Annotated in this window: 54 protein-coding genes (2 of these 54 only partly in view); 44 read left to right on the top strand and 10 right to left on the bottom strand. The window is 32.5% G+C overall.

The window, feature by feature from the left end:
* The 6 genes from B5D15_RS01100 to B5D15_RS01075 form a co-directional block, all read left to right on the top strand.
* On the top strand, positions 1-292 hold the 3' portion of the coding sequence (locus B5D15_RS01100) for a hypothetical protein (protein ID WP_078695256.1). Its footprint begins 206 nt before the window's first position; only the last 292 of its 498 coding nucleotides appear in the window; the start codon falls outside the window, past its left edge; the stop codon is at positions 290-292.
* Positions 293-322: 30 nt separating this feature from the next.
* A complete protein-coding gene (locus B5D15_RS01095; protein ID WP_078695255.1) occupies positions 323-1,417 on the top strand; it encodes a glycosyltransferase family 4 protein in 1,095 nt (364 codons plus the stop codon).
* A gap of 66 nt (positions 1,418-1,483) precedes the next feature.
* Entirely contained in the window at positions 1,484-1,912 is a 429-nt protein-coding gene (locus tag B5D15_RS01090) for a hypothetical protein (RefSeq protein WP_179122138.1), read from the top strand.
* A complete protein-coding gene (locus B5D15_RS01085) occupies positions 1,912-3,012 on the top strand; it encodes a glycosyltransferase (RefSeq protein WP_078695253.1) in 1,101 nt (366 codons plus the stop codon). The genes B5D15_RS01090 and B5D15_RS01085 overlap by 1 nt, the downstream gene beginning before the upstream one ends.
* An 11-nt stretch (positions 3,013-3,023) precedes the next feature.
* The gene (locus tag B5D15_RS01080; protein WP_078695252.1) at positions 3,024-4,175 is read left to right on the top strand and encodes a glycosyltransferase family 4 protein; all 1,152 of its coding nucleotides are present in this window, start codon (positions 3,024-3,026) and stop codon (positions 4,173-4,175) included.
* Between the two features lie 12 nt (positions 4,176-4,187).
* Positions 4,188-5,669 carry an undecaprenyl-phosphate glucose phosphotransferase gene (locus B5D15_RS01075; protein WP_078695251.1) on the top strand — a complete coding sequence of 494 codons (1,482 nt, stop codon included), beginning with the start codon at positions 4,188-4,190 and terminating at the stop codon, positions 5,667-5,669.
* 76 nt (positions 5,670-5,745) lie between these two features.
* Here B5D15_RS01075 and B5D15_RS01070 read toward each other — a convergent pair whose 3' ends face one another.
* Genes B5D15_RS01070 through B5D15_RS01060 form a run of 3 tightly spaced genes read right to left on the bottom strand, consistent with a single transcriptional unit; the run spans position 5,746 to position 8,872 of the window.
* Positions 5,746-6,954: an ABC transporter permease gene (locus B5D15_RS01070; RefSeq protein ID WP_078695250.1), complete on the bottom strand. Its 1,209-nt coding sequence runs from the start codon at positions 6,952-6,954 to the stop codon at positions 5,746-5,748.
* Positions 6,954-7,661: an ABC transporter ATP-binding protein gene (locus B5D15_RS01065; protein WP_078695249.1), complete on the bottom strand. Its 708-nt coding sequence runs from the start codon at positions 7,659-7,661 to the stop codon at positions 6,954-6,956. The genes B5D15_RS01070 and B5D15_RS01065 overlap by 1 nt, the downstream gene beginning before the upstream one ends.
* Positions 7,661-8,872, bottom strand: coding sequence for an efflux RND transporter periplasmic adaptor subunit (locus tag B5D15_RS01060; protein WP_078695248.1), 1,212 nt, complete (start codon positions 8,870-8,872; stop codon positions 7,661-7,663). The genes B5D15_RS01065 and B5D15_RS01060 overlap by 1 nt, the downstream gene beginning before the upstream one ends.
* A gap of 153 nt (positions 8,873-9,025) precedes the next feature.
* On the opposite strand from B5D15_RS01060, the gene B5D15_RS01055 reads away from it, so the two are divergent.
* Complete coding sequence (locus B5D15_RS01055; protein ID WP_179122137.1) at positions 9,026-10,636, top strand: S41 family peptidase; 1,611 nt, start codon at positions 9,026-9,028, stop codon at positions 10,634-10,636.
* Positions 10,637-10,647: 11 nt separating this feature from the next.
* Here B5D15_RS01055 and B5D15_RS01050 read toward each other — a convergent pair whose 3' ends face one another.
* A complete protein-coding gene (locus B5D15_RS01050; protein WP_078695246.1) occupies positions 10,648-11,100 on the bottom strand; it encodes a hypothetical protein in 453 nt (150 codons plus the stop codon).
* Positions 11,101-11,307: 207 nt separating this feature from the next.
* Here B5D15_RS01050 and B5D15_RS01045 point away from each other — a divergent pair, with 207 nt between their 5' ends.
* The gene (locus B5D15_RS01045; protein ID WP_078695245.1) at positions 11,308-12,090 is read left to right on the top strand and encodes an undecaprenyl-diphosphate phosphatase; all 783 of its coding nucleotides are present in this window, start codon (positions 11,308-11,310) and stop codon (positions 12,088-12,090) included.
* A gap of 20 nt (positions 12,091-12,110) precedes the next feature.
* Here the strand turns inward: B5D15_RS01045 and B5D15_RS01040 are convergent, their stop codons facing one another.
* Positions 12,111-13,103, bottom strand: a complete 993-nt coding sequence (locus B5D15_RS01040; protein WP_078695244.1) for a hypothetical protein — start codon at positions 13,101-13,103, stop codon at positions 12,111-12,113.
* A gap of 294 nt (positions 13,104-13,397) precedes the next feature.
* On the opposite strand from B5D15_RS01040, the gene safA reads away from it, so the two are divergent.
* The 5 genes from safA to hepT all read left to right on the top strand — a co-directional run bounded on the left by safA (position 13,398) and on the right by hepT (position 15,956).
* Positions 13,398-14,015, top strand: a complete 618-nt coding sequence (safA, locus tag B5D15_RS01035) for a SafA/ExsA family spore coat assembly protein (RefSeq protein WP_078695243.1) — start codon at positions 13,398-13,400, stop codon at positions 14,013-14,015.
* Between the two features lie 113 nt (positions 14,016-14,128).
* The gene (locus B5D15_RS15330) at positions 14,129-14,269 is read left to right on the top strand and encodes a hypothetical protein (RefSeq protein ID WP_179122136.1); all 141 of its coding nucleotides are present in this window, start codon (positions 14,129-14,131) and stop codon (positions 14,267-14,269) included.
* A gap of 111 nt (positions 14,270-14,380) precedes the next feature.
* Positions 14,381-15,004: a mannose-1-phosphate guanylyltransferase gene (locus tag B5D15_RS01030; RefSeq protein ID WP_078695242.1), complete on the top strand. Its 624-nt coding sequence runs from the start codon at positions 14,381-14,383 to the stop codon at positions 15,002-15,004.
* An 87-nt stretch (positions 15,005-15,091) separates the two neighbouring features.
* Positions 15,092-15,541: a type VII toxin-antitoxin system MntA family adenylyltransferase antitoxin gene (gene mntA / locus B5D15_RS01025; protein WP_078695241.1), complete on the top strand. Its 450-nt coding sequence runs from the start codon at positions 15,092-15,094 to the stop codon at positions 15,539-15,541.
* Positions 15,522-15,956 (top strand): type VII toxin-antitoxin system HepT family RNase toxin, encoded by a 435-nt coding sequence (gene hepT / locus B5D15_RS01020; protein ID WP_078695240.1) that lies wholly within the window; start codon positions 15,522-15,524, stop codon positions 15,954-15,956. Before mntA ends, hepT begins: the two co-directional genes overlap by 20 nt.
* A gap of 11 nt (positions 15,957-15,967) precedes the next feature.
* Here the strand turns inward: hepT and B5D15_RS01015 are convergent, their stop codons facing one another.
* Together B5D15_RS01015 and B5D15_RS15325 are read right to left on the bottom strand one after the other, a co-directional pair.
* On the bottom strand, positions 15,968-17,569 hold the full coding sequence (locus B5D15_RS01015; RefSeq protein WP_078695239.1) for a recombinase family protein: 1,602 nt from the start codon (positions 17,567-17,569) through the stop codon (positions 15,968-15,970).
* Positions 17,566-17,736: a hypothetical protein gene (locus B5D15_RS15325; RefSeq protein WP_179122135.1), complete on the bottom strand. Its 171-nt coding sequence runs from the start codon at positions 17,734-17,736 to the stop codon at positions 17,566-17,568. Before B5D15_RS15325 ends, B5D15_RS01015 begins: the two co-directional genes overlap by 4 nt.
* Before the next feature lie 193 nt (positions 17,737-17,929).
* On the opposite strand from B5D15_RS15325, the gene B5D15_RS01010 reads away from it, so the two are divergent.
* The 16 genes from B5D15_RS01010 (at position 17,930) to B5D15_RS00935 (ending at position 35,463) form a co-directional block, all read left to right on the top strand.
* Positions 17,930-18,508 carry a Uma2 family endonuclease gene (locus B5D15_RS01010; protein ID WP_078695238.1) on the top strand — a complete coding sequence of 193 codons (579 nt, stop codon included), beginning with the start codon at positions 17,930-17,932 and terminating at the stop codon, positions 18,506-18,508.
* A 26-nt stretch (positions 18,509-18,534) separates the two neighbouring features.
* Positions 18,535-19,038: a mannose-6-phosphate isomerase gene (locus tag B5D15_RS01005; RefSeq protein ID WP_179122134.1), complete on the top strand. Its 504-nt coding sequence runs from the start codon at positions 18,535-18,537 to the stop codon at positions 19,036-19,038.
* Positions 19,039-19,134: 96 nt separating this feature from the next.
* On the top strand, positions 19,135-20,616 hold the full coding sequence (locus tag B5D15_RS01000) for a methyl-accepting chemotaxis protein (RefSeq protein ID WP_078695236.1): 1,482 nt from the start codon (positions 19,135-19,137) through the stop codon (positions 20,614-20,616).
* Between the two features lie 156 nt (positions 20,617-20,772).
* Positions 20,773-21,561, top strand: a complete 789-nt coding sequence (locus tag B5D15_RS00995) for an IclR family transcriptional regulator (protein WP_078695235.1) — start codon at positions 20,773-20,775, stop codon at positions 21,559-21,561.
* Between the two features lie 388 nt (positions 21,562-21,949).
* Entirely contained in the window at positions 21,950-22,597 is a 648-nt protein-coding gene (locus B5D15_RS00990; protein ID WP_078695234.1) for a bifunctional 4-hydroxy-2-oxoglutarate aldolase/2-dehydro-3-deoxy-phosphogluconate aldolase, read from the top strand.
* Between the two features lie 37 nt (positions 22,598-22,634).
* A complete protein-coding gene (locus tag B5D15_RS00985) occupies positions 22,635-23,657 on the top strand; it encodes a sugar kinase (RefSeq protein WP_078695233.1) in 1,023 nt (340 codons plus the stop codon).
* A 107-nt stretch (positions 23,658-23,764) separates the two neighbouring features.
* A complete protein-coding gene (locus tag B5D15_RS00980) occupies positions 23,765-24,766 on the top strand; it encodes a LacI family DNA-binding transcriptional regulator (RefSeq protein ID WP_078695232.1) in 1,002 nt (333 codons plus the stop codon).
* A gap of 489 nt (positions 24,767-25,255) precedes the next feature.
* Positions 25,256-26,086, top strand: coding sequence for a hypothetical protein (locus B5D15_RS00975; protein WP_242948657.1), 831 nt, complete (start codon positions 25,256-25,258; stop codon positions 26,084-26,086).
* Between the two features lie 16 nt (positions 26,087-26,102).
* The gene (locus tag B5D15_RS00970; protein ID WP_078695230.1) at positions 26,103-26,504 is read left to right on the top strand and encodes a cupin domain-containing protein; all 402 of its coding nucleotides are present in this window, start codon (positions 26,103-26,105) and stop codon (positions 26,502-26,504) included.
* A 61-nt stretch (positions 26,505-26,565) separates the two neighbouring features.
* Complete coding sequence (locus B5D15_RS00965; RefSeq protein ID WP_078695229.1) at positions 26,566-27,576, top strand: TRAP transporter substrate-binding protein; 1,011 nt, start codon at positions 26,566-26,568, stop codon at positions 27,574-27,576.
* 92 nt (positions 27,577-27,668) lie between these two features.
* The gene (locus B5D15_RS00960) at positions 27,669-28,139 is read left to right on the top strand and encodes a TRAP transporter small permease (protein WP_078695228.1); all 471 of its coding nucleotides are present in this window, start codon (positions 27,669-27,671) and stop codon (positions 28,137-28,139) included.
* Positions 28,140-28,171: 32 nt separating this feature from the next.
* Positions 28,172-29,470, top strand: a complete 1,299-nt coding sequence (locus tag B5D15_RS00955) for a TRAP transporter large permease (protein WP_078695227.1) — start codon at positions 28,172-28,174, stop codon at positions 29,468-29,470.
* 18 nt (positions 29,471-29,488) lie between these two features.
* Complete coding sequence (locus tag B5D15_RS00950; protein WP_078695226.1) at positions 29,489-31,900, top strand: glycoside hydrolase family 31 protein; 2,412 nt, start codon at positions 29,489-29,491, stop codon at positions 31,898-31,900.
* A gap of 4 nt (positions 31,901-31,904) precedes the next feature.
* Entirely contained in the window at positions 31,905-32,951 is a 1,047-nt protein-coding gene (uxuA, locus tag B5D15_RS00945) for a mannonate dehydratase (RefSeq protein WP_078695225.1), read from the top strand.
* Between the two features lie 22 nt (positions 32,952-32,973).
* Positions 32,974-33,831, top strand: a complete 858-nt coding sequence (locus B5D15_RS00940) for an SDR family oxidoreductase (protein WP_078695309.1) — start codon at positions 32,974-32,976, stop codon at positions 33,829-33,831.
* A gap of 126 nt (positions 33,832-33,957) precedes the next feature.
* Positions 33,958-35,463, top strand: coding sequence for a carboxypeptidase M32 (locus B5D15_RS00935; protein WP_078695224.1), 1,506 nt, complete (start codon positions 33,958-33,960; stop codon positions 35,461-35,463).
* Positions 35,464-35,657: 194 nt separating this feature from the next.
* Here the strand turns inward: B5D15_RS00935 and B5D15_RS00930 are convergent, their stop codons facing one another.
* Entirely contained in the window at positions 35,658-36,785 is a 1,128-nt protein-coding gene (locus B5D15_RS00930) for a glycosyltransferase family 4 protein (protein ID WP_078695223.1), read from the bottom strand.
* A gap of 140 nt (positions 36,786-36,925) precedes the next feature.
* On the opposite strand from B5D15_RS00930, the gene B5D15_RS00925 reads away from it, so the two are divergent.
* The 7 genes from B5D15_RS00925 (at position 36,926) to B5D15_RS00895 (ending at position 44,087) form a co-directional block, all read left to right on the top strand.
* Positions 36,926-37,948, top strand: a complete 1,023-nt coding sequence (locus B5D15_RS00925) for a CotS family spore coat protein (protein ID WP_078695222.1) — start codon at positions 36,926-36,928, stop codon at positions 37,946-37,948.
* Complete coding sequence (locus B5D15_RS00920) at positions 37,932-38,801, top strand: protein kinase family protein (protein ID WP_078695221.1); 870 nt, start codon at positions 37,932-37,934, stop codon at positions 38,799-38,801. The genes B5D15_RS00925 and B5D15_RS00920 overlap by 17 nt, the downstream gene beginning before the upstream one ends.
* A 135-nt stretch (positions 38,802-38,936) precedes the next feature.
* Positions 38,937-40,124: an RNA-guided endonuclease InsQ/TnpB family protein gene (locus B5D15_RS00915; protein WP_078695220.1), complete on the top strand. Its 1,188-nt coding sequence runs from the start codon at positions 38,937-38,939 to the stop codon at positions 40,122-40,124.
* Positions 40,125-40,286: 162 nt separating this feature from the next.
* Entirely contained in the window at positions 40,287-41,294 is a 1,008-nt protein-coding gene (locus tag B5D15_RS00910; RefSeq protein WP_078695219.1) for a CotS family spore coat protein, read from the top strand.
* Positions 41,295-41,575: 281 nt separating this feature from the next.
* Positions 41,576-42,544 (top strand): cobalt transporter CbiM, encoded by a 969-nt coding sequence (cbiM, locus tag B5D15_RS00905; protein WP_078695218.1) that lies wholly within the window; start codon positions 41,576-41,578, stop codon positions 42,542-42,544.
* 8 nt (positions 42,545-42,552) lie between these two features.
* The gene (locus B5D15_RS00900) at positions 42,553-43,338 is read left to right on the top strand and encodes an energy-coupling factor transporter transmembrane component T family protein (protein ID WP_078695217.1); all 786 of its coding nucleotides are present in this window, start codon (positions 42,553-42,555) and stop codon (positions 43,336-43,338) included.
* 23 nt (positions 43,339-43,361) lie between these two features.
* On the top strand, positions 43,362-44,087 hold the full coding sequence (locus tag B5D15_RS00895; RefSeq protein WP_078695216.1) for an energy-coupling factor ABC transporter ATP-binding protein: 726 nt from the start codon (positions 43,362-43,364) through the stop codon (positions 44,085-44,087).
* Between the two features lie 268 nt (positions 44,088-44,355).
* On the opposite strand, the gene B5D15_RS00890 is transcribed toward B5D15_RS00895, so the two are convergent.
* Both B5D15_RS00890 and B5D15_RS00885 read right to left on the bottom strand, forming a co-directional pair.
* On the bottom strand, positions 44,356-45,480 hold the full coding sequence (locus tag B5D15_RS00890; protein ID WP_078695215.1) for a glycosyltransferase family 4 protein: 1,125 nt from the start codon (positions 45,478-45,480) through the stop codon (positions 44,356-44,358).
* An 82-nt stretch (positions 45,481-45,562) separates the two neighbouring features.
* On the bottom strand, positions 45,563-47,326 hold the full coding sequence (locus tag B5D15_RS00885) for a M3 family oligoendopeptidase (protein ID WP_078695214.1): 1,764 nt from the start codon (positions 47,324-47,326) through the stop codon (positions 45,563-45,565).
* Positions 47,327-47,547: 221 nt separating this feature from the next.
* Here B5D15_RS00885 and B5D15_RS00880 point away from each other — a divergent pair, with 221 nt between their 5' ends.
* From B5D15_RS00880 to ispE, 8 genes are all read left to right on the top strand, one after another.
* Positions 47,548-48,540, top strand: coding sequence for a CotS family spore coat protein (locus B5D15_RS00880; RefSeq protein ID WP_078695213.1), 993 nt, complete (start codon positions 47,548-47,550; stop codon positions 48,538-48,540).
* A 186-nt stretch (positions 48,541-48,726) separates the two neighbouring features.
* Positions 48,727-49,593 carry a sporulation peptidase YabG gene (yabG, locus tag B5D15_RS00875; RefSeq protein ID WP_078695212.1) on the top strand — a complete coding sequence of 289 codons (867 nt, stop codon included), beginning with the start codon at positions 48,727-48,729 and terminating at the stop codon, positions 49,591-49,593.
* 10 nt (positions 49,594-49,603) lie between these two features.
* Entirely contained in the window at positions 49,604-50,938 is a 1,335-nt protein-coding gene (locus B5D15_RS00870; RefSeq protein ID WP_179122132.1) for an N-acetylmuramoyl-L-alanine amidase, read from the top strand.
* 260 nt (positions 50,939-51,198) lie between these two features.
* Positions 51,199-51,459, top strand: a complete 261-nt coding sequence (locus B5D15_RS00865; RefSeq protein WP_078695210.1) for a Veg family protein — start codon at positions 51,199-51,201, stop codon at positions 51,457-51,459.
* A gap of 121 nt (positions 51,460-51,580) precedes the next feature.
* Positions 51,581-53,146, top strand: a complete 1,566-nt coding sequence (locus B5D15_RS00860; protein ID WP_078695209.1) for a DUF3794 and LysM peptidoglycan-binding domain-containing protein — start codon at positions 51,581-51,583, stop codon at positions 53,144-53,146.
* A 247-nt stretch (positions 53,147-53,393) separates the two neighbouring features.
* Positions 53,394-54,230 (top strand): cyanophycinase, encoded by an 837-nt coding sequence (locus B5D15_RS00855; RefSeq protein ID WP_078695208.1) that lies wholly within the window; start codon positions 53,394-53,396, stop codon positions 54,228-54,230.
* Positions 54,214-56,853, top strand: a complete 2,640-nt coding sequence (gene cphA / locus B5D15_RS00850) for a cyanophycin synthetase (RefSeq protein ID WP_078695207.1) — start codon at positions 54,214-54,216, stop codon at positions 56,851-56,853. The genes B5D15_RS00855 and cphA overlap by 17 nt, the downstream gene beginning before the upstream one ends.
* A 110-nt stretch (positions 56,854-56,963) precedes the next feature.
* Positions 56,964-57,671: the 5' portion of a 4-(cytidine 5'-diphospho)-2-C-methyl-D-erythritol kinase gene (gene ispE, locus B5D15_RS00845; RefSeq protein ID WP_078695206.1), read on the top strand. It continues 147 nt past the right edge of the window; 708 of the gene's 855 nt are visible here — the first part of the coding sequence; the start codon lies at positions 56,964-56,966; its stop codon lies off the right edge, out of view.

The raw sequence follows: 57,671 nt of genomic DNA, 5'->3' as shown, positions 1-57,671 counted from the left end.
AAATTATGGAATAATGAGTTGGCAAAAGGGGGCCAATATAGAGTTTGTTTCAAATAAAACATTTGCAATAGGATTTTTAAAACATGCTTGGTCAGGTAAAGTTGCAATTTTTAAGGATAATAAGTTAATGGATATATTGGATTTATATTCTCAAAATATGCAAATAGATTTTAAATATGATGTTAAAAATATTGATAATAAAGAGCATACTTATAAAATAGAAGTTTTAGGAGAAAAAAACAATCAATCTAAAGGAATAGAAGTTTGGATAGACTGTATATATGAGTATTAAAATATGCATATTTATATTTAGGAGCATAAGATGAAAATTATTGTTAATGCTACAATTATTAACAACAAAAGAGCAGGTATAGGCAATTATGGATATAATCTAATAAGTAATTTAGTCAATGAAAAGGACGTGAATTTTACATTTATTCTTCAAAAATGTATTAAAATTGATTATAATAATGTACACTATACAAAAAATTATATTAAAAGTTACCAAAGAATAATAGATGAGCAGCTTTTTCTACCATTAAAATACAGAAAATATGATCTTGTTCATTTTATTGATTATAGCAGTCCGATAATAAATATTGGAATTCCTTTTATAGTTACGATACATGATTTATCTTTCTATAAGTATCCAGAAATGTTTTCACAAATGAGCAGAACTCTAAAACAGAGATTAACACCATTAAGCATTAAAAGAGCCTCATTAATTATTGCGGATTCAAATAGTACCCGCAATGATATAATAGAGTATTTTCAAACGGCAGCAGAAAAAATACGGGTTATATATCCAGGTAAGCCTAACTTTAGAAAGATTAATGATATAACTATAGTTGAAAATATTAAAAATAAATATGGTATTAAAGGAAGATATATTTTAGGTGTATGTACTTTAGAACCAAGAAAAAATTTAAAAAGACTTGTACAAGCATTTGAAATTATTTATAAATATTATAATGATATTTATCTTGTGTTAGTTGGACAAAAAGGATGGCTTTATGATGATTTAATGCTTAAAATTGAAAATAGCTTTATAAAAGATAGAATAATTACAACGGGTTATATTAGTAAAAAGGAGCTTGAATGTATTTATAGCGGGGCTGAAGTTTTTGTATATCCAAGCCTTTATGAGGGGTTCGGCCTGCCTCCACTTGAAGCAATGTGCTGCGGTGTCCCTGTAGTTGTATCAAATAGTTCATCGCTTCCTGAAGTAGTCGGGGATGCAGGTATATATTGTGATCCTTATAGTATTGAAAGCATTGCTGAAAGTGTATTAAGTATTTTAAAAAACCAAGAAATAAAAAAACACCTATCTATTGAAGGTATTAAAAGATCTGAAAAATTCAGCTGGCAAAAAGCTGCACAAAAAGTTATGGAAGCATATAGAGAAATACTGGAGTGATTATTTTACGAAAAAAATAAAAACTATAATTATATTTTTTATATTTCCTTTTTTTCTATTGTCCTTTTGCTTTTTAATGCAGAAATAGCTGAACAAAGGTATAAAGGAGTTGACATGTCAAAACTTTCACAATATAATGCTTTGATTAACAGTGATATAAATGAGATAATTATGCATCCGAATGAAATAAATAAAATTAAAATTAAAGTTAGAAATACAGGAACAATGACATGGATTCCTCAAAAGGAGAAATCTATAAATATATCTTATCATATTTTAGATAGAAATGGTAAAACAATATTGCGAGATGGGGAAAGAACAGGATTACCCTATGCAATAAGAACAGGTGAAGAAGCTTTAATTGATATGAAGCTAAAGTCTCCTGATACTGAAGGAAGCTATAAAATTGAAATAGATATGGTACATGAAGGAGTTACATGGTTTGAGCAAAAAGGTTCTAAAACTCTAATAATAAATCTTGAGGTGAAAAAATAGTGAAGGTAGCAATCGTACATGAATGGTTCAGTGGTATTGGAGGTTCTGAAAAAGTAGTTAAAGTTTTTCACGATATATATCCAGAAGCTCCAGTTTATGTGTTAATTCATGATAAACATAAGATGCCTGAAGAATATAATAATATGGATATAAGAACTTCATATTTACAGAAGATACCATTTGCAAATAAAATATATCAGAATCTTTTACCTTTTATGCCTGGTGCTGTGGAAAGGTACGATTTGTCAGAGTATGATCTTGTATTAAGCTCTTCAACATGTTGTGCTAAAGGAGTAATAACTAAATCTGATACTTTGCATATTTGTTATTGCCATACACCGATGAGATATGGGTGGGATTTATATTTTGATTATTTAAAAGGTAAAAATAAATTTATGCAGTGGATTATAGCTTCTCAGATGAAAAACATAAGAATATGGGACAGGCTTTCGGCGGATAAGGTTGATTATTTTATTGCTAATTCAAATAATGTGGCACGAAGAATATTAAAAAATTACAGGAGAGAATCAAGAGTAATATATCCTCCTGTTGATACTGATTTTTATACACCAAGTAATAAAGATGATAATTTTTACCTTATTGTATCAAGATTAGTATCTTATAAAAAGGTTGACATTGCTATTGAAGCATTTAATAAATTAGGACTGCCCCTTATTATAATTGGCAGAGGTCCCGAATATAAAAAATATAAAAAGCTTATTAAAAGCAATATTAAATTGTTAGGGCATCTTTCAGATAGTGAAGTTAGAGAGTATTATAGAAGATGCAAAGCTTTTATTTTCCCTGGGGAAGAGGATTTTGGGATAACTCCTGTAGAAGCACAGGCATGTGGCAGACCTGTTATTGCGTATGGGAAAGGTGGAACTCTTGAAACTATAATTGAAGGCAAAACTGGTATTTTTTTCTATAAACAAGATGCAGAGAGTCTTATTGAAGCTATTCAAAAGTTTGAAAAAAGTTCTGATGATTTTGATAAGGATTTTATAAGAAAGTATGCAGAAAAATTTAGTGTTAATAGATTTAAAAATGAAATAATAAGTTTTATTGAAGAAAAGATATATGAATTTAAAAATTTATAAAGAGGGTATGTATGAAAATAGGAATGGAGCTTCAGCCTATATTTAAGGATAAAACTGGAATAGGATGGTATACATATAATATAATAAAAGAAGTAATCAAACTTGATAAAGATAATGAATTTATTGGGTATGGTTTCAATTTTGCTGGAAGGAATAATATTTTACCAAATATTAAAGATTTGAATATTGAATATGATATATGTAAAGTAATTCCGTATGGGCTTTATTCAAGACTGTGGGATTATATTCCAATAAAATATAACAATTTTTTTCGCAATAAAGCAGATATTTATCATTTTTTTAATTTTATTGTTCCTCCTAATATAGGTGGAATTGTTATAGTAACAGTATATGACGTGGTGTATAAAAGGTTCCCAGAAACTATGACAAAAGCTAATTTTAATAGATTAGAAAAAAACCTTCAAAGATCAGTGGATAGAGCAGATATAATAATTACAATATCTGAAAACTCAAAAAAAGAAATAATTGAATATCTAAATGTAGCAGAAGATAAAATTAGAATTATTCCTATCGGCATTGAAATAGAAAAGTATAGAAAAAAATATTCAGAAAATGAGATGATAAAAGTAAGAAAAAAATATAACATTCCTAATGAATATATTTTATATTTAGGTACATTGGAGCCAAGAAAAAATATTGAGACTATTATTGATAGTTATGCTTTATATAAAAAGAATGGTGGTAATTTAAAATTAGTCATAGCAGGGAAAAAAGGATGGATGTACGATTCGATTTTAAATAGAGTAAAACAATATTCACTTGGCGATGAAGTGATTTTTACTGGTTATGTTGATGAAGATGATAAAGCATGCATTTATAAAATGAGCAGCTTATTTTTGTTTCCATCGTTTTATGAAGGATTTGGCATTCCTGTTATTGAAGCTATGGCAGCAGGAACACCTGTTATCACTTCAAATACATCTTCATTACCTGAAGCAGCTGGAGATGCGGCAATATTTGTAAACCCTAAAGATATAAACGCAATTGCTGATTCAATGTTAAAAATTGCAAATAATGATTATTATAAAAAAGAATTAATAATTAAGGGATTAAAGCAAAGTGAAAAATTTTCTTGGGAAAAATCTGCAGAGAAATTAATAAATATATATAATGAATTTGACAAAAACATTGGGATGAAATGAGTGATATAAAATATGATTAAACAAAATCAGCAGCATTTTAACAGATTACAGGTTTTATTAGATGTTGTATGTATTTTAGCATCTCTTTTTCTTTCATGGTTTATAAGGTTTAAAAGCGGGATTGTAGGAGTTGAAGGAGGGTATCTTTCCTTTGATGTATATTTAAAATACGGGTCTGCCGTTATACCTGCTTATCTATTCTTTTATAATCTTTATAAGCTTTACTTACCAAAGAGAACCAAAACAATATTAAGCGAATATATTGATGTTTTTAAGGCAAATCTGTTAGGACTTTTAATATTTATTTTTGTTTTATATATTACAAAGGAAATCAATTATTCGAGAGTATATCTTTTTATATTTGGAATTATTAATTTTATTATTACTATTTTAGAGCGAAGTTTTGTAAGGCTTGTTTTGAGGAATTTAAGAAGAAGAGGGAAAAACTTAAAGCATATAGTTTTTGTCGGCTTAAGCGACGGCGCAAAGGATTTTATAAATAAGATAAATATAAACAGTCATTGGGGATATAATATTGTTGCTATATTTGATGATGAGCTTAAAAGAAGATTAAATGAAAACTATATATATAAAAATGAACTTGTTGCAGCAACTAAGGAATATGTTGAATTTTATGAAAGAAAAGTAGATGAGCTTTATAAAAACGATGCAATATATAATTACAGCGAGCTTGAAAAGGTATTAGGATGTTTAAATATAGATGAAGTTTTTATAACACTTGATATAAATGAGTATAATAGAATGAAAAAAATACTTGATTTATGCGAAAAGTATGGGGTTAGGATTCAGATAATACCTGCTTATTACAAATATATACCTTCAAAACCCTATCTTGAAGAGATAAACGGCATACCTGTTATATCAGCAAGATATATACCTCTTGACTTGATTTCTAATAAGATTATAAAAAGATTATTTGATTTAATTTGTTCCTTTATATTAATTATATTATTTTCTCCAATTATGATTATTGTTGCGGTTATAATTAAACTTACATCGCCAGGTCCTGTAATTTTTAAACAGGAGCGTGTGGGATATAATAAAAAGCCCTTTATAATGTACAAGTTCAGATCAATGAAAGTTCAAAGCAGCGAAGAAGAAAGGGTGAAGTGGACAACTAAAGATGATCCAAGGAAAACAAAGTTTGGAGAGTTTATTAGAAAGACAAGCCTTGATGAGCTTCCGCAGTTTTTCAACGCTTTAAAGGGAGATATGAGTATCGTAGGCCCCCGCCCTGAAAGACCATATTTTGTAGATAAATTTAAAGAGGAAATCCCCCAATACATGGTAAAACATCAGGTAAAGCCGGGCATTACAGGATGGGCACAGGTTAACGGCTTAAGAGGGGATACTTCAATTAAAAAGAGGATAGAGTATGATTTATATTATATAGAAAACTGGAGTTTGTTTTTTGATATTAAGATAATGTTTTTAACTGTGTTTAAAGGGCTTGTAAATAAAAATGCATATTAATGCCGCATAGCTGACAAGTGACAAACTTTTTAATATATATTAAAGGGAACCGAAATTTCGGTTCCCTTTTAAGTTTTTATTCATATCTTAGCGCTTCTATAGGATCAAGTTTTGCTGCCTTGTTTGCGGGGTACAGACCGAAGAATATTCCAACGGCTGATGAGAAGAGGAAGGATATTAGAACAACCTGTAAGGATATTACAGGTGCTATGTTTATTACTGAGCCTGCAATAAAGCCGAAAATTACCCCAAGGAGCATTCCTATTATTCCTCCTATAAGGCACAGTATAACCGATTCTGTTAAAAATTGAATTTTTATATCCTTCTGCTTTGCTCCTATAGCCTTTCTAATGCCTATTTCCCTCGTCCTTTCTGTAACGGATACGAGCATTATGTTCATAACGCCGATACCTCCGACAAGTAGGGATATTCCTGCAATAGCACCTATAACAGCAGTGAAGGTGGATAATACTTTATTTACCATGTCAAGCTGTTTAAAGCCCTCCTCTGCTGCGTATTTTCCGCTGTTTCTGTGCCTTATTTCAAGAAGCCTTGTTATTTTTGAAGCGGTTTCCTTAGAATTTGTCATGTCCTTTAGCATTACAGACATATAGGTTATCTTTGCATCCTGCATAATTCTATCGGATATAGTTATTGGAATTATGGCAAAACCGGGATAATTATCTCCAAAGGTTGATGCCAAACTTCCGCTTGGGTTTTTAACAACTCCTATTACTAATACGTTTAAATTATTCTCTCTAATGCTCAGCCTTATCTGCTTTCCTACTGCGCTGCCAGACTTAAAAAGCTTCTTTTGGGTTATGTCGTCTATAACGCAAACAGGTCTTTGGGTATCTAAATCGTGCTTATTTATAAATCTTCCCTTTAAAATCTCGAGGTTTGAAATTTTAATATAGTTCTCTGTAACCCCTGCAATTTGTGCCTGTTTTGACTTATTTTCCCCTCTTATCCTTCCAAAATCATCTATAATGGGAACGACGAACTCTACCTTTGGAATTTTCTCCTTTATAAGCTCTGCATCCTCTAAGGTTAAGTAATCGCTTGGGAGTATATCGTTGTTTGCAGGTTTTAACTGGACGTTTACAACGTTTGTTCCTATGCTTTCAAACTGGCTGGTTATATATGCTTTTCCCCCCTGACCTATTGATACAATGGTTATTACCGAGGAAATACCTATTATTATACCAAGCATTGTTAAAAAAGAACGCATTTTGTTAGCTTTTATGTTTCCTGCTGCTGATTGAAGGCTCTCTACTAAGTTCACTAAGCTCCCCCTCCTTTTGCAATTCTATTCGATACTGCCTTATCTGATATTATATTTCCATCTTTAAAAGTAACTATTCTCTTAGTGTGAAGGGCTATGTCAGCTTCGTGGGTTACCATAACGATTGTAACGCCCTCATTGTTTAAGGACTCGAATATTTCCATAATCTCCTCGCTTGATTTGCTGTCGAGATTTCCTGTTGGTTCATCGGCAAGTATTATAGAAGGAGAATTTACAAGGGCCCTCGCTATTGCAACCCTTTGCTTTTGCCCTCCCGAGAGCTCATTTGGTTTATGATAAAGTCTATCGGAAAGTCCCACCTTTTCAAGGGCAAGCTTTGCTCTTTTTCTTCTCTCTGTTGGGGATACCTTTGCATAAATCATAGGAAGCTCAACGTTTTCAAGGGCGCTGAGCCTTGGAAGAAGATTGAAGGCTTGAAAAACAAACCCTATTTTTTTATTTCTAATCTGAGCTAAATTATTGTCGTCGAGTTTTGAAATATCCTCACCATCTAATATATATTTTCCACTGCTTAATCTGTCAAGACACCCTAATATATTCATAAGGGTTGATTTGCCAGAGCCCGAGGGCCCCATAACTGCTACATATTCTTCCTTTTTAATCTCAAGATTAATATCCTTTAAAGCTTCTACCTTAAAGGAACCTGTATCATAGGTTTTAAAAAGGTTTTCAATTTTAATAATCATTATTTCCCTCCCCCTGTGTTAACAATCATTCCTTCCTTAATATTATCAGGAGGATTGTCTATATAAGTATCAGAAAGTTTAAGCCCTTCTAATACTTCAATGTCAAAATCCGTTTCTATACCTGTTTTAATATATCTTTTAACTGCTTTGTTGTTTTCAACTACATATACATATCTTTTTCCATCAGCATCTTCTTTTACAGCTTCATAGCCAATGGCTAAGACGTTCTTTTTCTCATTAAGTATTATGGAAACATCTGCTTCATATCCAGACTTTATATTTTCATCAGCATTATCAATAGATATTTCAACCCTTACCTTTGCCTGGGTGTCGGTTGCCATTCCTGAGGACTGAGCAATTTGTCCTATTTTCGTCACCCTTCCGCTGTAGGACTTATCTATTCCCTTAACTTTTATAACAGCTCTTTGGTTTAATTTAATATTTACAGCATCAAACTGGCTTACATCAACATCAACTTTTAAGGATGAAGAATTTAATATTATTATTTTATCTCCCATTTGAGGGTATTCATTAGCTTTAGCATCAAGTTTTACTACTGTTCCGTTTATATTAGCTTTTATGGTGCTTTCAGATATTTTTTTGTTTAAGTTATCAATATCGTATTTCACAGCTTCAATCTGCTTTCCAGTGGAAGAGGATGAGGAAGTATCTGTGTTTTCATACTGCATTTTAGCAAGTTCAAGCTGATTTTCAGCGTCCTTTAGTGCCTTTTGATATGTATTATATTCTTCCTTTGAAATAGCACCGCTATTGTATAATTCTTCATTTATTCTGAATTTGTTTTGTGCATTGTCGTAGTTTGACTGTGCCATATCGAGATTTATTTTTGCCTGCTTTCTTGATGATTGCGCATTTATTTTAATGCTTTCAAGATTAATTTTGGCTTTGTTAAGCTGATATTCAATATCTGTTGTGTCAAATTTTAATATTACATCCCCTTTTTTAACTGTATCACCTTCAGATACATAAACAGCAGCAACTTTTTGAGCAGAGTTTAAGTTTATTGTCTGCTGGCTTACGGAGGATAGATTGCCAGTTAAGGATATAACCCTTTGAATATCCTTTGAGGAAACTTTAGACAGGCTAAGACTTGGAATTTTATTCTTTTTTGAGGATATTAGTCCTGCAAAGACTAAAACTACAATAAAAATAGTAAGTAGCCATGCTATTATTTTCTTTGATTTTTTCATAAGACGCTCTCCCTTCTTTCTACATTACAAAAGTATTGACGGTTTTAATGATAAATATCCCATGATTTGAAAATTTAATTAAATTGTAACTTGCAAATATTAACTGCTTCGTATACTATTATAAATAAAATAAAGACTTTTGGGGTGATGACTTTGCAAAATAAAAAAAATAAAGTTTTAAGAAGTATATTATTAGTATTGCTTATTACACTATTTATTTCAAGTACTGTTTATGCATATACTGTTCTTGACGAGGCTAAATATTTAATTAAAAATTACTACATAGAAAATGTTTCAGATGAAGTATTAAATAAGCCTACGATTAAAGAAATGGTTGAAGCTCTAAAGGATCCTTACTCAGTATATTTTTCAAAAAGCGAATATAACGATTTTGTAAATGGAATTGATATGAAATTTTCAGGTATAGGTGTCAGGTTTGAAGTGGTGCCTGAGGGGGTTAAGGTTTTATCGGTGCTAAAGGGCTCTGGGGCAGAAAGAGCTGGTATTAAAGAAGGAGATATCATAATAGAAGCAGATGGTAAGAGCCTTGCAGGAATAACGGAGGATAAAGTTGCACTTTATCTTAGGGGAGATGAAGGGACAACAGTTAATGTAAAGGTTAAAAGAGGAAGCAATATAATAAGCTTTTCTATAACAAGAAAAATAATTGAAACTCCAACGGTTGAAGGTAGTATTATAAACGGGCACACAGCATACATAAAAATATCTTCCTTTGGAGAAGATACTGCAGATAAATTTGGGAATATTTTAAAGGATATGAATAAACAAAATCCTGCAAATTATATTGTGGATTTAAGGGACAACCCTGGAGGATATTTAGACACTGCCCTTAATATCGCTGGATATTTTATCGGGGATGGAACAGTAGTTAAAGTTAGAGACAGGGATGGCGATGAGGTAGAGTATAAAGCCTATAAGCATGATATTAGAATAGACAAGCCGCTTATATTTTTAGTAAATGAAAACAGCGCCAGCGCTTCTGAGGTTTTAACAGGAGCTATAAAGGATTATAATACTGCTTATATTATTGGAAACAGGACCTTTGGGAAAGGGCTTGTACAAACTATGTTCGGCCTTTCTGATGGAAGCTATTTAAAACTTACGGTTTTAAAATTTTTATCTCCATTAGGAAATGAGATAAATAAGGTAGGAATAACCCCTCACTTTAATGCGGATAGTATAACATCAGGTCTTATTGCAGAGCTTTTATCAGGATACAGCAAAGAGGGACACGATAAAACAGGCTATGCAAAGGTTAAACTTGGAAACAGGGAGTTTGAGATAGACTTAAAGACAGCAAGGCAGGAAAAATATTATAGCGCTTATAAAATGATATTAGATAAGGCAAAGGAAGAGGGGAACTATATTAAGCTTGGCTCAAGCATAGGCTGGGTTGACGTGCCTCAGGATTTAAAAAATGATGAATATTTTATGTATTATCCTGATTATAAAAAGCTTAAGGATTTAATAGATGTTCCTGTTAATAAGAAGTTTACGGTAAACTTCAATGTAAATATAAATAGAAGTACTATAGAAAACAGCATTGAGCTTTTAGAAGCAAATACGGGAAGAAGGCTTTCTTTAAGCTTTGAGTTTGTGGATGATAAAACTGTAAGGGCAGTGCCAAAGGAGAACTTAAAACAGGGAGGAGAGTACTACTTTATAGTTAATCCAACCGTTAAAGGTCAAAGCGGAGTTGAAATGAAAGAAGGGACAATAAGCTTAGTTAAGGTAATAAAATAAGATAGGATATCCTATCTTATTTTTTCCCAATTTTCGAAGGAATTTTCAACTATGCTGTCTAAGGGCCCGCCAATGTTTTCATCTAAAGGTATGTAAAGTCCCTTATATTCTTTTTTTATTTTTCCGTGGATGTCCACCATATAAGGAAAGTAATCTATAACTTCCTGCTTTGTAAAAATATAGTGGCCTTGTACATCTTTATTTTTGTCAAACAATACGCAAACAAGATAATCAAAGCATTCAGGTGTTATCTTATCGAAGAAGCAATAAAGCTTTTTATCCCTCGTTACCGAATTTCCCTTTGTGCAGCATCTTATCTGCACTTTTTTTCTTCCCTTTATTTCTATTTCCCCAGTGAAGGCAACTTCTTTATAGGGGCTTATAAGGCGTTTTTCAACAAGCTTTTTAACGGTGCTGAAAACCCCAAGCCATCTTACTGTCTGGGCATACTTATTTTTTATCATAATTTCGTTTACACATTCAAAATAATTAATAAAAATCCCCCCTCATCTTGCTTATTTTAAATATATTTTCAAATTATTAATAATATGATAATTATGTGTTTATAAAGTTGAAGGGAGATTATATTTGATGTATTCTATAAGGGTAGCGTCAGTTTTATTCTTTGGTGATTATCACTGGAGAATGGAGAAATATTAGGGAGGGATATAATGATAATAAAGGCAATAATACTTGGAATTATTGAAGGTCTTACTGAATTTCTGCCGGTTTCATCCACCGGACATTTAATAATTGCAAACAAATTTATAAAGTTTACTGGCAGCTTTGCAAATGCTTTTGATGTAGTTATTCAAGTTGGAGCAATACTTGCAGTTATAATCTACTTTAAGGATAAGCTATTTCCAAAGCTTGGGCATGCAAAACAGTCGAAGAAGGTATACAGACTTTGGGCGAAGGTAGTAGTTGGATTCTTGCCTGCAATGGTTTTGGGACTTTTATTTAACGACTTTCTTGAAGAGCATCTTTTTTATCCAAGGCCTGTTGCTATGGCACTTATAGTTGGAGCACTTCTTCTTCTATATGCAGAGAAGAGACTAAAGAGGGTAAGAGTTCATGACACCGATGAGATATCCTACAAAGATGCATTTATAATAGGATTTATACAGTGTCTTGCTATGTGGCCGGGTATGTCCCGCTCAGCCTCAACAATAATAGGAGGTCTTTTAATTGGACTTTCCCGTGAGGCAGCTGCCGAGTTTTCCTTCTTTTTAGCGATTCCAACACTGATTGGGGCAGCAGTACTTATGCTGCTTAAAGGAGGACTTGCCTTTAGCGCCTTTGAGTGGATTGTAATGCTGACTGGTACAGTAGTTTCCTTTATAGTAGCCTATGTAGTTATAGCATTTTTCATGAACTATATAAAAAAGAGGAAACTTGCTCCTTTTGCTTATTATAGAATAATACTTGGTATATTAGTTTTAATATTGCTATAAAAATAGGGTGCATCTGCACCCTATTTGTTGTTTCTTTTTATTACTTTTAATACGTCTTCGTTTTTAGTGAAATCATAATCATCAAAGCTGTTAATATAGCCTATATTTAAATTGAAGCTTAGCATTTTATTTATTTCATATACATCCTGCAAAAATATATCGGATTTTTCTGTCCAAGGAGTTTTAATCGTAATCATCATATTTGTTTTATTCTTTTCTTGAAATTCCTTAAGAATTTGAAGATTTGAAAGTATAACGTTTTTGTTTATCTTTAAGGATGCTTTATAACCTGTTGCGTACATTGGGTAGGACATCCCTTTAAAATAAATTACGGCATTTAGAGTTACATTTTTCAACTCAGGAACTGAAAGGTTTTCAAAGTTATTTTCAAAGGAACATGGATAAAGATTTAGTATTATATTTACATCTGGATAACTGTTTTGTATTTTGTTTATTATATATTTTAAAGTGTTATAGTAGTTATCCTCAAGTACATTTGTATTTTCAAGGCTTATCATTATTCCCTTAAAGTTTTTATTGCTTACATGTCTTTTTATAACTTCACAGCTCATTTTAGCAAAGTACAACGCTTCGGTGTCATTTGCAAATATACTCGATATTTTGCCATCGGAGGAAAACCCCGGACCGGAATTAATATCTATAATATAATCAATTTCAGATTTTTCAAGTTCCTTTGTATTTTTTTCAAGGGACTTTAAAGCTCTGTAGTTTGTTTTATAGGGAGCAGCAGGCATTCTGACTCCTTCCTGTGACAGCACTATTGTATTAACCTTAAGTTCCTTTATCATTGAAATATTAAAGGGCAGCCTTCCATCTATATAAACAGCTCTTATTTTATTATCAATGTCAGATACAGCAGCTTTATCTTCTATCTTGTTTTTAGCATCCTGTATAGTTGGAACTTTATTTGTTTTTGGCTCAGACATACTTTTTATAGCAGCAAAAGAGGCTAAAAGTACGAAAGAAACAATTATTATATAAATTTTTTTCATTTTCTATCCTCCCGTCAAATAGTATTATATCACATAATTTAAAATTTAAAAAAAGCAATTTTTATAGATAAAATTTTGCTTTTATATCTATAATAAGTAACCGTCCCTCTTTAAAAATAGTAAACAAGCTTAGGGACGGTTACTTATTTTATTTACTTTATTTACGTATTAGTTTGTCACTTACTAATTTGTTGGTATTTTTTACCCTCATTCTCCGGTACCGGCACTCATAGGGAAAAATTACAAGTTATAAAATATCAGACCTCTATAGAAAATAAAATAGAGGTGATATTAATGAAAAAAAAGATTTTTATATTTTTGTTTCTCTTTACACTGATTTGTTTTCCTGCCTATGCTAAGCAAAACAATGTCTATGTGGTACAGCCCGGAGACAGCATGTGGAAAATCGCTGTAAAGTATCAGGTAGGGGTTAAGGAGATAATCGATGCTAATAAGCAAATAACAAACCCAAACCTTATATATCCGGGACAGAAGATTAACATACCCTCAATAGATCAGACTATTGCAGGAATGGAAGATGAGGTTATAAGGCTTGTAAATGTTGAAAGGGCAAAGGCTGGACTTCAAGCTTTAACTAAGAATTGGCAGCTTTGCAGGGTTGCAAGGTACAAATCCCAGGATATGATAGATAAAAAATATTTCTCCCATACATCTCCGACCTACGGCTCGCCCTTTACTATGATGCAGAATTTTGGGATAAGGTTTTCAGCAGCCGGGGAAAACATAGCCTACGGACAAAGAACACCTGCTGAGGTTATGAATGCATGGATGAATTCTTCAGGACACAGAGCAAATATTCTAAGCCCTTCTTACACTCAAATAGGAGTAGGTCTTGCAAAGGATGCAAATGGAGTTTGCTACTGGACTCAGATGTTTATAAAACCCTATTAAAATACTGCTTTTGGCATAAACTATATTTTACTTTAAAAGGATAAAGGCATTTTTGTGTCTTTATCCTTTTTTTATTAATAATATAATATAAAGCGCTTTTTCAGGTGATTTATATGCTTAATATGGTTTTAATTGTGGTGGGGCTTATTATATCTGGAATAGTTATTTTAATTGAAGCTCTTTTTTCAATTATTATAAAAGGAATAATTGCAATATGCAGGGATTTTTTTGGATTTACAAGAAGATGCAGGTGAGAAAAAGGAAAGAAGAAAATATATTTTAATTTTAAGATAATAAGTAACCGTCCCCTGAAGTATTCACCAAAATAATCCCTCCGCATACTATGAATATACGGGGGGATTATTATGGTTTATGCTGTTATAATGTCGGGAGGGCTTGGCTCGAGGTTCTGGCCTAAATCAAGAAAAAGCCTTCCAAAGCAGTTTTTAAAAACTGTAGGGGAAAAGAGCATGATAGAGTGCACAGTTGACAGAATTAAAAATCTAATTGATTCATCAAAGATTTGTGTTGTTACGAATAAGGTCTATGTTCCAATAATAAACAGTCTTCTTGATGTAAAGGAAGAAAACATATTCAAAGAGCCCCTTAATAAGGAGACGGCATCTTGTATTGGTCTTGCGGCAATAAAGCTTTTGAAAAGGGACTTTGAGGCTGTAATGGTGGTTCTTCCCTCAGATCACATTATAATAGGTCAGGAGGAGTTTGAAAACACTTTAAAAAGGGCAATAGATATAGCGCAGGACGGTGATTTTCTTGTAACTATGGGAATAAACCCAACAAGGCCTGAGTCAGGCTATGGATACATTGAAAAAGGGGATGAAATGGAAAAAGGAACTTTTAAGGTAAAAAGATTTATTGAAAAGCCTAATGTCGATGTTGCAAAGAGCTTTCTTGAAAAGGGAAATTATCTTTGGAACAGCGGAATGTTCGTATGGCGTGCAGATATACGACTTACCAAAGTGCGATAGATTTATTTAGCATTATTTTAACTTATTTGTTTATTTATATTTTAGTTATGGTAAAATTATATAATAAGTATTTTTGGAGTGAAGATTATGATTCAAAACAGCTTACAAGAGGTAGAAAATATTCTCAAGGAAAATATTAATAAATTACTTTCCCAGTTTGATATAAAACTTATATATATTTTTGGCTCCTATGGAAAGGGAAACAATAGAAAAAATAGCGACCTTGATATTGCAGTTTTAATGGGTAAGTATTCACCCCTTGATAAATTAAACTTAATCGGAGAGTTTATGGATATTTTCAAAAGAGACGACATAGACCTTGTAATATTAAACGATGTAAATGAGGTATTAAAGTTTCAAGTGATTAAATATGGTAAAAATGTCTATAAGATAAGTGAAGATGAAAGAGTATTATTTGAAGCAAGGGCTATGGATGAATATATGGATATGGAGTTTTTTAGAAAAAGGCAGAAGGAAATTATGGATATGGCTTTTAATGAGAAGTGGGGTGATTTGGATGACGAGAAATATAATTGATTTAATTAATCTTAAAATAAAGGAGCTGCAAAAAAACTTACTTCATCTTGAGCAGGTTTCAAAGGTTGTAAATAAAGAAAATCTAAAGGAAGATATTATAAGGTATTGGGGAATTGAAAGAGGGCTGCATATATCAGTTGAGTGTGTTTTGGATATTTCAAATATTATTATTTCCTCATTAGGGCTTGAAAGGCCAGAAAGCTATAGAGAAACAATATTAACATTATATAAGCAGGGTATTATACCCGAAAAATTTGCAAAACAAATTTCAGGTATGGCATCTTTTAGAAATATACTTGTTCATGATTATACAAGATTAGACGAAGATGTTGTTTTGGATATATTGAAGAATAGACTCAATGATTTTTCAGTATTTATCAAATATATTAACAAATATCTTGAGGAAAATTATTAAAGAGGCAGAGTTTATTCTGCCTCTTTATAAATAATTTCAATTTTTTCATTATCCCCGTCCCAATAGATAGTTTTTATTATGTCCCTAAGCAGAGACTTTTTTTCATCCAAAGAAGCATTTTCAAAAAGACTTTCAAATCTTTCAATTGATTTTGCAAATTCCTCAATTTTTCTTTTTCGTATAACTTCAAGTTCATTATTAGCTTTAAGTTCTTGAAGCTTTTTCGTTAAGCTTAAATTTTCCTTTGATAGAGCATCTATTTTTTGAAGCAGAACTTTAGCTAAATTAGAATCTTCTGTTAAAGAGAGGGTGTTAGTTAAATTATCTATGGATTTTTCATTCTGTCTTATTTGAGTATTTAAAATTTCAATCTCTTCCTTTGGAGACATTGAGGACAGGCTTTCTTTGTATTTTAAAAGCTCATTGTAAAGCTTTTCCTTATCAAGACATAAGTTTTTTAATGTTTCAATTACAATGCTTTCAACCTCATCTCCTTTTGTATTTTTGTTATCGCATCTTGTTTTCCCAGAATTAAGCTTTAATGTACAGGCATAATAATATGGTTTTTCACCTGTTTTTTTATTTAAAACTCCATAGGTAATCTTCATTGTACTTTTGCACTTTGCACATTTTATAAGACCAGATAAAAGACCAGATTTTGATTTTCCAAGCCTCGGCGCACTGTCCTTATTTTTTTCTAATATCCTTTGAACTTCAAGCCAATCTTTAGCTTCAATAATTCCTTCATGCTTTGCAACGGCACACACCCAAAGGGTTTTATCCTTATACTCAGCTTTTCCCTTTCTTTTGTTGTATAGCAAAAGCCCGTTTTTTCCATTAGGCTCACCTATTACATTAATGCCCATTCCTTCAAGATAGTCAAAAACATCTTTAGTAGCTTTAACATAAGCTGGATTATTAAGTATGGTTTTAATCTTCATCTTAACAAAATCTGTTCCCTTTTTTGTTTTAATGTTATTCTTTAGAAGATATTTTTCAACTTGGCTTAGAGATTTAAACTTTAGGTAAAGCTCAAATATAAGTTGAACTATTTCAAGTTCCTCTTTAATAGGTTCAAGTTTAAACATTTTCTTTTGTCGACCGTCTTTATCATTATAATTAATAGGTATACTTTTAAATCCAGTAGGAGACTGACCTCCAAGCCACCTTCCACCCTTTGATAGTTCAAGCATATTATCCCTTATCCTTTCTGCTATAGTTTCTCTTTCAAGCTGGGCAAATACGCTTGCAATATACATCATAGCCCTTCCCATGGGGGAAGATGTATCGAACTGCTCTGAAACTGAGATAAAACTTATATTATACTTTTCAAGAAGCTGTATAAGGTGAGCAAAGTCGGCTATGTTTCTGCTAACTCTATCGAGCCTGTAGCATATAAGGGTATCAAATTTTTTATCCTTTGCATCCTTTAGCATCCTTTGAAATTCAGGTCTTTTAATATTTTTTCCTGAAAAACCTTCATCCTCATATATTAAATAATCAGTAATACCAATCTTTTCAAGATAGTCTTTGCAGATAGTAATTTGATTATCAATTGATTCACCTTTTCCTGTGTATTTTGATTTCCTTGAATAAATTGCTGCAATCTTCAACTACATTCCTCCTGCTTTATAGCTTTTTTAATAACCTCAATTAAATAATCAATTTCATCAGCATTTGCATAGAAATTAGATTTGATAAGATTTAGAACTGCTTGTGTGTATAAATCGTTTAAACTTTTAAGAGATAGATTTGAATTTTTGATTGTTATATTAGACATAACCCCCACCTTAAGGATTGATAGGAAATGTAGTTGCATATTTGCTTTGATTATTCTAATATAAATATATAGATTTTAATTGTAAAATATTAGTAAAACAAAGCAATAAAGAACTTGTTTTTCTAAGTTAGGTGAAATAAAATCAAATTAAATAAAGCTGAAATAATAAAAATAACATTTGAGGGGTGGTTATATGGCAATTCCTAAAAGGAATGACATTCATACGTATAGAGATTATTTGAATTTTGATAAAGATGCAAGAGTTGAGCTTATAGATGGACAATTTTTTGCGATGGCACCAGCACCTTCAAGAGTACACCAAAAAATAGTTACTGAAGGAGCGAGGATTATAGGAAATTTTTTAGCTGAAAAGAATCTAAATTGTGAAGTATATGTTGCACCATTTGATGTAAGATTAATTGAAGAAGATGAAAGTGAAGATTCCTGTAAAAATGTTGTTCAACCAGATATTTCAGTTGTGTGTGATAAAAATAAATTAGATGATAAGGGTTGCAAAGGTACACCAGATTTTATAATAGAGGTTGTTTCACCATCAAATGCTTCAATTGACTATGTGAAAAAGCTTTATTTATATGAAAAGTTTAAGGTTAAAGAGTATTGGATAGTAAATCCCGAATCAAAAAACGTGCTTGTATATATATTAAATGATAAAGGGCAATATGGTGAACCACAGAAATACACATTCAACGAGGGTATATGCTGTAGTGTATTTAAAGGTCTTGAGTTTAAATTAGACGAAATTTTGAGCTAAAATTGTGTTATAATAACAATAAAAATATGAGAATATATTATCCAACTTTGGTAAATAATGATGATAGACTCCTTAGGGAGATAAAAAAGTATCTTCCGGATCTTTATAAAAACCTAATGAGGATGTATGAATATATAGGAACAGAGAAGGAAGAGGAGATTATAAATGAGGAGTACTCTAAAATAGATGGCATTTCAATTGACTTTGGAGTTATGCAAAGGACTCATAGGGCTGTTGTACTTGAAACATCCTTTGATTGGGATGATATAGGAAGCTTTGTGTCCCTTGAAAGATTTTTGAATCATGATGAAAACAGCAATATAGTAACAGGATGTAAAGCTGGCCTTTTAGATGTTTATAACACTATGATACTTGGTGATAAAAGGCTTATATCTGCAATAGGCCTTAAGGATATGCTAATAGTTGATACTGAAGATGCTCTTTTAATATGTCCTAAGGACAGGTGTCAGCAGATAAAGGAGCTTGTAAAGGATTTGTATAAAAAAGATGAATTTGAAAGGTTCATGTAAAAACTGCCAAAGGGCAGTTTTTATTTGCAAAAAAAAGGGATTTTTTATTTTGGATAGAAATATATATTATAACATTTCTAAGAATAAGGTGATAGGATGGAATATTTAAAGTTAATAATTATTATTTTATTATCTGTTTTTATCTCGAAAATATTATCATATATTAATTTCTCTCATTTTGCCATATATGTATTTATAGCTGCTTTTGCAAGTTTAAGCACTTACTTTTATGTAAAAAAAGTTAAAACTGTTGAGAAAAATGTATATATTGAAAAGGAAACAATTAATCTAAAGGAAACCTCAAAAAAACTTGCTGATGCGAGTAAAGATTTGTATGTTTCTTCAAATGAACTGATTAAATCATCAAGTGAAACCATGGAGTTTTCATCAGAGATTAGAAAATTAGTTGACGAGGATGCAAATAACATAAAATCTATCGATGATGAAGCATCTCATATTAATAATAAAGCAGTATTTATCAGAGATTTATCAAAGGATACGGCTAAGCTTTCAAATGAAAGCATTGAGGTTATAGTGAACAGTGAAAATACTATAAAGAGTATAATAAAAAACTTTAATGATATAGTTGATATATATAAGAATTTTATTCATACCACTGATTACCTAAAATCAACTTCAGAAAAAATATTTTCAGTATCCCACAGCATAGAGCAAATTGCTAACCAGACTAATTTATTGTCGTTGAATGCAAGCATTGAAGCGGCAAGAGCAGGAGAACATGGGAAGGGTTTTGCTGTTGTTGCAAGTGAAGTCAGGAAACTTTCAGAACAGGTAAAATATTTTAACATGGAAATAAAGAAACTAACCAGTGAGCTTCAAAGCAATATAGAAAATATGCAAAGCATTAGCAGCAGTAGTAATGGGAAAATAGCAGAAGTAAACAATACTATAGTTAATATAGATGATGCCCTTAAAAATATATTTGAAGCATCAAATAAACTTGACAAGAAAATTGATGAAATAAAAAATGAAGCAAAAGAGGTTCAAATTTCAGCAGACAGGACAAGAGGAAAAATTAACACATTAAAGTTTTCCCACGACAGGACTTTGGAATTTATTCAGACAACCTCTGAGGCAGTTGAGAACCAAAGAATAATAATCAGTGCTTTAAATTTTGTAACAGATAAAATTTCAAATCTAAGCAATGAGTTTTTAGAAAATGTTTTAGATGAAGATGTGGATAGTAAATTAAAAGAAATAGGCGAAATAATAATTGAATATTCTGGTGATAAATCCCCAGATGAATTAATGAAATTATGCAGCAGTCTAAAAATAAATGATATCTATTATTCAAATGATAAGGGACGATTTGAATATGCCACAACAAAGGATGCAATAGGATTAAATATTTTTGAAATCGATAAACGCTATGTTGAGTTTTACAAATCTAATGAGGATATAAAAATATATCCTCTGACAAGAAGGCTTGATACAGGAGAACTTTATAAATTTATGGCACTAAGAAGGAAGGATGATAAGGGAGTAATTTCAGCAGGGATATCTATAGATAATCTTTTGAGTTTGTCAAGTGCCACCCAGTTGACAAACTCAATATAGGGATTTTATAGGGGCTGTCTTAAGGATTTAAGGCGGCTCTTTTGCATAAGAAATACTTTAAAAATGATATCATTTTAGTTTATCCTAAAGAGCTTATATGATAAAATTAGATTTAATGGATTTTTCTTAGATAAATTTAGTAATCGAGGTGATTATATGACAAAGGAATCAGAAAGCAATGTACAATCCGTTGAAAGAGCAATATTAATTTTAGAAAAGCTCTCTGAGGAGAAAAAAGGATGCGGTGTAACTAAAATATCGAAGGATGTTGGGCTTAGCAAGAGTACAGTTCATAGATTGCTTTTAACTCTTATGAATAAAGGATATGTTGAAAAGGAAATTGACAGCGATAATTATAGGCTTGGGAAAAGAATACTATATCTTGCAAATTCAATACTTGACAGCCTTGATATAGGAAATGTATCAAGACCATATTTAAAGAAACTTGCTCAGGTAACAGACCAGGTTGTACATCTTGCTGTTCTTGATGGAGATAAAGCAATATATATTGATAAAGTTGAAAGCGATACCAATAAAAGAAGCGTTAGAATGAATTCGCAGATAGGAAAAAGAATTCCTCTCTACTGTACAGCTGTTGGCAAAGTTCTTTTGTGGGATTATGATGAAAACTTTATAAAAGCGTTAATAAAAGAAAAAGATATGATTAAGTACACACAAAATACAATAACAAATATTGATGGACTGATTAATGAATTAAAAAAATCAAAGGAAAGATGCTATGCAGTTGATGAGGTTGAATTTGAAGAAGGAATTAGATGCATAGCAGCACCTATATATAATAGAGAAGGGAAAGCAGAAGCTGCAGCAAGTATATCAGGTCTTACAATACATATGACAGATGATAAAATGAAGGAGATAAAGAAAATATTAATTGAAATAACAGAGGAAATTTCATATCAGTTAGGATATATTAAAAATAAATAAAATTATAAATTTTATATGGAATTTTTATAAAAGTAATGATAATATAATAATGGAACAAATTGAAACATCGTTCCATCATGTGAAACAGATAAGAGCTTTTTATTAAATTTATAAAATAACGAAACTATTTTTCCTAACGATGTTTAGAGTAAAGTTATTTTTATATATCATATTTACAACATTATCTGATTAAATTTATATATAAAAAATTTTTCGGCTCTTTACAAAGTAAGGGATAGATATTTAAAAAGAAATTATATTTTTTATAGGAAAATAATGAAACTATGTTTCATAATATGGAACGAAATTAAATGACAAAATGCTTTTATATGCTTAAGGTAAAAATTAAAGATTAAAAATTAAATGGATTATTATAGGAGGTATGAGAATGAAAAGGATTGAAACTATTAAAAAAATAGTAGACAGCGGGGTAGTTGCTGTTATAAGAGCAGAGTCTAAAGAGCAGGGAATAAAAATAGTTGATGCTGTTAAAAAAGGCGGAATAAATATTCTCGAAGTTACCATGACGGTTATAGATGCTGTTGATATTATAAAAGAGCTTTCACAGGTTTATAAAGATGATGATGATGTTGTAATAGGTGCAGGAACAGTACTTGATCCTGAAACAGCAAGGGCTTGTATATTAGCAGGCGCAAAATATATTGTAAGCCCGAGTTTAAATCCTGATACTATTAAATTATGCAATAGATACAGGGTTCCTGTTATGCCGGGAATTATGACTGTAAGGGATGCTATTGAAGCTTTAGAGCTTGGAGCTGAAATTTTAAAAGTATTTCCAGGAAGTGCTTTTGGGCCTTCAATAATTAAAGACTTTAAAGGACCTCTTCCACAGGGTAATTTTATGCCTACAGGAGGGGTAGACTTAAATAACGTTGAGGAATGGATTAAAGCTGGTGCTGTTGCAGTAGGCACAGGAAGCAGCCTTACAAAGGGAGCAAAAACAGGAGACTATGAACTTGTAACAAGAACTGCACAGCAATTCGTAGAAGCTGTAAAAAAAGCAAGACAAAAATAAATAGAATTAATATATAAATATTGAGGAGGCAAATATAATGAGTAAATTTGTAACATTTGGAGAAATAATGTTAAGACTTGCCCCTATGGGTTATGAAAGGTTTGTTCAGTCAAAGGAATTTTCAGTTGTATATGGCGGAGGAGAAGCGAATGTTGCTGTATCCCTATCTAATTATGGGAAGGATGCATATTTTGTATCTAAAGTTCCAAAGCATGAAATAGGACAATGTGCAGTTAATGAGCTTAGAAAGTATGGAGTAAATACTGACTACATAGCAAGAGGCGGAGAAAGACTTGGAATATATTTCTGCGAAAAAGGAGCATCACAAAGACCATCAAAGGTTATATATGACAGGGCTCATTCATCTATATCAGAAGCTTCAAGTGAAGACTTTAACTGGGACGAGGTTTTTAAAGATGCACAGTGGTTCCATTTTACAGGTATAACTCCAGCTTTATCAGATAATTGTGCTGAAATTACTTTAGAAGCTGTAAAAAAAGCAAAAGAAAAAGGAGTTATGGTAAGCTGCGATCTTAACTACAGAAAAAAGCTTTGGAGCAGCGAAAAAGCAGGAAAAGTAATGGGAGAGATAGTAAAATACTGCGATGTTATAATTGCAAATGAAGAAGATGCAGAAAAAGTATTTGGAATAAAGGCAGATGCAACAGATATTGAAAGCGGAAAGCTGAGCGAAGAGGGATATAGAAAGGTTGCGAAAGAGCTTTTTGACAGATTTGGTTTAAAATATGCAGCTATAACTTTAAGAGAGAGCTACTCGGCTTCAGATAACGGCTGGTCAGCTATGATTTATGATGGTAAGGAATTTATAAGATCAAGAAAATATGATATTAGAATCGTTGACAGAGTTGGCGGCGGAGACTCCTTTGCAGGAGGACTTATATACGGATTATCCTCAGGAATGGGCAGCAAAGATGCACTCGAGTTTGCGGTTGCAGCATCCTGCCTAAAACATTCAATTGAAGGAGACTTTAACCTTGTTTCTAAAGAAGAAGTAGAAACTTTAATGAAGGGTGACGCATCAGGAAGAGTGCAAAGATAATAAATTTTAATACTTATGAAAATTTTTATAAAATATATATTGTTAACGTGTGCAAAACATGGTATAATTCATACTGTAGTTTAGGTTAGCCATGAAGGTGAATTGTTATGAACGTTACAATTAAGGATATCGCAAGACTGGCAGGAGTTTCTCATACAACAGTATCGAGGGCTTTAAACAACAGCCCTCTTATAAAGGATGAAACAAAAAATAAAATTAAAGAAATAGCCCAGCAGCTTAATTATGTACCTAATTTAAATGCTAAAAATCTGGTTACAGATAGAACATTTAATATAGGTTTGTTCTTCTCTACATTAAATATAGGAACAACACCTTCATTTTTCAATCAAACTGTAAAGGGTGTAAACAGCATAATTAAGGATAAATATAATTTAATAATTAAAGGCATAGATGATTATAAAGATTTCAACTTAGTTACATCAAAGAGATTTGACGGAATAATTTTGATGAGCCAAAGCGAAAAGGACAATCTGTTTATATATAATGTTATAGAGAAAAAAATACCTATTGTTGTTCTAAACAGGGAAATAAAATGTGATTCTATCATCTGTATATTAACGGATGATAGAATCGCCTCAAAACAAGCAGTTAATTACTTAATAGATAATGGACATAAGGATATTGCAATCATTTTAGGTAAGGAAGGATTTAAATCAACAGAAAAGAGAAAACAGGGGTATTTAGATGCTTTGATGGAAAATAAAATCTTTATAAATAATGATTTTATAGTTCAAGGTACATATGATTTCAAAAGCGGATATACGGCAATGGAAAAGCTTTTGTCATTGCCTAAAGTGCCCAGCGCTGTTTTTTGCTCAAATGATGATATGGCTATAGGAGCAATGAATGCAGCTTTTCAGATGGGATTAAAAGTACCTGATGATATTTCTATTGTTGGTTTTGATGACAATAGCATCTCTCAATTTTTAAACCCTTCCTTAACGACAGTTAACAGGCATATTGAAGATATTGGAAGAGAAGGTGCTAAAATGATTATTGAATTGATTGAAAACTGTGAAGCTAATGGTATGATTAAATACATGGATGCCGAGCTTGTTATCAGAAAATCAGTAAGTAAAAATGCATAATTTCTTATAGCTAAATATGCACACGTTAACAATTTTCACTTTAATTATTGTGATAGGAGATGAAAAGCTATAATTACGAACAGGGATTTATTAAAAAAAGCAGTTTTAAATGAAATTGAAAACGTAAAAATAACAGATATTCATACACACCTTTTCCCAGAAAGCTTTAAAGAACTATCATTATGGGGTATAGATGAGCTTCTGACATATCACTATCTTTGTGCGGAATATTTCAGATATTCTGATATTGAATACGAAAAATTCTTTAAGCTTTCAAAAAGAGAGCAGGCTAATGAAATATGGGAAACACTGTTTTTACAGCATACGCCTGTTAGTGAAGCACAAAGAGGGGTTTTAACTGTATTATCTAAGCTTGGGTTTGATATCTCAAAAAGGAATCTGGATGAATACAGAAAATATTATGATTCAATAAGCACAAGTGATTATATAAATAAAGTTTTTGAGATTTCCAATGTAAAGGAAGTTATAATGACAAACGACCCTTTTGATGAAAAAGAGAGGCAGATATGGCAAAAGGGATACATTAAAGACAGCAGGTTTATTTCATCATTAAGAATTGACCCCCTTTTAAATGATTTTGATAAGATATATTTAAAATTAAATCAATGGGGATATGATGTTAAATTTGATTTGGATGATAAATCAATCGAAGAAATAAAAAGATTTTTATCTGAATGGGTGAGGAGAACCGATTCAGTATATATGGCAGTATCGCTGCCTCCATCTTTTACGATAATAAATGATAATACATACAAAAAGAAGATAATTGAAAAATGTGTATTGCCTGTATGCAGGGAATTTAATATTCCCTTTGCAATGATGATAGGTGTAAAAAGAGCTGCAAATCCAAGACTGAATTTAGCTGGGGATTTTCTTGGTAAGGCAGATATAAGTGAAGTTGAATATTTGTGCAGAGAGTTTATGGATAATAAATTTATGGTAACAATGCTCTCTAAAGAGAATCAGCATGAACTTGCAATTTTAACAAGAAAATTCAGAAACCTTATGGTTTTTGGATGCTGGTGGTTTTTAAATAACCCAAGCATGATAGAGGAGATAACAAGAATAAGAATGGAGACCCTCGGATTATCCTTTATTCCTCAGCATTCAGATTCGAGAGTAATAGACCAGCTTATATATAAATGGTATCATTCTAAAAAGATAATTTCATCTGTACTTATAGATAAATATCAAGACATCATGGATTCAGGCTGGGCAATAAGCGAAGAAGAGATAAGAAGAGATGTAGAAAGCATCTTCAGCACTAATTTTTGGGATTTTATTAAAAAACAAATTTAAAGCAGTGGAGGGTAAAATGGTTGAGATAGTAAATATAGAGGGCGAAGGATTTAAGCCTCTTATAGATTTTAACTCTTGGAGAGTTGCACAGAACACCTATTGTAATGAAATAAATGATATAGAGAATGTTAAAACCTTTGGAAGACACCTTGAAACTGATGAAGTTTTTGTGCTTCTTGAAGGACAAGCTGCGCTCTTTACAGCGGGCTTCGAAGAGAAAATGGGTGAAATAAATGTAACTGTTCTCGAAAAAAATAAACTTTACAATATTAAACAAAATCAATGGCATGCACTAATTTTAAATAATAACTCGAAGGTTCTGATTATTGAAAACAGAGATACTAATGAAAAAAATTCAAACATCTATCACATTACTGAAGATGACAGAAAAAAAATGAAGGAACTTTTAATCTGCTGATAAGTAAATAATTTACCTGTTAAGGGTAAAATATAAAATAAAAAATTAAGGGGGATAAAAAATGAAAAAAATTATTGCATTATTCATGACAGCAATCGTAATGCTGAGCATGGCAGCATGCGGAACTCAAAAATCTTCAAATGGTTCAGGTTCAGAACAAAAATCAGTAACATTAAAATTAGCTCATAACTTAAATGAGCAGCATCCAGTTCATTTAGCATTAGCTGAATTTGCTAAAAAAGTTGAAGAGAAGACTAATGGTCAAGTTAAAATTCAGATATTTCCTAATGGACAGCTTGGTTCTGAATCAGAAGTATTAGAGCAGCTTCAGGCTGGAGCAGTAGCTCTTACAAAAGTTTCAGCAACAGCATTGACTACATATGAGGATGGTTACAATGCTTTCTCACTTCCATATGTATTCAACGATGAAAATCACTTTTATAAATGTATGGAATCAGATGTAGTTAAGGAACTTTATAACAAGACAAAGGATAAAGGCTTTATAGGTTTAACTTATTATGATTCAGGTGCAAGATCCTTCTATACTGCAAAGAAAGCAATAAATACTCCTCAGGATTTAAAAGGATTAAAAATAAGAGTTATGGGATTCAAGTCCCAGACAGATATGATGCAGGCATTAGGCGGAACAGCAGTAAGCATGAACTACGGTGATGTATATACTGCACTTCAGTCAGGAGTTATAGACGGCTGTGAAAACAATGAAACTGCTTTAACAATTGGAAAGCATGGAGAAGTTGCAAAATATTTTAGCTATGATGAGCATACAAGAATTCCAGATATATTAGTTATCAGTTCAAAGGTATGGGACAGCTTAACTGCTGACCAGCAAAAAGCAATTCAGGAAGCTGCAAAGGATTCAACTGAATTCCAAAAGCCTCTATGGAAGAAATCAGTACAGGAAGCTGTAGAGCAGGCAAAGAGCATGGGTGTTAAATTCAATGATGTTGATAAGAAGCCATTTAAAGAAGCAGTTGCTCCAATGATTGAAAAATACTCTAATGAAATGATAGAAGTTAAAAAGTTATTAGATGCATTTAAAACTATACAATAATTAAGGACCTAAAAAGACCAGAAAATCTGACAGTAAATAGGTTTTCTGGTCTAATTACGAATAGAGAATTTATTATATTGGTGGTGCAGGAAATGAAAAAAGTAAAGCAATTTGTAGATACTTTGTTGGCTTATGTTAATTCAGCCTTATTGATTATAATGACAGCATTAGTTCTGTGGCAGGTTTTTACAAGATATGTGCTGAAAAATCCAAGCACATTCACTGAAGAGCTTGTAATAATAATTTTAATTTGGACATCATTCTTGGGAGCAGCTTACGCCTTTGGAACAAGGCAGCATATGTCTTTAATCTTTTTAAAGGAAAAATTGTCAGGAATAAAAAAGAAAATTCTTTGTGTTTTTATAGATTCATCAGTATTGATTTTTACAATATTTATACTCGTTATGGGAGGACAGCAGATTACAACAGGAGTTGCAGGAATGAGAACTCCTATACTAAATATTCCTAAGAGCTATATTTATTCATCTATTTTGGTTTCGGGAGTATTAATAATTCTTTATCAGATTTATAACATAATCGAAGATTTTAAAATGAATGATTAGATATTTTTAAAATGAGGGAAGGAGAACTATAGATGATTACAACAGCAATGATTGTTTTGTTTGCAGTTTTTTTCGGCTCCTTAGTGATTGGAATTCCTATTTCAATAGCAATTGGCTTATCTTCTATAATAACTGCTTTGGTAATTACTCCACCGGATGTTGCAATATTTACAATAACTCAAAAAATGGTAAACGGTATCAGCAGCTTTTCACTTCTTGCGGTTCCATTATTTGTTCTATCGGGAAACATAATGAACAATGGAGGTATTGCAAAGAGATTAGTTAATTTTGCTAAAGTTATAGGAGGAAGAATACCAGGTGCACTTGCTCATGCAAATGTTCTTGGGAATATGCTCTTTGGAGCTTTATCAGGTTCTGCAGTTGCAGCAGCTGCTGCCATAGGTGGTACCATGGCTCCTCTTGAAAAAGAAGAAGGCTATGATCCTGCATATTCTGCAGCTGTAAATATAGCATCTTCACCTACAGGAATGCTTATACCTCCAAGCGGCGCACTTATACTTTATTCACTTGTTGCAGGAGGAGTTTCAATATCAGCTTTATTTATTGCAGGCTATATTCCAGGAATATTAATGGGAGTTGCAACTATGGTTGTTGCATATTTCTATGCCAAGAAACACAACTATCCTGTTGCTCCTAAAACTACATTTAAAGAAGGAGTTAAGGTATTTTTTGATGCTCTGCCAAGCTTATTATTAATCGTTATAGTTATCGGAGGAATAGTAGGCGGTGCATTTACAGCAACTGAAGGTGCTGCAATAGCTGTTATATATCCTTTGATTCTTTCAATAATATATAAGAGTATTACATTAAAGGATATTAAGGATATCATTTTAAAGACAGCTGTAACAACAGGAGTTATCATGTTTTTAGTTGCTGCATCCTCAGCAATGTCCTGGGTAATGGCTTATACAGGAATACCTGAAGCTATAAGCAAAGCAATATTATCTATTTCAACAAACAAAATAGTTATCCTGGCAATAATAAATATATTATTGTTAGTAGTTGGAACTTTTATGGATTTAACTCCTGCAATACTTATATTTACTCCTATATTCTTCCCTATAGTTACACAATTAGGAGTAGATCCAGTACACTTTGGGATAATTTTAATTTTTAACTTATGTATAGGTATTATGACACCTCCTGTTGGCAGTGCGCTGTTTGTAGGATGCAGTGTCGCAGATGTTTCCATTGAGAGAGTATTTAAACCTCTGCTTCCTTTCTTTGCTGCGCTTATTGCTGTTTTGTTCCTTATTACATATGTACCTTCAATAAGCTTGATTCTGCCAAAGCTGCTGCATTTAATATAGCATAAAGGAGAGTTCTTAATGATAAAGGAAAAGTATCTATTCAAACTGATTAAAAATGAAAATAATGTGATAGATTTTAAATTAGCTGATGGAAATACTTATGTAAAGGTATTTGTGCTTGAAGAAGATGTTATAAGGTTTTTAATGTATGAAAATGAATTGAAAATGGATAGAACGTGGCTTGTAGCACCGGGCATGGATGATATTGAGAAGGAAGGAAGAGACAGATTAGATATTTCCCCATTCTCTAAGCCTGAATATGTTTTAAATTGTGATGAACTTACATGTACTATAGAAACTTCTAAAATTAAATTAGTTATAAGCCTTAATGGCATGAAGACGGCATGGTACGCAAAAATTAACGGAAGTGAAATCAAGTTTGCAAGCGATAGAAAAACGCAGGCTTATAATATAGAAGGTTCATTAGGAAAAGGAGTATTTCATTATTTAGAGAGAAGCTTAAAAGAACAATATTATGGATTGGGAGAAAAATCAGGAATTGCTGAAAGACATGGAAGAAGCTTTAAGATGATGAGCGTTGATCCTATGGGATACGATGCAGAAACTACTGATCCTCTTTATAAGCATGTACCTTTCTATATAACAAGAAATAAGGAAACAGGAATATCCTTTGGGATTTTTTATGACAATTTATCAACATCAATATTTGACATGGGAAAAGAACTTGATAATTATCATGGGTATTACAGGTATTACAATGCTGAAGATGGGGACTTGGATTATTACATAATACTTGGACCGGAAATAAAGAATGTTACACAGAAATTTTCCTATCTAACGGGAAGGACTATATTTTCACCGAAATGGAGTATAGGATATTCAGGTTCAACGATGCATTATACAGATGCACCAAATGCACAGGAAAGGCTTCAAAAATTCATAGAACTGTGTAAAAAATATGATATACCTTGTGATTCTTTCCAGTTATCTTCTGGATATACATCGATAGGAAAGAAAAGATATGTATTCAATTGGAACAGGGATAAGTTCCCTTCTCCTAAAGATATTATAAACTACTACCATGAAAACGGGTTAAGACTTTGTGCAAATATAAAACCAGCACTATTAATAGATCATCCAATATATAAAGAGCTTGAAGAAAATAAAATGTTTGTTCAGGATAGGACAGGAGAAAAAACGGAGACAGCTCAATTCTGGGATGACTTAGGTGCATATGTAGATTTCACAAATCCAAAGGCTTATGAATGGTGGAAAAAAGAGGTTACAGAGAAGCTTTTAGAGTATGGTATAGACTCAACATGGAACGATAACAATGAATATGAAATTTGGGACAGTGATGCTAAAGCTAACGGATTTGGAAAAGAAATAAATATAGGACAGATAAGGCCATTGATGTCACTATTGATGATGAAAGCTTCTTTCGAAGCTCAAAAGGAATATAACCCTAAAATAAGACCATATCTTATTTCAAGATCAGGATGCCCTGGAATGCAAAGATATGTTCAGACTTGGTCAGGTGATAACAGGACATGCTATAAAACAATAAAATACAATATAAAGATGGGTATAGGGCTTAGCCTTAGCGGAATTTATAATTTCGGCCATGATGTTGGAGGCTTTGCAGGACCTGCACCTGAACCTGAAATGTTTGTAAGATGGGTTCAAAACGGTATTTTCCATCCAAGATTTACAATACATTCTTGGAATGATGATGGTACTGTAAATGAACCTTGGATGTATCCTCAGGTTCTTCCATATATAAGAGAAGCTATAAAGTTCAGAGTTAAAATAACTCCATATATATATAACCTATTATATAGAGCCCATGAATATTATGAACCTATGGTAAGACCTACTTTTTATAATTTCGAAAATGATACTAAAACATATGAAGACTGTGATGACTTTATGCTTGGTGAGGATATGCTTGTTGCATCTGTTGTTGAAGAAGGACAGTATGAAAGAGAAGTATATCTCCCAGAATATAATGACGGCTGGTATGATTATAATACAGGCTTATGGTTTGAAGGCGGTCAAAGGATAAAAGTTCCTGCTCCATTAAATTATTCACCTTTATTTATAAGAGGAGGAGCAATAATTCCTGTAAACGATGCAGAAATCACCTTTGAAACTAAGTCAAAGGATGAAAGAGGCTTTATGGTATTTCCTCATAAGAATGTTGGTAAAACTGAATTTAAACTTTATGAAGATGATGGATATACAAACGACTATAAGAAGGGCATATTTGCATTTGTAAACGTTAATATGGAATGCGATGAAGAAGAAATAAAGATAGATATTTCAAAGGAAGGTAAGTTTGAACTGCCATATAATAAAGTAAAAATACATCTTCCAAAATCTGAGGTAAGAAAAATTGTAATTAACGGGGAAATGTTTGAAAAAAACAATGAAAATGTTTATGAAGCTTTTGTAGAAGAGGGGAGGTAATTTTATGTACATGACCTTTAGATGGTATGGCGACAATGATAAAGTTACACTGGATTATATACGCCAGATACCGGGAGTTAAAGGGGTTGTAACAGCTATATACGATATACCTGTAGGAGAGGTTTGGCCCTTAGAAAAAATAATGGAGCTTAAAAATAAAATCGAAGCAAAGGGATTGAATTTCAAGGTTATTGAAAGCGTTCCTGTACATGAAGATATAAAGATGGGACTTCCTACAAGGGATAGATATATTAATAATTACTGCGAGACTTTAAGGAATTTATCAAAGGCCGGAATTGAAGTTGTATGTTATAACTTTATGCCTGTATTTGATTGGACACGCTCCTGTCTTGATTATAAACTTTCTGATGGTTCAACAGCTCTTATATATGATGAAAAAACAGTTCAGCAGATGGACCCTTTAAAGGGAGACTTAGAGCTTCCAGGATGGGATACAAGTTATAATAAAGAAGATCTAAGAAATCTTTTAATTCAGTATCAAAGCATAACTGAGGAAGATTTATGGAACAATTTAAAATATTTCTTAGAGAGGGTTATTAAAACTGCTGAGGAAGTTGGAATTAAAATGGCGATACATCCCGATGATCCGCCATGGTCAATATTTGGGCTTCCAAGAATAATAACAAATAAGGAGAATCTTGAAAGATTTATAAATCTTGTGGACAGCCCTAATAATGGAATTACTTTATGTTCAGGCTCTCTCGGAGTAGCTCCTGATAATAATATACCTGAGCTTATAAGATATTTTGGTAAAAAGGGAAGAATACATTTTGCCCATGTAAGAAATATAAAAATTACCGGTGAAAAATGCTTTGAAGAGTCAGCCCACAGAAGTGAATATGGCTCCCTCGATATGTATGAAATAATGAAGGCATATTATGATATTGGATTTGACGGACCTGTAAGACCTGATCATGGAAGAATGATATGGGGAGAGCAGGGAAGACCTGGATATGGACTTTATGACAGGGCTTTAGGAGCTGTATATCTTAACGGTTTATATGAAGCTATTGAAAAAGGATGCAAGTAGTAATGAAAGGAAGATAACATATATGAAAGTACCATTCAATATTGACCTTAAAGGTAAAACAGCCGTTGTAACGGGCGGAGGAGGCATACTTTGCAGCATGTTCGCAGAGGCTCTTGCAATGTGCGGCGCAAAGGTTGCAGTACTTGATTTAAATAAGGAAAAGGCTGATGAAGTTGCAAACAAAATATGCTCCAAGGGATATTATGCAATTGGAGTTGAATGCAACGTACTTAATTCAGAGAGCCTTGAAAATGCAAAAAAAGAAATCAATGAAAAATTAGGAAGCTGCGATATATTAATAAACGGAGCTGGAGGTAATAATCCTAAAGGTACTACAACAAAGGAGTATTTATATAAAGAGGATTTAAATAATAAAGATAGTAATATTATTACATTCTTTGACCTCGATCCTAAGGGAATAGAGTTTGTATTTAATCTTAACTTTTTAGGAACATTAATGCCAACCCAAACCTTTGCAAAGGATATGATTGAAAAAGATGGGGCAGTAATTATAAATATATCTTCAATGAATGCCTTTACTCCATTAACCAAAATTCCTGCATACAGCGGTGCAAAAGCTGCGGTAAGCAATTTTACTCAGTGGCTTGCTGTTCATATGTCAAAGGTTGGAATAAGGGTAAATGCAATAGCACCAGGCTTTTTCTTAACTGAGCAGAACAGGAGATTATTGACTAATGAAGATGGTTCATATACAGAAAGAGCAGAAAAAATATTAAACAATACTCCTATGAACAGGTTTGGTACTCCTGAAGACTTGATAGGAACTCTTCTTTGGCTTGTAGATAATAATGCTTCAGGATTTGTGACAGGAACAGTTATTCCTGTTGATGGAGGATTTTCAGCTTATTCAGGAGTTTAATACTTGTCAAGTGCCGCTTAGTTGACATATTTTATGCCAAATACAATATTTTGTATTTGGCATTCTTTTTATTTTTTACAGATTATGCTATTATTAAATTAATGTTTAAAATAGGGGGTTGGTATTATGAGCAGCGCATTTGATGAAAAGCTAAAGGAATTTAAAGAGTATGTCAGCAAAATCGAGTACTTAAACAGCGCAATTTCGGTACTTTATTGGGACATGAGGGTTGGTATGCCTAAAAAGGGTATTAATTTCCGCTCCGACGTTTTAGGGTATCTATCTACAGAAGCTTACAGGATGCAGACATCTGATGCAGTAAAGGAGTTTGTAACATACTTTGAAGGCGCTCAAGACCTTGATAAAGTTACATCTTCAATGGTTGAGAAAATTAAGAGGGAATATGATAAAAACAAAAAAATCCCTGAGGATAGATTTAAGGAATATGTAATATTAACCTCACAGGCTGAGGATAAGTGGACGCAGGCAAAGAATGAGAAAAATTTTGAAATATTTAAGCCCTATCTTGAAAAGATAGTAGAAATGAATAAGGAATTTTTAAATTACTGGGGATATGAAGGTAATAAGTATAATACACTTTTAGACTTTTATGAGATGGGAATGACGGTTGAAAAACTTGATAAGGTTTTTGGTGAGCTCAAAGATGCTATAATTGAGATTTTAGATAAGATTAAAGCTTCAAATTATACTCCTGATGACAGCTTCTTTAAGGGGGATTATTCAAAGGAAAGCCAGGAAGAACTTGGAAGGGAAGCTTTAAAAGCTATTGGATATGATTTTGATGCTGGAAGGCTTGATGAAACTATGCATCCCTTTACAATAGAGTTTTGCAACAGGGATGTCAGGATAACTACAAAGTATCATGAGGATGATTTAAGACCTTCGCTTTTTAGCTGTATACATGAGGGCGGACATGCAATATATGAGCAGAATATTCCTGATGAGCTGAATGGAACAACCCTCGGTACAGGAGTTTCAATGGGAATACATGAGTCCCAGTCAAGATTTTATGAAAATATAATAGGAAGAAGCAAAGAGTTTTGGAAGTATTTTTATTCTAAATTAATAAAAATCTATCCTCAATTTGAAAATGTATCCCTTGAGGATTTTTATAAAGGCATAAATATAGTAAAGCCTTCTTTAATAAGGGTTGATGCCGATGAACTTACATACAGCCTTCACATTATAATAAGATATGAAATAGAAAAGATGCTTATTAACGATGAAATAAAGGTTGAAGATTTGCCAATGGTATGGAAAGAAAAGTATAAGGAATACCTCAATGTTGAGCCTAAGGATGATTCGCAGGGAGTACTTCAGGATATACACTGGGCAGGAGGAAGTTTTGGATATTTCCCATCCTATGCCCTTGGAAATTTATATGGAGCACAGTTCTTTAACAAGATGAAGCAGAATATTAAAGATATTGATGAGAAAATTGAAAAGGGAGAGCTAAGCGTTGTTAAGGAATGGCTGAGTGAAAACATTCATAAACATGGAAGCGTATATAAACCTTCAGAAATATTGAAGATGGCAACGGGAGAAGAGCTTACTGCAAAATATTTTATTGAATACTTAAAAGAAAAATACAGCAAAATATATAACTTTTAAAAGGAGCCGAAAGGCTCCTTAATTTTTTGCAAATTTATGATACCATAATACTGCACAGCCAATTGCTGTCGCTCATTTAGAAGCTCTAAAATTCGCTTTATATTGGCTTTAGCAGTATCATGGTCTTGTCTTTAATCGCAAAGTTCAACCTTGCATTATGTCAACTGGATAGCACTTAACAAAACAACAAAAACTTATTTATACATTGCATAGGTTTCTTCGTATATGTTAAGGGTGTTTGCGGCTGTTTTAATCCAGGAAAACTCTCTTGAGCGGGCAAAGCCTTTCTCTGCCATGTCATATCTTAGTTTTTCATCTTCGAGTACTCTTTCAAGGGCACATTTTAAATCTTCAGTGTCAAAAGGGTTTATGAGTATTGCGCTGTCCCCTGTAACCTCAGGTATCGATGATACATTTGATGTTATTACAGGTATTTTGCAGGACATAGCCTCAAGGGGAGGAAGCCCGAAGCCTTCATAAAGTGAAGGATATACAAAAACAATAGAAGCGTTATAAAAATATGGAAGGTGGTCATAGGGTATAAAGCCTGTGAATATAACCCTGTCCCTTATTCCAAGGCTTGTGCAAAGTTCAATCAAGTATGAGTGTTCATCCTTTGAAGGGCCCAGTATTACAAGTTTTATATCAGATTGTATATCTTTATATATTCTTGAATAGGCAACAATAAGGGATTTAACGTTTTTCCTTGGGCTAAAGCCTCCAAGATATAATATATAATCGCAGTCCACATTGTAATTTATTTTTACAAATTCCTTTGCAATATCTTTTTCCATAGGCTTAAAAAAGCTGTCAGCTGCAAGATGAGTTACTTTTATCTTGTCCTCGGGCACATCGAAAATCCTTATGATATCCTTTTTAGAAAACTCTGATACAGTTATTATCATATCGCTGTTTTGTATTATTTCAGGCATTTGAGAAATAAACCTTTTAAGATAGCCCCGCCCTACGGTTTCAGGCATTATATAGGGTATTAAATCGTGAATTGTTGATATATAAAGGCAGCTTTTTTTGTGGGGAAGTCCTATTCCGTTTTGAGGAACATGGTATATGTCTATAGATTTATTTTTAATATTTTCAGGGATAAAATATTCTTCAAAAAACCTGTGGTGTTTTTTTGAGGCTATGCTCACAGTTACATTAGGAATATTTGATAATTCTTTATAATTCGTTCCGCACCAGTAAAGGTGATATTCGTTTGATAAATCAAAATTTAGAATATATTTTAAAACCTGCTGGGTATAAGTTCCTATTCCTGTTCCTGCATACCAGTTAGCACCTCGTCCATCGATTGCAATTTTCACTTAATTCACTCCCATTTAAGCCTATATATTATTAATATTATTGTTTTTGCTGTATTGTGCATAAAATCTTATTTTCTATCACATTTACTTATTGCTTTCATATTATAAAATAGAATTCATTTTACTCTGGAGTTGATGGAATGGAGAATGTGAAGGAATTAATTGAGAAAAATTATGAAATCCCCGTATTTGAAGCAGAAAAGATAAAAAACGCTTATAAAATAAAAACTGATAAGGGATATCTTTGCTTTAAATCTTCAAATTATGATTATGAGCAGTTTAAATTTATAATAAATGCAATAGAGTATTTATATTACAGGGGCTTTAAAGGGGTACTGCTTCCTTATAAAACAATAAAGGGGGATAATTTTATAAAAAAAGATAATGGCTATGGCTATCTTTGCAGCTGGATAGACTCGAGAGAGGCAGATTTTAAAAACCCAATTGAGCTTAAAATGTGTCTTGATACTTTAGGAGATTTACACCTGTTATCAAGAGGGTTTAAGGTTGATTTTCATGCAAAGGGAAGAGACCAGTATGGAAAATGGGTTAAAAGATTTAAAAAAAGATGCGATGAACTTTTGTATTTCAAGGTAATCATTAAATCAAAGGATGAAATTTCTGATTTTGATGATATATATTTAAAATGCTTTGATGCCCACTACAGGCAGGCGCTAAAATCCGTTAAAGACCTTGAAAACTCAAATTACTTTGATATTATGGAAGAACATAAAAGAAAATCATGTATATGTCATCACGATACTGCCAATCATAATTTTTTAATAACCTCAAATCTTGACATGTATATGATAGACTTTGATTACTGCATTTTAGATTCACACCTTCACGATTTATCGAGTATTATAATAAGAAATTTAAAATACGGAAATTGGGATTTTGATGTTTTAGAATTTATTCTTTCGATTTATTGCAACAAGATACCAATAAATAAGGATGAAATATATCTAATATTTTGTTTTATGCAGTTTCCTCAGGATTTTTGGCAGGTAGGGCTTCAGTATTATGTTGAGAAGCAGCCTTGGGATGAGGATTTTTTTGTAAGAAAACTTAAAAGGATTGCAGAGGACAGCAAAGACAGGATGAGCTTTTTAAAGGATTTTGAGCAAAGACTAAAGGAGGGGCAATATGGAGATTTTAGTTGATGCAAAGGAATGGGAGGTTCTATCGTCTTATGCAATAATAGATTATGCAGTATCTAATGGATTTAAGAGCATAATTAAAATAAACAAAACTAAAAGCGGAAATCTATACGATAAAAGCAGCGATGGTCTTTTAATACTTACAAGCGAATATGGGAAAGAAAATTTTCACCTTACGAATAAAAAAAATATACTCACTATGGCGGGGATGCTTGCGCATTTTCATAATTGTACTGAAGGATTTATACAGCCCCAGGGAATTAAGACTAAGGTTTATTGGGGAAAAAGAGCTGAAAAATACAGGATGCTCACATCAAAACTTGAAAAGTTTAAAAGTGAAATAAAAGATAAGGAAAATTTAACGCCCTTTGAGGAATATGTTATGCCATATATTGATGAGCTTTTAGTAAGGGCAAAAAACAGTCAGAAGGTTTTTAAATCAAAGGAATATTTAAAACTTCTCGAGGAGAGCATGAAAAAAAGAGAAGTTTGTATAAATTCAGCATCGAGTTCAACTGCAGTAGTAAGATGCGGTAAGCCTCTTATAGTCAAAGTATTTGATATGGGATACAATTTGTGCATTGAAGATTTAGCCCTCCTAATTAAACACTCTATTGAGGATTCTAAGGATAAAAACGTTTATAAGGATATATTAAAACGATATAGGAGCATTAGAAAAGTGGATTCTAATCTTGATAAAATAATAAAAGCCTATGTTTCTTTTCCATATTATTCCTTAAAAACAATAAAAAAGTATATGGAATGTAAAAAAGATGATGAGTTTTATATAGATAAGCTTAAAAGGGCCTACTCTTTAGAAAAGATATCTAATATTATGGAGGCTGATAACAGTTAAAAAATTGATAAGATTTCATAAAAATCTATACACAATTTATAAAAAATCCCACCTATTTGGTAGGACTGGTATATTTGATAATTAAATCTTGATGCTTTATCAAGCAATTTAGACTTAGGAATTGAGGTGAAACGAATGATTAAAACCTACAAAGTAATGCTTTTACCTAATAATAAGCAAAAGACAAAACTGTTTGAATGTGCAGGTGTTGCAAGGTGGGCTTATAACTGGGCTTTAGAACAACAACAAGTTAACTATAAAAATGGTGGTAAATTTTTAGACGATAGAGTTTTAAGAAAAAGACTAACAGAACTTAAACATAAAGAAGAATACAAATGGTTAAACGACTATTCAAATAATATCACAAAACAAGCTATAAAAGATGCCTATATCGCTTATAAGAATTTCTTTGAAGGTCGTACTAAATTTCCAAAGTTTAAATCTAAGAAAAGAAGTAAACTAAGTTTTTATCAAGATACAGATAAAGTTGTTATAACAGATACTCATGTAAAATTAGAGAAATTAACCTCTTCTAAAAAGAAAAACAAACAAAAGCTAAATTGGGTTAAATTAGCTGAAGTAGGCAGAATTCCAATAGGAAAAGGTGTTAAGTACTCTAATCCAAGAGTAACATTTGATGGACTAAATTGGTGGTTATCAATAGGAGTAGAGGAAAATTCAAAGCAAGATAACATTCAATATTCAGAAGGTATAGGAATAGATTTAGGAGTAAAGGATTTAGCTATAGTTAGTACAGGACAGAAGTTTAAGAATATAAACAAGTCAAGCAAAGTTAAGAAACTTGAAAAGAAACTTAAAAGACTGCAAAGGAAACTATCTAAAAAATATGAATTAAACAAAATTCAAATAGAGGGAGGTGAATACCGCTACAGAAAGACTAAAAACATTAAAAAGTTAGAATTTCTTGTTCTAAAAGTGCAAAGAAGGCTTAAAAACATAAGGCACAACTATATTCATCAAATAACTACATCTTTGGTGAGAACCAAGCCAGAGTATGTAGTAATGGAAAGCTTAAATACTTGCGGAATGTTAAAGAATAGAAAGCTATCAAAAGCTATACAAGAACAAGCTTTCCATGAATTTAAAAGGCAGATGGAATATAAGTGTGCATTAAGTGGAATTAAGTTTATACTTGCAGACAGATTCTACCTTTCAAGTAAAACTTGTAGTAGATGTGGTAATGTAAAAGATAATTTATCTCTATCAGAAAGAGTCTTTATATGCGAAGGATGTGGATATGAGATAGATAGAGACTTAAATGCAAGTATAAATCTTAAAAACTATGGCAAATCAATAGCATAGCACAAAACGTTAGCTATTGATATGTACCCATACGTTAGTGGGGAATTTAAGCCTTTGGAGTGTCAAACAAACATGAGTAGGTTTATCCGAAAGTGGACACGATGAACAAGGAAGGAAACAGAAACTTTATAAGTTTCATAGGTTTTCTGTAACGGTGTAGTGATGGAGTATAGATACAGAGACAAATCCTTTCTATCCTCATATATGCTTGATACAAAAATATTTGACTGTTTTGACTTTTTAGTGGAGGATGCTTCCCCCATCCGTTCTGTGTATATTTTAAATACCGATGAAGGATATAAAATTTTAAAAAAGGTCGAGTACGATATAGATACTCTTATGTTTATATATAATTCATTAAGGGCTTTAAGGGAAAAATATCCCTATGTCATAAATTTCAGGCTTACAAGGGATAATAAACCCTATACAGAATATAAAGGAGGAATATATGTAGTTTTAGATTTAATAGAAGGAAGAGAGTGCGTATTTCAAAATCCGATAGATTTAAGTGAAGCTTCAAAGGCCCTTGCAAAGCTTCACAATGCAGGCATTGATATAGATATATTTGATGAATCGAGGAATAATTTAAAGAAAACTATAAAAAAATTCAGTGATAAAATTGAGTCTATGAAAAAATATAAAGAAATAGCAAATATGCATGTTAATAAGACAGAGTTTGATAGTCTTTATCTTGAAAATGTTGACTTCTATATAAAGTGTGCTGAGGATTCTGTTTTATGTCTTGAAAGTTCTGATTATATTAGCCTTTGTGAAAGATTTCATACCCTTTGCCATCACGATCTTGCCCATCACAACATATTGATTGGAAATGATAACAATATATACTTTCTTGATTTTGACTACTGTTTAATTGATATTCCCTGCCATGATTTATGCAATATTATAACAAGGGCAATAAAGCATAACAGCTGGAGCGTTGATATGGCGAAAAATATTATAAATTCCTATTCACAAATCAGACAAATAGATGATAAAGAGCTGAAGGTTTTATACGGATATCTCTTATTCCCTCAGGATTTTTATGATATAGCATACTGCTACTATATGAGAAGCAAAAACTGGGAAGAGAGCGAATTCGTAGAAAAGCTAATAAGAAGAGCAGGTTATAAAGAGGAAAGGGAGTATTTTTTGAACTGTATTCTTTCATAATGATATAGGCATTGTTATAAATAGGTATAGTTTTTAATCAGGGATTTTAGATTTAACCTCCCCAGTTAAAATTTTTAACTTATTTCTGTGGTAAATTTGTTTTTAGTTTAGAAATTTTACTTTAATATCCTTTAATTAAAAATTTAAACAAAAATAGTAATGTGAATTGAAATATGCCTAATATTATGATAAAATAAACTTGAATAAGGTCACGAAGACCTAAATTAATAATAGACCACGAAGGCAGCTTATGCTGCCTTTTATTTTTTGGAGGTGTTTTTATGCATATACCTGATAATTACCTTAGCCCGTCAACCTGTGCTGTCTTTGGAGCGGCTATGATTCCAGCATGGAGAAGGGCTGTAAAAAAGATTAAGGACGAAATCCCAAGAAAAAAGATGCCAATGCTTGGCATAGGAGCTGCCTTTTCATTTTTGATTATGATGTTTAATCTTCCCCTTCCTGGAGGAACAACAGGACATGCGGTAGGTGCAGTTTTAGTTGCAATACTTTTAGGGCCATATAGTGCATGTATTGCAGTTACTGCAGCACTTTTAGTTCAGGCATTATTCTTTGGAGACGGTGGAATACTTGCCTTTGGAGCAAACTGCTTTAACATGGCCTTTATAATGCCCTTTAGTGGATATTATATATTTTCTATCTTAAAGAAATATTTTAAAAACGAAAAAGGAGAGTATATAGCATCCTTTATTGCAGGATATATTGGTCTTAATATAGCAGCATTCTTTGCAGCAGTTGAATTTGGAATTCAGCCTGCTTTATTTAAGGATGCAGCAGGACTTCCTCTATACTGCCCATATCCTCTTTCAGTTTCAATACCTGCTATGATGATACCTCACCTTTTGGTTGCAGGAGTTGTTGAAGGCCTTGTAACATCGCTTGTATATGCTTATGTTAAAAAGGTATCTTTAGATACAGTATATGAGGGAAGCGTATCCTATAAGCCTCTGTATATACTCATTGCAACTATGGTTATACTTTGTCCCCTCGGACTTTTGGCTCAGGGCACAGCTTGGGGAGAATGGGGAGCTGAAGAAGTTGTAAGCCTTTTAGGATATGTGCCAAAAGGAATGGAAAAGGGCATCAGCTTTAACTCTTTAATGCCGGATTATACTGTTTCTGGACTTTCAGAGACTTTAGGGTATATAATATCAGCAGTAGCAGGAATAGCAATTATATTTTTAATATTTAAGTTAGTAAATATGAAATCTTTAAAACATGAAAAATAGGAGGATTTATGGACTGGCTGTTTAAAGAGGACGATTTTACCCCAAAGAAAGATAAAGACACATTTGCAGATAAGACTGTTAAAGCTCTTTTAAGTGCAGCATCTAATATAAGAAGGCAGGATTTTATAGAAAAAAAGGGATTTTTATATAGTGTCAATCCTGCTTTAAAGCTCCTTTCGGTTTTTGTTTTGATATTTTTTATTTCATTATCTAAAAATATATTTTTTCTATTATCTTTAGATTCGCTCTTAATAATTTGTACACTGCTTTTAAAAAATAGCAGCGGCAAAGTGCTTTACTTTAGCTTTGCCGCTTTTGCCTTTTCTCTTTTAATGGTTTTTCCATCGGTATTTATCTATAAAAGTTTTAGCAGTTTAATTATTCCTGTAAAGGTTTTTGCAGATATTGTTATAGTAAATATTCTTAGCATTACTACAAGGTGGAAGGATATAACTAAATCCTTAAAGCTTATTTATGTTCCTGATATTTTTATTTTCATTTTGGATATTGCAATAATTTATATATACGTACTTGGTGATTTAGCACTAAATATGATTTATGCACTGAAAATCAGGACTATTGGTAAATTAGATAAAAAATATTCTTTGCTTTCTAATATTATTGGAAATGTTTTTATACAATCAAAGCTTATGTCTGATGAAATGTACAGCGCTATGGAGTTAAGAGGATTTACAGGGGAATACAAAAGAGAAGTGAATTTTAAGCTTAATATATATGATTTTATTTTTATATTAGTTATAATATTTATGATATCTTCTTATTTTTTCTTTTAAAACAGCTTTCTTTGGAGGTTTAAATGATAGAGCTTAAAAGTATATGTTTTAGCTATAAAGACATAACTGCACTAAATAATATAAATTTAAAGATAGAAAAGGGAGAATCTGTTGCATTAATTGGGCCTAATGGCTGCGGCAAGTCTACGCTCTTAAAGCTCCTTAGCGGAATAATATTTAAAAGTGAGGGGCAGTACTTATTTAATGGCACTTTAATCGATGAAAAGAGAATGCAGGATAATATCTTTTCAAAGACCTTTCATAAGAATATAGGATTTTTATTTCAAAACCCTCAGCTTCAGCTTTTTTGCCCAACGGTTTACGATGAGGTCTCCTTTGGGCCGTATCAGATGGGATTTTCAAAGGATGAGGTGCAAAAAAGAGTTTTTGACTGCTTAAATCTTCTTGGGATATGGGATTTAAGGGATAGAGCTCCCTATAACCTTAGCGGAGGAGAGATGAAAAAAACTGCCTTAGCTGCAGTTTTATCTGTAAATCCTCAGGTAATACTGCTCGATGAGCCTATGAACGGGCTTGACCCAAAGAATAAGAAATTTTTAAGGGAGCTTTTATTAAGACTTAGTGAAAGCGGAAAAACTATAATATGTGCCACCCATGATTTTGACTATGTTAAGGGACTTTTTTATAGAGCAATAGTTTTTTCGAAGGAGCATACTATTATAGAGGATGCTCCCTTTGAGAGCGTTGTAAACAATAAAGCACTTTTGGAGAGAAATAATATAATTTAGAAAACGGATATTCTTTATGACCATGAATAAATTTTTTATTTATGCTTAATTAGGACAAGTCTATGAAATTTAAGATAATAGGTATTAAAAATAAAAAGTAACAAGTTATGACTCATCAATAGCTACAATGAATGTACGAAAAAGTTTCTAACTTGCCAATTATATGGCACCTTTTTCATTCCGTTGTTGTGGCTATTTATTAGTCATGACCTGTTACTTATTATATTAAAGACGAAGAGGGACGGTTACTTATTATATTATATTTGCTCTAGATTTTTGCAGTTTTATAAAGCACTTCGATTGTTTCAACTGCTGTTTTCTTCCATGAAAACATAGAGCTTCTTTTAAGAGCTTTAAGGGTAAGTTCAGTATAAAGTGTGCTGTCGTTAATAAGCATTAAAAGTTTTTCAGCTATATCGTCAGCATCCTTTGGATTTATATATAGGGCGTCCTCCTGCAACACTTCAGGTATTGATGTAACATTTGATGCAATAGTTGGTATTCCGCAGGCCATAGCTTCAAGGGGAGGAAGGCCAAAACCTTCATAAAATGAAGGGTAGCAGAAAATATGGGAGGCGTTATAAAAATAAGGCAAATCCTCTACAGGGACATATCCTGTAAAAATAACATCCTCCTTAAGACCTAAAGAGTAGGCTAAATCTCTATAGTCGTAATAGGAACGCCCCTTTTTGCCAAGTATTACAAGTTTAATTTTTTCGTCTAATTTAGGCTTTATTATGCTAAAGGCTTGTATCAGACCTTTAATGTTTTTCCTTGGGCTGAATCCTCCAACATAAAGTATAAACTTATCATCAATTCCATATTTCTCTTTTATATAATCTTTGCATAGTTTCTTATTTCTTGGGTAGTATATATCCTCTGCAGCAAGATGGGTTACAAATATCTTCTCTTTTGGATAGGATAAAGCTTTTGCAATGTCCTCCTTTGAATATTCTGATACGGTTATAATAGCATCGCAAAGAGGAATAATCGTTGGTATTTCTCTCATATAAATTTCATAATATTGTGGGCCCACGGTCTCTGGCATCCTATAGGGAATTACGTCATGAAGTGTTATAACAAATGGGCAGCTTTTTATTTTTGGAAGTCCTATTCCATTTTGAGGCACATGGTAAACATCTATTCCTGTGTCTGTTAAAATATTTGGGATATCTATTTCTTCCCAAAAGTTTTCCTTTCTATCCTCTGATATAAGCTTTATGTCTATGTTATCCCCAGGGTTTAAATCAGAAACGTTCTCATCGGGTAAAAAAAGAAGGTAGCGGTTTATCTTATCCATAAGGTTTATGTTGTATATGAGCTGATAGGTATAGGTTCCTATTCCTGTTCCCCTGTACCATCTTGCAGCCCGCGCATCTATTCCTATATTCATAAAAACCTTTCCTAAAATTAATTACACTACATAATATGGATTATCAAAGAATAATGTGAAAGGGAAGGATAAAATCCTTCCCTTATACAAGACTTATAAATTTTTCTATATCCTTTTTTATAACATTAAGAGAGCTTCTCCAAAAATCTACTGAGTGAATGTCTATTCCCATAATCAGTGCAACGTCTCTAACCTTCATTTTGCCAGTAACTTTAAGAAGATTTTCGTAGTCATCAAAGAATGAGCTTCCCCTCTTTACATATTCAGCATAAAGTCCCTTTGCAAAGAGTTCTCCAAAGGCATAGGGAAAGTTGTAGAAGTTGCAGTCAGCGTAGTAATAGTGTGGTTTACAAACCCACATATATGGATGAAGATAATTTTCATCAAGGCCATCCCCATAGGTCTGCCTTTGTGCATCAAGCATTATTTCCTTCAGCTCTTCAACTGAAAGGGAGCTCTCTTCTCTTCTTCTAAAAAGCTCAGTTTCAAATATATATCTGCTTAAAATATCTACAATAACCTGTGTTGAACCCTGAAGACCGTTTTCAAGTATTGATAGAGCTTCATCCTTTGTAGCTTTTTCAAGAGCTGCATTAGTTACTATAGTTTCGTTGAAAATTGATGCTGTTTCTGCAAGGGGCATTGGGTATTCGCTGTTAAGATAGCTTTCGTCAGCGAGGCAGCTGCCGTGGAAAGCATGGCCAAGTTCATGGGCAAGGGTTGACATATCGTTAAAGCTTCCTGTAAAGTTAGCCATAATCCTCGACTGCCCTATACAGTGAAGATTTGCACAAAAGGCACCGCTTTGTTTTCCTTTCCTTGGTTCTGCATCTATCCATCTGTTTTCAAAGGCATTATCTATAAACTTTGAAAGCTTAGGGCTAAAAGATTTGAAATTTTCAACTATGAATTCCCTCGCCTCATCATAGGTAAATTTCATATCTGCATTTCCAACAGGTGCAAACAAATCATAGAAAGGAAGACCGTTTTTATGGCCCAATATTTCTGCCTTTTTCTTTAAATATTTTCTGAAATAAGGAAGGCTCTCTTTCATAGCCTCAAGCATAGCAAAAAGAGTATCCCTATCAAGCCTTGAATCTTCTAAGGTCTTATCAAGAGGAGATTTATATCCTCTTAATTTGCAAAGGGTTATAACTTCCCCTTTTATTCCGTTAAGACAGGCTGCTGAGGATTTTGCTATTTTTTCGTAGGATTTTAGCTCTGCTTCATAGGCATTTTTTCTTAAAGAAGCATCCTTTTCATAGGCCATGTTTCTTACAACAGGAAGGGGAAGAGACTTTTCAGCTCCATCTATTGTAATTTCAACAGTGTGATTTGAAATTAAATTTTCCTGAAGCTTAGCCCATGCCATAGAGCCTGTTGTTTTCATCTTTGATATTATTACTTCTTCCTTTGTATCTAAAAGATAATTTGACTTTTCCTTAACTTCTTTAATGAAAAATTCGTGTTCCTTTAAAAGATTAGATTTTGATATTATTTCATCTAAATTTTCTAATCCTTTAAGCCATCTTTGAAATTCTACCTGAGGCTTTGTTAGGGATGTTATTTTATCTTCAAGCTTTTCAAGGTAGTTTAATGCCTTAGTGTCGTTAACATCAACGCTTAAAATTAAAGATACATAGCTTGTGAGACGTGAATATAAATGGCCAAATTCCTTTGACATTTCTATGTACTTTTTTATTGCCTCTGCAGTATCCTTATTATCAAGATTTTCTGCAAAGTTTATAAATTCGTTAATTTTTTCGTCACAGAGCTTTAAATCGTCTAAAAACTCTTTAGAATCATAGGATGTATAAAGGTCATCAAGACTCCAACGCATATTCATGAAATTACCCCCTTTAACAAAAATTAGTATATAATTATATTTTAGTTTTATAGTGAAGTATAATCAATATTTATATTTTTTATTCGAGTATAATCGAGGCTGCTTACTTGATATTCTACAATATTTATAAGTTACAAATATAATAAAAATCCCATCTTGTCCCCAAATTTTATCATATATAATAAATGTTTGACATATAAAATAGATAAGGGGGCGATTGTATGGTACGTGAAACCGAAATATCAAATCAGTTCGGATTTCGAATATACGAATTAGTTCCAATGAGGGGAGTTTATTTATTAAAAACGGATAAAGGAAACAGATGTCTAAAGAAAGTAAACTATGGTATTCAAAAGATTATGTATTTATATAAAGCAAAGGAACATATAATACAAAACGGCTATGAGAATGTGGATAGGTATGTTCTATCAATAGAAGGAACCCCCTATGCATTAGTTAATGATGACATATATGTGGTTACTGAATGGATTGATGGCAGGGAATGCGATTTCAAAAAGATTGAAGATTTGAAAAAAGCTTCAGCAAATCTTGCTAAGTTTCATATTTGCGCAAGGGGGTTTATTCCTGATGAAAACCTTAAGGTAAGGAATGATATAGGAAAACTTCCAACAACCCTTGAAAAAAGAGTTGCAACTCTTAATAAGATGTATGATATTGCAAGGAAAATTAAGAAAAAGACAGAGTTTGATGAAATATACATGTCTAATGTAGATTTTTATATTAATCTTGCAAAGGATGCGATTAATTTTTTAGATAAGGAATCATACTATAAAGTTTGTAATGAATCTATAAAAGAGAGCGTTCTTTGTCATCATGACTACACCTACCATAATATAATATTTGACAGCAAGGACAGCGCTCATATAGTTGACTTTGACTACTGCAAATCAGAGATACAAATTTATGATGTTTCAACTTTGATGATAAAATCCTTAAAGAGGCTTAATTGGAATGTAGATTATGCAAAGATTATACTCGATTCCTATAACAGCATAAGACCTATATCGAAGGAGGAATATAATATACTTAAAACTCTTTTATTGTTCCCTCAAAGGTTCTGGAGGCTTGCAAACAGATATTATTATAAAGAAGCGGGATGGAATGAGGTTTCTTTTACAAAGAAACTTAATGAAATAATTGATGAAAGAGAAAAATACATGGCTTTTCTTGAAAAGATGCATGAAATAATGTAAGTTTTAAATAAAACTTAAGGCTGTGATAATTGTAATAAATAATTGCAACTATCACAGCCTCTTTATTTGAGATTAATTGAAGATTCTTATCTTGGTTACAGCTTTCGAATTTGACTAAGCGAAAAACATTAACAAAAAAAGAGTTATTCCCATATTATGTAATATACGACACATGGGGGTGATTCTGTGGATGAGTTCAATGTTGGGGACATAGTTGTTCGGAAATCCTATGGAGGGGATGTTTATTTTAAAATAATTCAAATAATAAAAAGGCAGGATGGGCAAAAAGTTTATTTATTAAAGGGAACAGATCTTAGAATTTTAGCGGATGCTTTTGAGGGGGATCTTGAAAAACCGAGCTTTGACAGGATAAATGACAATAGCGAAAATTATAAGAAGAAAATAAATGCTTCAATGAAGAAAGTTCTTCTTCAGAGAAAATCGAGTGCAGGAAAGGGTATGCTCTCTCAAAGAACAGCAGAAAATGTTTTAGGAAAAGCAGGAAAAGTGCTTCATGTCGACGGTGATGAGGAATATCTTGACATATGCCTTCGGGGATACAGGCAGCTCGGAATCAAAGCAGTTGGAAAATTAGTTGCAGAATCTGCACAGCCTGGGGCAGTACTTGCGTTTCTTAAAGAATACAGACCGGATATTTTAGTTTTAACAGGCCATGATGCTATGATTAAAGGAACGAAGGACTATAAAAATCTCGACAGCTATAGGAACTCGAGATACTTTGTTGAGGCTGTAAAAAATGCAAGAGAATATGAGCCATCCTATGACGATCTTGTTATTTTTGCAGGTGCCTGCCAATCATGTTATGAGGCTATTATGGACGCAGGAGCTAACTTTGCAAGTTCGCCCCACAGGGTGTTAATTCATGCCCTCGATCCTGTTTTTATATGCGAAAAAATAGCCTATTCGAGCATATCAAAATTTATTTCGCCAATAGAAGTTTTAGAAAATACAATTACAGGAGAAAAGGGCATAGGAGGCCTTCAGACAAGAGGAAAATACAGAGAGAGTTCTCCAAAATCTCCATATGAGTAGGAGTGGTTTTATGGGGAATATTTTAATAGATGTTTATGATAAAAACAATAATTTAATTAAGGCAGGAATAGAAGAAGTATTATATAATGAATTATTAAAGCTTAATTTCAGTTTTAGCGAAATTGAAGCTTTAAAAGCAGCTGCTGTTTTAAAAAGGAGTGCTCTGTCAGGTTATATAAAAAATTCAAGATATTATTTAAAGAATAAAGAAGCAATTTTAATTGACGATTTAAATTATGAAAAAAATAATGCTCTTTTAAAAAAAGCAATAGATGAAACAGCAGGTATAATAGCTTTATATAAAGACACCCCCGTTGATTTTTATTATACTGAATGCTGCGGGGGAGGAACAGCAAATTCAGAGGATGTTTTAGGTGTTAAAATTAATTACTTGAGAAAAATACTTTGCAGGTTTTGCAGCGAGAAGTATTCTGAAAAGATTATCGATATAGAAGAAATAGCAAAGAAAACAAATAAAATTCAAAGCTATAAAGGAGAGATAGGCAATTTAATAGGAGATGTTAATAGAGATGAAACTGGGAGGATAACAAGTGTAAATGTTTTAGGTAAAATACTGAGCGGTGAAGAATTTGCAAAGCTTTTTGAACTAAAAAGCAGCAAGGCATATTTCCTTGTAAAAAGTATTTTAATAAAAACTATAGGAAAAGGTACAGGGCTTGGGATGTGCCTTGAAGGGGCAGAAAATATGGCAAAAGAGGGAAAAAGCTTTAAGGATATTATAAATTATTATTATACAGGGACTGAACTTTCAAAACTTAATGAAGATGAAATATCCTCTTCTTTATCAGGAAGGAAAATAGTAATAGATCCAGGACATGGAGGAGAGGATAAGGGTAATGAGATAAATGGAATTTTTGAGAAAGATGTAAACCTTATAATCGCTGAAAATTTAAAAGGGATGCTCGAAAAAATTAGGGCTGATATAGTACTTACAAGGGATTGCGATAAGGAAGTTTCTTTAATAGAGAGAGTTAAAATTATAAACAGCGAGAGACCTGATTTTTATATAAGCATTCATCAAAACAGTTTTGTGATGCCTGGTGTAAATGGGGTTGAAATATACTGCTATTTAAACGATGGGGAGGCTTATAAACTTGGAGAAATAATCTGCAGCAACATAGGCAAAGATTTAGATACAGTAAAAAGAGGGGTTAGATTTGCAGATTTTTATCTTTTAAGGGAATCAAAGGTCAGCGGGGTTTTAATAGAGTGCATGTATATGTCAGGAGATAAGGATAAATTAAAATATAAAGATAAAAATTATTTAACAATTGCTGACTCAATATATAAAAGTATTTGCAGTTTTTATAATGTTGAACCCTGAAAAGCCGCATGGGTTCAGCTTTTTTATTATACTGCATGAGTAATGAATGTTTATATTTCATATGTCAAGGCATGATTATATGTAAAAATAATAGATAAATAGTGATTATGTCATTTACTTGGCTTATTTATAATTTGTTAACAATAAATAAACATAATTTTAATATTGACACTATGAAAAAATGCTGATAAAATATTATGATTTATATTGACGAGTTTATATTTATGGTGTAAAATTAGTTATGGAAAGAGGGTGTTTTTATGAAAGGAAAAGAAGTTTTAAGTGCCATTAAAAAGGATATGGATGAGCACGTTGGTGAAAAGGTTCTTTTAAAGGCTAACAGTGGAAGGCGCAAAGTCGTTGTAAGAGAAGGAATCCTTGAAAAAACATACCCTAACATATTTGTTATAAGAGTTGATGGAACTGATAATTCTTCAAGAATGGTATCATACAGCTATTCAGATATATTGACTCAGACAGTTCAATTAGTATTTAAAAGCAATAATGCTGCTATTGGATAAACCGATTTTATCGGTTTATTTTATTTTTTGCTCATTTTTTGTAATAAGTAATATATGAAAGGCATATTTTAGAATATAAAATTATATACTATAATAGTAAATTTTGGGTGGGAGGGATATAATGTCCGTAGAGCTTATAAGAGATATAATAAATTACGAAGAGCTTATAGGGGAAGGAACAAGCCAAACGATGGTAAACGGAGACATAATAATAAATGACAGAAATCCAGAAATATCAAGAGTACTTAATATGGATGGCAATATTTTAGTCTTAAGCAGCGAGGTTGTTGAGGACAAGATAATACTTGAAGGAAGGATGAATTTTGATATTCTCTATGCATCCACTGAAGAAAACAGAGGTATATATAAAGTTGGGGCATCAACAAACTTTACCCATAATATACAGGTGATAGGCGCAATGCCCAATATGTACAGCAAAGTATTGGCTTATATTGAACATATGGAGTATGAACTTCTGACAAATAAAAAGATAAAGGTTAATGCTGTTATTAATCTGAAAGGAGTAGTTTACAATAGAAAGACTGCGGAGGCTATTGTGGATATAAAAGGACAGGATATTCAGCTTCTTAAAAACGCAGTACAGGTAGATGAATGCTTAGCATCAGACAACGCACAGATAGTAATTAAAGGCAGCATAGAAATAGGAGAAGATAAACCTCAGGTGGACTCAATACTTAAAACAGATATAAATATAGGTAAAAAAGATATATTTATGCAGGATGGCAAGGCTACAATAAATGCCTGTGCACATATTAGAGTTATGTATGATGCTGAAAACGGAAATGAAGTATATCTAAGTGAACAGGATTCAGCATTTACCCATGAGATTGCACTGCCTGAGATTAAACCTGATATGAGATGTGATGTATCCTTTAAGGTGGAGGATTTAAATACAAAGGTATTGGAAAATGAAAATGGAGAGAGAAGGACAATAGAATGTGAAGTTGTTCTTGGAATATCAATGAAGGGTTACCTAAAGAGGGGCATTCAGATTATAGATGATGCCTACTCTCCTGAAGAAAGGTATGAGCTTGAAAAGCAGAGCATAAAGGCAAACAGCTTTTTTGGAGAGGGGACCGACAGCCAGACAATAAAGGAAAGAATAGTTCTCCCACAGGACAGCGAGGCGATATCTCAGGTTAAACATGTTACTGCAAATCCTGTTATAACTGATGTTAAGGTATTTGAAGATAAAGTGGTAGCTGAAGGAGTTGTTAGCTGCTGTGTAATGTATATGATGGCCAGCGAAGAAGGCGGAATGGCAAGCTATGAAGAGGAAATACCTTTTAAATCGGTTATTGATATGCCTATGATTAAGATAGATATGATGCCGGAAGTAAATGTAGATATTCAGCACATATCCTTTGAAAAAGTATCTCCGAGAGAAGTAGATATAAAAATTATACTTGAGAGCTGTGCTAAGGTATTTTATAAAATTGCTGTAGATTTTGTAAAATCCGTTGTAGAGTCTGAAATACCTGAAAACATTAAAAATATGCCAAGCATTGTAATATATGTTGTTCAAAACAACGATACCCTTTGGAAGATTGCAAAGAAATATGGAACGACAATTGAGGATATAGTAAAAATAAACGATATAGATAACCCCGATGTTATAATGCCTGGTATGAAACTTTTAGTACCTAAAAAGACCTTTATGAAATAAAAAATAACTTTAAGGCAGCAATTATTTTAATTGCTGCCTTAATTGCTTTTATAAATTATGTATAAACAATATTTATTTAAATATCAATTAATTAACAAGCCTCACAAATATTATGGAATATTTTATGAGGCTTTTTTTATGTTTTATAAACAATGATATATAAAAATAAAAATAGAATTTAATTTTTGTATAAAGATAGTTATAGTGGTAAAAAATATTTAATACATTAATAACTTTTGGTGATGATATGGAAAGATATTATGGAAATCTAATAATAATTGGCGGAAACGAGGATAAAGAGGGAGAATGTGAAATATTAAAGGAAGTAGTAAAAAAATGTAAAGAGAAAGAAGGATACCTGACTATCGTTACAGCTGCTACGGACTACCCAAGAGAAGTTGGAGAAAAATACAGCGGTGTTTTTGAAAAACTTGGGTGCAGAGAAATAGAAATTATTGATATTAAAACAAGAAAAGATGCAATAGATAACAAATATAAAAAGAGAATAGAAGAAAGCAGCTGTATTTTTTTTACAGGGGGAGATCAGCTTAAAATAACCAGCTTAATAGGAGGAACAGTTTTTTTTGAAAGCTTAAAGCTTGCCTTTGAAAGGGGTGCTTTGATTGTTGGCACCAGTGCTGGGGCTTCCTGCCTTTGTACAACTATGATAGTTTCAGGCAAAGATGAGGATTCTCCAAGGAAATGTACTATTAAAATGGCACCAGGTCTTGATATTATAAGAGGAGTTTTAATCGACCAGCATTTTGCTCAAAGGGGAAGATATGGAAGGCTCCTTAATGCTGTTGCCCAAAATCCAGAGATAATAGGAATAGGAATAGATGAAAATACAGCATTAGTAATAGAAGAAAGTCCAATATTCAGGGTAATCGGAAGCGGTGCAGTTACAGTAGTAGATGGTCATACAATAACTCATATGAACGTTTCGGAGCTTTCTCCTGATGAAACCCTTTTTATCACTGATGTAAGGCTTCATGTGCTTCCAAAGGGATATAAATATGATATAAGGCAGAGAAAACCTTTGCTTAATAATTTTAAGGAGGAAAAAAATGAAAATAATCGATGAGAGAATATATACTGGAAGGAACATATACAGCCATAAACCCTGTATAAGGCTGACAATTGATGTTGAAAATCTTGTTGATACTCCTACAAAGGATATAGAGAATTTTAATAAAAGGCTTCTTGAAGCCTTCGAAGGGCTTAAAAATCATAAATGTTCCCTTGGATATGTTGGAGGTTTTATACAAAGGCTTCATGAGGGTACATATCTTCCTCATGTATTTGAGCATGTTCTCATTGAGATGCAGAATATGCTTGGTTTTGATAAGGTTAAATATGGTAAAGCAAGGTTTGTTGAAGGAAGCATTTATAATATAGTATTTCAATATGAACTTGAAGAAGCCGCAAAGCTGTGTGCTGAATACGGGCTGAAATGTCTTAATAACTTTATTGAAAATAAGGATTATGATATGAAAGAAGCTATGAATTATATTGAAAAGGAGATAGAAAGCGTAAGGCTTGGACAAAGCACCCTTTCTATTTATAATGAAGCTGTAAAAAGAGGAATACCAGTAATAAGAATTGGCAAAAACAGCATATTGCAGCTTGGATATGGCAAATACCAAAGAAGGATTGAAGCTTCGATTACTGATGCTACATCTACTATAGCTGTTGATATAGCCTGCGATAAGGCTATGACAAAGCAGCTTTTAAAAAATGCCTGCATTCCTGTTCCTGATGGAGATGTTGCAAATTGCCCTGAGGATGTAATTAAAATATGTAAAAGAGTAGGTTATCCTGTTGTAATAAAACCTGTTGACGGAAATCAGGGCAGAGGCGTTACAGTAAAGGTGTCAAAGGATGATGAAGCTTTAAAAGCATACTGCGAGGCATCAAAAATAAACAGCAGGGTTGTTGTTGAAAAATATATCGAGGGAAAAGATTACAGGGTACTGGTTGTGAATGGCAAAGTTTCTGCAGTATCTTTAAGAATGCCTCCAAAAGTAACAGGAGATGGAGCATGTAGCATAAAAGAACTTATTGATATAGAAAACATGAACCCTCAAAGAGGATATGGACATGAAAAGCCTCTAACGAAGATACCCTGTGATGAGGTTACTATAAGTTACCTAAATTCAATGAATTTAAGCCTTGACTATATACCTTCCAAAAATGAAACTGTTTTACTAAGACAGAATGCAAACCTTTCAACAGGGGGAAGTGCAAAGGACTGCAGCGACATCATTCATCCTGAAAATATAAATTATGCTGTAAGGGCAGCAGAAACTATAGGACTTGATGTTGCAGGAATTGATATCTGTACAAAGGATATTTCAAAACCTCTTTTGGAAAATAATGGTGCTGTGATAGAAGTTAATGCTTCGCCTGGACTTAGGATGCATATTAGTCCAACCTATGGTAAAGGGAGAAATGTAGCAGCGGATATTATAGACTATCTTTTTCCTAATCCTGAAAAAACATCAATACCAGTAATATCTGTTACTGGAACCAATGGTAAAACAACTACTACAAGAATGATAGGACATATTTTATCTATGAAGGGTATGCATGTTGGAATGACTACAACAGGAGGAATATATATAGACAATAAATGCGTTTTAAATGGGGATACAACAGGTCCTGACAGCGCTCTTACAATTCTTATGGATAAAAGGGTTGAAGCTGCTGTACTTGAAACAGCAAGAGGAGGAATTGTAAGGAGAGGACTTGGCTATGACCTATCGGATGTTGGAGTAATCACTAACATCTCAGAAGATCATCTTGGAATCGATGGAATTGAAACTATAGAAGATTTAATAGACGTAAAATCCCTTGTTGCTGAGGCTGTAAAAGACTATGGATATGTAGTTTTAAATGCCGATGATGAAAGCGTCAACATATTGAAACAAAGAGTAAGAAGCAACATAGTTTACTTTTCTAAAAATCCTGAAAATATAATAATAAAAAAGCATATATTAGGTGGAGGACTATCTGTATTTTTAAAGGATAATTTTATTTACTTTGCGGATGGAGAAAAAATTCAGCCTGTTGTTGATGTTAGGGAAATGCCATCAACTTTCGATGGAAAGCTCCAATACAATATAGAAAATGCAATGGCAGCCTGCGGTGCCTGCTGTGCATTAAATGTAGATATAGATATTATCTCTAAGGGGCTTAAAACTTTTTATCTTGACGGAATTCAAAATCCAGGGCGGTTTAATGTGTATAATATGAATAACTTTAAGGTGGTTGTGGATTACGGCCATAATGTTCAGGCTTTCAGGGCAGTTTTAAACTCTATAAAAAAGATGGAAGCTAAAAGACTTGTAGGTGTAATTGGAGTTCCAGGAGATAGAATGGATGAAAGCATTATTCGATGCGGATATATCTGCGGCTGTGGATTTGATTATTTATATATCAAAGAAGATGTTGATAAAAGAGGAAGAAAGGAATTTGAAGTTGCAAAGCTCCTTGAGATGGGTGTTATACAATCGGGCAAAAAAGATGAAGATTATAAAATAATATTAAATGAAGGAGAAGCTCTTTTAAAAGCTATGGAAAATGCAAGGGAAGGAGACTTAATTGCAGTTTTTTATGAGGATTATGGAAGTATTATGAAGGCGATTGAAAGATATAAGTTAGAATCCAAAGGAGTTTCTAACTTTAACAATATTTCTGCGGTATAAGGTTAGGCTGCCCTAACCTTATTTTAAATAACTTTAAAATTAATTGCAGGAATTTACCAATTAATATATAATATATTATTACCAAGAAAAATATGAAAGGTGGGATAAAAATGGATGAAATAAGAATGATATGTCCCGCTAAGATAAATCTTTCCCTTGATGTTACAGGCAAAAGAGAAGATGGATATCATTTTGTTAAAATGATTATGCAGAGCATATCCCTTGAGGATGTAGTTACAGTAAGAAGGATTAAAGATGGAATTAAAATTTATTGTGATTCATCTGAGGTACCCTGCAATGAAACCAACTCAGCATATAAGGCAGCAAAGCTTATATTTGAAAGATATAATATTAATGGAGGAGTAGAAATATTAATAGACAAAAAAATACCTGTTGCAGCAGGGCTTGCAGGCGGAAGCACGGATGCAGCAGGGGTTATTAAAGCTATTAATATACTTTACGAAATGAATTTATCACTTCAGGATATGATGGATTTAGGGGTTAAAATAGGTGCTGATGTGCCTTATTGTATTCTTGGAGGGACAGCTCTGTCAGAGGGGATAGGAGAGATACTGACTCCAATAAAGCCAGTTGAAAATCTATGGTGTGTTCTTGCAAAACCCCATTTTGCAGTTTCAACAAGAGAGGTTTACAGCAAACTTAAAATTGATGAAATACCAAGACATCCTGATATCAATAAATTAATTACATATATAGAAAAGAAGGATTATAAAAATCTTGCAGAGAATATGGTAAATGTACTTGAAACTGTTACTATGAAGGATTACCCTGTTATTTTTGAAATAAAAAACATCATG

It is taken from the genome of Caloramator quimbayensis, assembly GCF_900167605.1.
GTDB lineage: Bacteria > Bacillota > Clostridia > Clostridiales > Caloramatoraceae > Caloramator_B > Caloramator_B quimbayensis.
This window is presented reverse-complemented; position numbering and strand designations above follow the sequence as displayed.

Coding starts and splice junctions, on each gene's coding strand:
- B5D15_RS01095 (WP_078695255.1), top strand. CDS start 323: ATGAAAATTATTGTTAATGCTACAATTATTAACAACAAAAGAGCAGGT.
- B5D15_RS01080 (WP_078695252.1), top strand. CDS start 3,024: ATGAAAATAGGAATGGAGCTTCAGCCTATATTTAAGGATAAAACTGGA.
- B5D15_RS01075 (WP_078695251.1), top strand. CDS start 4,188: ATGATTAAACAAAATCAGCAGCATTTTAACAGATTACAGGTTTTATTA.
- B5D15_RS01065 (WP_078695249.1), bottom strand. CDS start 7,661: ATGATTATTAAAATTGAAAACCTTTTTAAAACCTATGATACAGGTTCC.
- B5D15_RS01060 (WP_078695248.1), bottom strand. CDS start 8,872: ATGAAAAAATCAAAGAAAATAATAGCATGGCTACTTACTATTTTTATT.
- B5D15_RS01050 (WP_078695246.1), bottom strand. CDS start 11,100: ATGATAAAAAATAAGTATGCCCAGACAGTAAGATGGCTTGGGGTTTTC.
- B5D15_RS01045 (WP_078695245.1), top strand. CDS start 11,308: ATGATAATAAAGGCAATAATACTTGGAATTATTGAAGGTCTTACTGAA.
- B5D15_RS01040 (WP_078695244.1), bottom strand. CDS start 13,103: ATGAAAAAAATTTATATAATAATTGTTTCTTTCGTACTTTTAGCCTCT.
- safA (WP_078695243.1), top strand. CDS start 13,398: ATGAAAAAAAAGATTTTTATATTTTTGTTTCTCTTTACACTGATTTGT.
- B5D15_RS15330 (WP_179122136.1), top strand. CDS start 14,129: ATGCTTAATATGGTTTTAATTGTGGTGGGGCTTATTATATCTGGAATA.
- B5D15_RS01030 (WP_078695242.1), top strand. CDS start 14,381: ATGGTTTATGCTGTTATAATGTCGGGAGGGCTTGGCTCGAGGTTCTGG.
- mntA (WP_078695241.1), top strand. CDS start 15,092: ATGATTCAAAACAGCTTACAAGAGGTAGAAAATATTCTCAAGGAAAAT.
- hepT (WP_078695240.1), top strand. CDS start 15,522: ATGACGAGAAATATAATTGATTTAATTAATCTTAAAATAAAGGAGCTG.
- B5D15_RS15325 (WP_179122135.1), bottom strand. CDS start 17,736: ATGTCTAATATAACAATCAAAAATTCAAATCTATCTCTTAAAAGTTTA.
- B5D15_RS01010 (WP_078695238.1), top strand. CDS start 17,930: ATGGCAATTCCTAAAAGGAATGACATTCATACGTATAGAGATTATTTG.
- B5D15_RS01005 (WP_179122134.1), top strand. CDS start 18,535: ATGAGAATATATTATCCAACTTTGGTAAATAATGATGATAGACTCCTT.
- B5D15_RS01000 (WP_078695236.1), top strand. CDS start 19,135: ATGGAATATTTAAAGTTAATAATTATTATTTTATTATCTGTTTTTATC.
- B5D15_RS00995 (WP_078695235.1), top strand. CDS start 20,773: ATGACAAAGGAATCAGAAAGCAATGTACAATCCGTTGAAAGAGCAATA.
- B5D15_RS00990 (WP_078695234.1), top strand. CDS start 21,950: ATGAAAAGGATTGAAACTATTAAAAAAATAGTAGACAGCGGGGTAGTT.
- B5D15_RS00985 (WP_078695233.1), top strand. CDS start 22,635: ATGAGTAAATTTGTAACATTTGGAGAAATAATGTTAAGACTTGCCCCT.
- B5D15_RS00980 (WP_078695232.1), top strand. CDS start 23,765: ATGAACGTTACAATTAAGGATATCGCAAGACTGGCAGGAGTTTCTCAT.
- B5D15_RS00975 (WP_242948657.1), top strand. CDS start 25,256: ATGACAAACGACCCTTTTGATGAAAAAGAGAGGCAGATATGGCAAAAG.
- B5D15_RS00970 (WP_078695230.1), top strand. CDS start 26,103: ATGGTTGAGATAGTAAATATAGAGGGCGAAGGATTTAAGCCTCTTATA.
- B5D15_RS00965 (WP_078695229.1), top strand. CDS start 26,566: ATGAAAAAAATTATTGCATTATTCATGACAGCAATCGTAATGCTGAGC.
- B5D15_RS00960 (WP_078695228.1), top strand. CDS start 27,669: ATGAAAAAAGTAAAGCAATTTGTAGATACTTTGTTGGCTTATGTTAAT.
- B5D15_RS00955 (WP_078695227.1), top strand. CDS start 28,172: ATGATTACAACAGCAATGATTGTTTTGTTTGCAGTTTTTTTCGGCTCC.
- B5D15_RS00950 (WP_078695226.1), top strand. CDS start 29,489: ATGATAAAGGAAAAGTATCTATTCAAACTGATTAAAAATGAAAATAAT.
- uxuA (WP_078695225.1), top strand. CDS start 31,905: ATGTACATGACCTTTAGATGGTATGGCGACAATGATAAAGTTACACTG.
- B5D15_RS00940 (WP_078695309.1), top strand. CDS start 32,974: ATGAAAGTACCATTCAATATTGACCTTAAAGGTAAAACAGCCGTTGTA.
- B5D15_RS00935 (WP_078695224.1), top strand. CDS start 33,958: ATGAGCAGCGCATTTGATGAAAAGCTAAAGGAATTTAAAGAGTATGTC.
- B5D15_RS00925 (WP_078695222.1), top strand. CDS start 36,926: ATGGAGAATGTGAAGGAATTAATTGAGAAAAATTATGAAATCCCCGTA.
- B5D15_RS00920 (WP_078695221.1), top strand. CDS start 37,932: ATGGAGATTTTAGTTGATGCAAAGGAATGGGAGGTTCTATCGTCTTAT.
- B5D15_RS00915 (WP_078695220.1), top strand. CDS start 38,937: ATGATTAAAACCTACAAAGTAATGCTTTTACCTAATAATAAGCAAAAG.
- B5D15_RS00910 (WP_078695219.1), top strand. CDS start 40,287: ATGGAGTATAGATACAGAGACAAATCCTTTCTATCCTCATATATGCTT.
- cbiM (WP_078695218.1), top strand. CDS start 41,576: ATGCATATACCTGATAATTACCTTAGCCCGTCAACCTGTGCTGTCTTT.
- B5D15_RS00900 (WP_078695217.1), top strand. CDS start 42,553: ATGGACTGGCTGTTTAAAGAGGACGATTTTACCCCAAAGAAAGATAAA.
- B5D15_RS00895 (WP_078695216.1), top strand. CDS start 43,362: ATGATAGAGCTTAAAAGTATATGTTTTAGCTATAAAGACATAACTGCA.
- B5D15_RS00890 (WP_078695215.1), bottom strand. CDS start 45,480: ATGAATATAGGAATAGATGCGCGGGCTGCAAGATGGTACAGGGGAACA.
- B5D15_RS00885 (WP_078695214.1), bottom strand. CDS start 47,326: ATGAATATGCGTTGGAGTCTTGATGACCTTTATACATCCTATGATTCT.
- B5D15_RS00880 (WP_078695213.1), top strand. CDS start 47,548: ATGGTACGTGAAACCGAAATATCAAATCAGTTCGGATTTCGAATATAC.
- B5D15_RS00870 (WP_179122132.1), top strand. CDS start 49,604: ATGGGGAATATTTTAATAGATGTTTATGATAAAAACAATAATTTAATT.
- B5D15_RS00865 (WP_078695210.1), top strand. CDS start 51,199: ATGAAAGGAAAAGAAGTTTTAAGTGCCATTAAAAAGGATATGGATGAG.
- B5D15_RS00860 (WP_078695209.1), top strand. CDS start 51,581: ATGTCCGTAGAGCTTATAAGAGATATAATAAATTACGAAGAGCTTATA.
- B5D15_RS00855 (WP_078695208.1), top strand. CDS start 53,394: ATGGAAAGATATTATGGAAATCTAATAATAATTGGCGGAAACGAGGAT.
- cphA (WP_078695207.1), top strand. CDS start 54,214: ATGAAAATAATCGATGAGAGAATATATACTGGAAGGAACATATACAGC.